We start from the raw sequence: 57671 nt of genomic DNA on the forward strand, positions 1-57671 counted from the left end.
GCCGACCTCAAGGACTTCGCTATATGTTTTCGGTGGCTCGTTATATCCTAACTCTTTCAATAGATCGATTCGCCAACCAAACAGCATGGCGTTCGAGTAAATCGGCAGTACATACTGATGTCCATCAGCAAACTTCCAAGTGGAAATCGTCGTTTCCATTTGCCGCTTGCGAAGTAAGTCGTCAAATCCGTCAAATTGATCCATGGGCACAATCGCCCGGCTTTCCGCCAATTGCGCGGCAAAACCACGCGAGATGTTTTCCGAAAGGACCGGTGCGTTTCCTGCAGCAATGGCGGACTGAATGCCCGCCTCCGAAGAAGGGCTTTCCGGCATCGGCGATACTTTGATTTTCACATGTTTATGCTCTTCCATATAGCGGTCGGCCATCTTCTTCCAGAACGCTTGTTGCGTCGGGTTCGGCGCTGCCCAAAAATCAATCTGCACGGTTGAACTTTGCTTCCCCTCTCCTTGCTCATTTCCTGCTTGTCCTTGGCAGCCCGTTCCGATCACCACAGCGGCAAGTAACACCGAAACGAGCTTAAACCACTTGCGCTTTTTCATCGTTTATTCCCCCCTTATATGAATGAGCAGATGATTAAAACGCTTACACAAACAATTGATTTGGACAATGTCTCTCCTTTCCCTGACAGATCACTAAGGTAGACAATCTTGTCAACTAAAAAAACAATCTTTGTAACTATATTTTTATACATTACAAACACATTATTTCACGATGAAACCGAATAGTCAACTTATTTTTCGGAAAAAAGCAAAAAAATAATGATATTTTTCATGACTAACAAACTTGACAACTTCATTTTGTAACGTTACAATGACATCCTGTATATACTTTTCCGATGTTTTGAATACCGTTCAGTTTCACAAGGAGGTATAATGGAACGAAGAAAAAGCAAAAACAGAAATCGTTTTGGATATTCCGACCTATAATCAGGGATAGGAAAGCGATGACAATCGTCATCCTTATCGCACTTCAAATAGCCGAAAAGGCAAAAAGAGTGAACAGGTGGAGATAGCGAATGAAAAAACGGGTCACCATGCAAGACATCGCTGATCGGCTCAACATTTCTAAAAACTCCGTCTCTCAAGCGCTGCGAGGCAAAGAAGGGGTGAGCGAAGAAACGAGGCAGCTTGTAAAGCGTGTCGCGAAAGAAATGGGGTATGAATATCCTTCCTCTCGCTCGAAACATCGCGAGGAGCCGCCGAAGCAAATCGCCCTCATCGCTTCAGACCGCGCATTTTCGCTGAAATTTTTCGGCGAAATTTACTTGAGCATCGAACAGGAAGCGCTATCACATGGCATGAAGCTACACATTCAGTCGGTCAACGAGCAACAAAAACAACAACGTCTGTTGCCTTCGTTCATCGAGGAAAAGCTCGTTGACGGCGTCATCATTCTTTCTCATATCAGCACCGAATACATCCAAAAAGTGGTCTCAACCGGTATCCCGACCGTCCTTGTCGACCACCATCATCCGAACATTTCCGCTGATGCGGTGCTGACGAACAATCGATTCGGCGCCTACATCGCTGTCCAGCATTTGTTGGAGCTAAACCATACCGATATTGCGTTTGTCGGCGACATTCACTATTCACCGAGCTATCAAGAACGGTATGAAGGGTATTTATTGGCGTTGAAAGATTACGGGGTGAAACCGAACGAGGAATGGATATTTTGCCACGCACAAGAGGACGAAACAGCGATCGCCAACTACATACGAGAGCTAAAGCAGCAACCAACCGCCTGGTTTTGCGTCAATGACGGATTAGGCTTTTTCGTCAGCACCAGCCTCCAACAATACGGCCTGAACGTACCTGGCGATGTCTCCGTCTGTAGCTTTGATAACGGACAACTATCGCAAATCGCCACGCCGAAAATTACAACCGTCGACATCGATCTGAAGCGATACGGCAAACGAGCCGTGGAATTGTTACGGTGGCGGTGGGACAATCCGGACGAACCATTTCAGGAAGTGTTATTATCGACGAAACTCATCAAACGGGAATCGACAGCGGCGAAACCAAAGCGTTAGGGCGGGGCTCTCTTTGGCCCTGCCGGTTTGCCGAACGTTAGCGATTCACTCCTCCTCAGTTGCAGGCGTCGGATTTCATCCATTCACAGGCAATCCCGTCAATTCATGAATCGTTTGCTGCTCCTTTCATCACCATTTACCGTTTTTTCTTGTTCTGCACGTCCTCAAATGCGTAAAATCGATATGCTCATGCGTATCTGGGCGAAAGAGAAACATAAATTCCGCAAAATGACTGATTGTGAGTGGTCACTATCGTATTTCCCCGTCGCTCTCATGAAGCCCCCTGCCTATGGCACAAAAAAAGTCGCCCCCATTCAAGAGGCGACAACCCCTTTTCTACTCCGTGACCCTCGCATCCATTCTTGTTGCTTTTCCCTCTGAACACATTACACCGAAGCGGGAGAACGCGTTACCACATCCCCGCCTTTCTCCCGCCTCTTGTCGCGACATTCGTACGGCGAAAGCGGGCGCTTACGTCATCCATTCCTCCGCTGCCGAGAACGACACCTGCCACGATCAGCACAAAGCCTAGCCCTTGCGCCCACGAAACGGGCTCGTCGAGCAACCAATGCGCCCCAAGCAGCGAAAAGAACGGATTGAGGTTGATAAACACCGCCGACTCAGCCGGACCGAGATGTTGAACGGCTTGGTTGTAAAACATATGGCCCAGCGCTGTCGCCACGACGGCCGAAGCGAGGAAAATCGTCCAAAGCAACGGTGTGCCCTCCTTCAAACTGGACAACCCACGGGGCTCAAGCACCAAACCTAGGACAAACAGCCAAAGCGACCCAAAGATAAGCATCCACCCCGTCATGACGCGCGCGTCGACCGTCGCCTTTTTGATCATAATAAAGCTAATCCCTTGCGCCAAGACGGCCAAAAACACGTATACATCGCCGACCGACAAATGACCAAGGCCACCGTTGCCGTTCGCAACGACAAACATAACGCCAAAAAACCCGAGCGTGATGCCAAGGAGCCGAAACATCGTCGGGCGCTGGCCTAAAAACACCATCGCCAACAGCGCCGTGACAAGCGGCACCATCCCTAAAACTAGACCCGCATTGACCGCCGTCGTTCTCGTCAGCCCCACTGCAAGGAAAAAGTGGTGAGCAACGACACTAAACATAGCGGCCAAGCCGATCTGTTTCGCTTCTTTCCAGCCGACTTTTCCGAGCCGTCCAATCCCCCATAAAAACAAAAGCACGACTACACCAGCCGTGAAAATCCTTAGCGCCGTCAAGGTCACCGGGGAAAAGTGCTCAACAAGAATTTTCAACGCCGTCACGTTCAATCCCCAAGCGACCATGATCCCAACCAGCAGCGCATAAATGTATGATTTCCGCATCACCCTCGACCTCTCCTAGAGCTGTGTTCTCGGTGGAATGCCAAAGGAAAAACGGAGCCGATTTACGCTCCGTCTATCCACCCTCATGCTTGCGAACGCCCCCTCGTCATAAGGGTTCGGACGCTTTTTGTTCCACCATTACTTCTTCCATTTATTTTACTACATCCGAATCGATTTTTTGACTAAAAATACAGCCGCAACTAACCAAACTGTTCCCCGCTTCTCCAAAAACAGCCAAACAACCCATATCCGCCGCCGACTCGGCATATGGTAATAGTAGAGAGGAGAGAAAACCGATGGTTCCACGCTACCGCCAAAAAACGATCTCCGCACAGACGGGAGTAACCATCCTTACCGCCGTCGCCTTGCTCGCTGTTGTGCTGTCATTGTTTCTATCCAACGAACGCCATGAAGCCAAACAAGTCGTTAAGGCATTTTACCGCTACGAACAGGCGGGGGACTTCGGCAGCTCGTGGGAACTGTTTCATCCACAAATGAAAAAGAAATTTCCAAAAGATGTTTACATTCAACGCCGCGCCCATGTCTTTATGCAAGACTTCGACGTCGAGACGTTTGAGTACCGCCTTGACGAGGCGGAACACTTGGCTTCGTGGTCGATGTCAGGTGAACACAAACCGTTACAAGATGTCTACCGTATCCGTGTCATCCAGACATTCCATAGCACTTTTGGCGTGTTTGAACTCCATCAAGACGTATTTGTCGCCAAGGAGAACGGGAAATGGAGCATCTTATTCCCTTACGATTCGTCATGAGCTTTTACTACTCCATACGGTCTTGAAGGGAAGCCAGCATCATTTTTTTCCACTCAAAACATCCACATATACGAGCGAAGCGCATCACCGCCTGGTGATCGTTATCGCTCTCTTCATTCATTCGCTATGTTTCTTTTTGTTCAAGAACGATCGTTGGAAGGAAAAAAACGGATTTTCACCACTACTCTAGCGAAGAGAACGGTTTCCTCATTCGTTTGGCAACCTTTCTAGGATTTTCTCATACATTAATGTATCATGCACCCGAACGGGTTTCTCCGTCGAGCGAACAAAGGAGTGACAGCCCATGTACAAACATATTGTCAAACGCGGGGAAACGATCTCTTCCATCGCCAGAGACTACCGCACATCAGTGGAGGCGCTGCTTCGCGCCAACGGTCTCACCGCCTCATCCATCATCTTCCCTGGACAAGAGATCATCATCCCTCACCTTCCGGCAAAAGGATCGATTCCGTACACAATCCATATATCTATCAGCCGCCGACAACTCATATTGAAAGATAGAGGAAGAACAATCCGCACCTACCCCGTCGGTGTCGGCAAAATGGTTACCGCCACGCCTGTCGGTGATTTTGTCATCGTCAACCGCCAACCCAACCCGGGCGGTCCGTTCGGCGCGATGTGGCTCAGCTTATCTAAAATCCATTATGGCATTCACGGTACGAACGACCCGTCCTCCATCGGTAAATACGTATCGAGAGGGTGCATCCGCATGCACAACAAAGACGTGCTCGAACTCGCTTCCATCGTCCCAAACGGAACGGAAGTGTTCATCCGGCCGTGAGGACAACCGAAAGCACCTAATCGCCTACGCGAGAAGTCTTCTTTTAACGAAGTTTCAATATTCATAAGGCCGCCATTCGTCTCTAGCGAACGGACACCGTGTTTCTAATCGTGATAGCAGATGACAACCGATCCAGCAAGCGGTAGAAATTGAGACGATGGCGGTCGGGATTCTTGGTACCATGCCAAAGACATTTTGCTCAAATCGCTCAGCGCATTGTGACAGAATCAAGAGCCCGATGTATACATTACGGACTTCCACTGATAAAACCACTGCTTCCAAACGACGCATCGACACCGTCGTATTTCTTCTCAAAGACCATTCGATTCTTCTCCTCAAATACCCGTCGCTGACTTGGTAAAAGAAATGGACAACGATCAACCACTCATCCAATAGCATCAAAGAGCCTATTCCCTTCCCATAGAAGCTTGTACAAGAGAAAGCCAGGCAACAGCCAGTCTCAGTCGTTCGATTTTCACGGTGAACACCTGAACACTGCAAAACGCGTCAAAAGCGCGACTCCTCGCTCACCATTGATCGGAGGACTGCACCCTTCAATATCAACAATGACGAGCGATGTTCTCTATCCTCATCACGCTCCACTTTTTCTATCCATGAACGAAACCACAACTCTACCTTTCTCTGATTTTACAAACCAACCATTTTTCCTCAAACAATGTCCTGCTCTCCGCCTGCTTGTTCTACAAGCAGAAAGCAAACAAAAACGCTTTTGTGAAGGTGCCCGCTATGAGCCAAACGAGCGAATGCCCCGACTAGGTGAATGGTTTGTTGGCACATTGATTCTAACCAAGGGCTTTGTGAAAACAGCAGGAAATATAACCAGGGAACTAGCCAATAAATGTTATCAAAATAACAATCTGTATGATTTTGGACTTTGATACTATTTATGGTAATCATGAGTAGAGAGATGAGACAACATGCTGAGCGGATCCAAAGAAATGGAGGGCAAAGGAGCTGGCGAAGGAAGGCATTCGGCGGATGAACGGTGAGACGGCGACCATGAAGGAGCAGTGCAAGCAATGATTCAGTTGAAGCCAGATGAATTAGAAACGGTGGCGAAGCATATTCCTGATGCGGAAGACGCACGCGGACGACGCTGTCGTGGGAACTTTCTTCTCTCGCCATGAACCTTCCTGGCGTCAGCACTCCTGCCATCAAAGCGCTGCGGGACGAACTCGTTTATTGGCTGCAGCGTTATGAAGAAAGAGCTATTGTATCGCACCGCCGCAGCGATGCGTCAAGCAGACCAAACGTCGTCCGATAACATGAAGGAATTCCACTTAGACCTGATTGGTTGGTACGACTTGCAACACATATTCGGGGAGTACGACCCAGTCATTGGAGAGCGCCTATCGTTTGGTGATCGGCTGTTGGCAGGAGGAATATTGATTGCGTCGATTGCTCCTCCCGCAAAAGGAGTCGGCATGGCAGGAAAAGCAGCGACCAAGGGAGCGAAGGTGCTCGACACCACTTCTCCCCTGTCGAAAGTGAAACATGTCATGCGCGATGGTAAATCTTCCAAACGATTTACCATCAAGTCATCAAAGCACCGTTGACGGAAACCATCCATCTGTTCAGGAAACAATGGAATGAGTTCGCGGACGGTAGTAGCCCATGCTTTGCAGAAACATGCAGGAAGATTTTAGGGGAAGTAAAAGAGGGACCTGAACAGATGAATCAAATGGCAATCAAACATCTTTAGGAAATACTAGATGCCCCAGGAGAATTTCATAGGGTAAACGAATTCCTAGAGAAAAAGCTTGCTGATGGACGGGGGAGTGCGTTCAAATCTTGACGGAACATTTAAAGGGTTTATTGACCAATAAAAGGGGAAATGGTAATGGAGAATGTAGAAATTATATTATCCGATTTTAAGAAAGAAAAACTTGAAGCTCTCATCTATGAAAAACTCCAGTTGACAAAACTCCGCATTCAATCATCACATTTTTATGATCCAAACTTACAACGAGACATCGAATTTTCTGAAGTAAAAAACATAAAAGAGTTACTATCACCGAAAGGAACCGGTCATGTTGTTCTGGAACAACTGCCGTTAGGAATTTCGCTAAAAAATGTAGTCATCGCAGGCGTGTTGATTATCCAATAAAATCCAAAGGGTATAGAAAAAAGAGCACCTTTCCTGTAGAATGTGAGTAGCGACACAAACAAACCCAGGAGGTGCTCTCTATGAACAAGCATACCACACTCCCGAATTTGATGCAAAAACTTGTTTCGGATGAAGAGATTCAACTGATTGCCGAAGCGGTTGGGTATCGTGATTCGTCTCGAACCTTTACGTTGCGCGAGTTGATTCACTTCTTCCTGCTGGCCGCCATGCATCAATGGAAAAGCTTTCGCCACGGAGCCGATGTGGGGCCTCTGTATGGATTGCCGCGATTCCATTATTCAACTGTATCCAAGAAAGCGAAAGAAGTTCCCTATGACATCATGAAACGCTTGTTGGCGTTGATCATTTCCAAGTGCAACCGCCAAACCCGCCGTTCGCTTCGGTTTCCCAAACCGCTTCGGGTGGTGGATTCGACGACCGTCACGGTCGGGAAAAACCGCCTGCCATGGGCGCCGTATCACGGCGAACGCGCCGGAGTGAAGCTGCACGTCGCGTATTCGCCGGAATCCTCGTTGCCGGCAGACGTGGTGGAAACCATCGGACTGCGTCATGATGGCCCGGTGGGAGAACAGTTGACGAACGCTCAACAAGTGCTGGTGGAAGACCGGGCGTATTTCAAAATCGAACGCCTCGATCGATTTGTGGAGCAGCATCAGCTCTTTGTCATTCGGATGAAGGACAACATCGAACTTCATCAGAAAAAAAGCTTGAAACGCCTTTCCAGCACATCCTCATCGGTTCAAGCCGACTTCACGTGCCAGTTGGGGACGAAACAATGCCGCTCCACCAAGCGTCACCGGGTGGTGATCTTTCGAGATGCGAATGGCCGCGACATTCGGGTCGTGACGAACCTCTTCCATGCGTCTGCGGAAACCATTGCCGACATGTACCAACAACGTTGGACTGTTGAGGTCTTTTTCCGTTGGGTGAAGCAATATCTGAATGTCCCGACCTTGTTTGGCACGACGGAAAATGCGGTATACAACCAACTGTTTGCGGCGTTCATCGCGTATGTGTTGCTGCGATGGCTGTATGATCAAACCAAAAAACAGACGAACGTCTCTCTTTCCTTCATTTCGTTCGTTCGCCGTTTTTTCTCTGGGCAGCTTCCTCTCGATTGGAAATCCGGGATGGCCGCTGCTTTGTTTGAGTATGCCCAAATTTATGGAAGGCGTATGTATAATTTTGGATAATCAACACTCGTGTAGTCATCGTTTTTTCTTTTGACGAGGAATATGGCGATATTGTCTTTAACTTTCCTAAAAGTGAACTATTCGTCGCTGACAAAAATGAGGTGAAATTAAAATTTGCAAAGTTAGTGGATTATTTAATGAATTTGAAGATGAAATACGATATTTCTAAAGGCATCATAGGTTATGAACCTGCTTACGATGAAGATACCATGTTAATCGAATGGGATGATGATCCCCCTCATTTGGAAGAGGTCCTCGATGCTCTATTCAATGCTTAGAGGGTGTCTCAAAAACAGCGAGACACCCTTTTACACTACATACCATATACACACTCGACCGATTTGGATCATGGGAAGCTGATGATAAAGTTTCCTTGAAGCGATCAGTCAAACTCCGTAACGGGGCACTTTTTCTATAAGGAATCTAGTTCCCCGTTCTTTCCAACCGACTGCAAGTAATCATCGATCCGCCTTGACCCATACGTATTGGTATGGCGACAAAGCGAGAGACTTGTGCACTTTTTTCCCTGTGAACAAATCCTCCCCGCTGATATCTGTCTCGATGGTGACATCGTCGGGGGTCACATTGACGACACAATACACGACTTCCTTCGTCTTCTCATTCTCCCGTTTTAGCCCAAATACACGATCATCCAATTCAAGAACGGTTTGCGGCGCGTATGGAGAAAACGCTGATTGTTGGCGGCGAATCTCGACCATTTGTTTCAGCCCGTTAAAGATGGCGTTTCGCCGCTCATTGTTGGCCAATTCGTCGACAATTCGGGCATACGGAAGTTTTTCGCGGTTGATCCGACGGTGAATGCCTGACTCGGCAAGGCCGTGGTAATCGTTGCGAGAACCAAGCAACGAGTGATAATACAGAGCCGGAACCCCCATCATCGAGAATAAAATGGAATGCGCAGCTAACATTTTTTGAATTTGCTGCTGTTCGGTCACATCCACGTCCTTATTGATTAAGGCATCAAAGTACGTAATATTTAACTCGTACACCGACTGACTCCCGTCCGTGTTTGCTTTATAGGAGACCCTTCCCCCGTTTTGCAACACTTTTTGGACAAGCATCTCCTTCTCTTGTTCACTTAAAATCCCCTCAACGGGACGCATTCCAATGCCATCATGGCTTGCCAAGAAATTAAAGTACGTCGCTTGATCAGATATTTTTTCAATCGTCTTCGCCCACTCCGTTAATTTTGTCGCACAATGAACGGTAAACGTGTATAACACAAGCGGTGGAAGGGCGAACTGATACACCATATGGGCCTCGTTTGTCCCATCTCCAAAATAGCTAATGTTTTCATGATGTGGCACGTTTGTTTCGGTAATGATTTGCGTATTTGGTTTGAAATAATCGAGAAGCAGACGCCACAACTGAATGATGGCATGAGCCTGCGGTAAATGCATGCAAGTCGTCCCTGATTCCTTCCATATAAAACCGATCGCGTCTAAGCGAATGCTTGTCCCGTGTTTATATGCATACTCTAGCAAAATATCAGTCATCTCCAGCAAAACAGGAAAATGGCGATAATTGAGATCAATTTGGTCTTCGCTAAACGTTGTCCACACCGTCTTTGTATTGTCCGTTCCTGGATAGTCGTGAAACAGCGGTGTAGTACGCGGGCGGATGACCTGACTTGTATCAAATGATGGATCCCTCTGAATAAAATACCGTTCATAAGTTGGATCGCCTTGCAAATACTTTTGAAACCAATCGCTTGACTTCGAAATGTGGTTGGCTACAAAGTCAAACATCAATCTATAGTCTTCCGCCAATTGTTCAATGTGCTCCCAGTCGCCAAGCCGCGGATGAATGCGACGGTAATCGACCACAGAAAAACCATCATCTGACGTATATGGAAACATGGGGAGTAAATGGACATCTGTAATCCAGTCCCCGACTTGTGTCTTTAAAAATGTATGCAATGTTTCTAGCGTTGGCGTTCCGTCTTCGAAAATACTGTCTCCGTACGTGATCAAATATACATTTTCTTCGGAGAGCGAGGCACTGGTTGGCCATTGTTTGTTCTCCCATCGCTCAATGAGCGCTTGAAAAGCCATCAAATACTCGTCATTGTATTGCTCGCCATATATGGTTTTCAGCTTTTCCTCTAGCTGCGGCAATATAGTTTGTTTCCTCATGACATGTTCGTCCCCTTCAATTTCAATGTCATATACCCTTTTCCATCGACAACAAACGGCCCTTCGATCGTCCGAATGGTTTCTTCAGCTAAATTAGTTTCTTCGATTTCTTTTATGTGGTTGCTTTTTACCATCACCGTCTTTCTTTCGCATGTCGGGTTAAAGAAACGAACGATAATGGACGAATCATCGTGTGCCTGTTTGCACACACTCATAAACACATCTTCCCGATCCACTTCTAGCAAAGAAAACGATTCCGGTGCTTGCTCGATCGGGTACGGGATCTCGAACCGTTCCAACCGCTCTTCAAATGTATTGAGCTGCTGTCTTTGATAAGAGGCAAAATGGCCCCGATACCGGTCAATATGTGCAAAAATTTTCGCTGGGTTCAGCGTCTCGTTGGCCATGTATATCGCATATTCAAAATCCATCTTCTTTTTCATTTGCGCATCAGGCGTATACACGACTTTGTTATTAATGCCTGAGGCACGGCCCGGACGCCAAAGCAAATCATCTTTGCCAAGCACACCGACACTGCGGAATAATGTGAGCGCTAGCTCGTTTGTTTCCGTCAGTACTTCATACTCTTTCATCCCTTTGGTCAACGCCGCAAACACGAAGCGGTCATCATAAAGCCCAGCCGCATTCTCAAGTGGATAAATCGGCACAGGGGCTTCAGCAAATCGTTTCTCACGCCAATTGGTTAAATACTTACTCTCCACAGGGCGCTCTACTAAACTGAAAGCTTGATCCGCAAATGATGTCTTAGCACCGGCCACCGGAGCGGTTAACAACACGCGAAGCCGATGATCTTCCGCTTGATTCTCTAGCTGGTGACAAACACGGATGATTTCTTCCCCTTTTCTCAATTCAAAAGAGGTGATGATTTCCAGTTTACTTGAACACTCCCCTTTCTCCCGCTCCGATAAACAAGAAGGGATCACTCCAATGTGCCGAACAACCATCTTTTCTGTCAAAGGCCCTTTTTCGACAGAGAGAAGCTCCGCTTTTTCCATATAAATCGGTTTATCTCCTTCAAGCGGAGAGTAGTCGTATGAATCACCCGCATCCCCTGTATTTTCAAAACGGATAAAATTCGTCACCGTCTCACCGGATGGTTGATGGTGCAACCGCAATGTCCCTTGTTCATAGGACAGTGCCAAATATTCGTTTTCAATCCGAGTCTCTTGATCGAGGATTCGCTTTTCACAACCTCCCGTTCCCTCAATCACCTGGTATGTGCAATAGCCCAGCGCTGGCACATGGTCAACTTGCAGACGCACAACTGTTCGATAGTATCCTTGTACGTCGATCTCTTTTTCTCCCTCTGCGGTCACCACAATTTGTTTTCCGCCCGGCAAATAGTGTTGCTCAACGATTTCCGCCGGAACGCCTTTCCCATCGTTGGTCACCAGTTGGAAGTGTGGGTCTTTTGTAAATATCACGCCATCAATCAGTCCGGAAAACGGACGTGGCAACAGGTTAAAAGTAACGTAAATATTTTCGTTCCCCGTCTGGCGGCTAATCGCATAAGTGATTCGTTTTTTCAATAGATTCACAAGACCGTCTGCCATTCGTTCTAATTTCTCAAGGCGGTGAACAATATCTCGATTCGTTTCGTCCGAGTTGCAGCCGCCAATGCTGTCATGGGCGTGAACGTCAAACAACTGCTTCCACATTTGATCGAGCCATCTTTTCGGATACGGCAACCCTAACGCTTGCCCAATCACCGCAAGTGGTTCAAGCACATGTAAAAACTTATGTTCAATGATGGCATTTTTCTGCTTAATATCGTACCGTTGCGAACGAATCGTATGGTGGATGCGTGACCGTTGCGATGCCAGCAATTCTCCTTCAATCACATTTGGAAACGGCTCGCCCGCCCAAGCCTCCTTCATAAACGTCTCGTAATCGGATAACACGTATTCCCGCTTTGGATCGATACGATTTAACTGAGCGACGGTCTCGGGAAAATGCTCGCGCACAAGTACCTGATCCCCACCGGCAGGCAATAACAAATGATCACAGTGCTCGTTCACTTCCTCTAACTTTTCAATGATCGGAATCAGTCGATTCTCTACATACTCCTGATCAGATGATAAAAATTTTCCTGGGCCGTAGCCGAAATAAAGGTGATTGGCCTTCACCGACTGCCCATCAGGAGATTTCCAAACAAAATTGACATCCCCATTTAACTGCTCTGTGTAAACTCCTCGTTGCAAAATGCTAAATTCAAGCCCAAAGCCGCGAAAAATGGAAGGCAAATAGCCGTTTTGTCCAAAGATATCTGGTAAATAACCGATTTCCATGCTATGACCCATGCTTTGGGCTATTTTCGTTCCGTAAAGCAAGTTTCGAATCATTGACTCTTTGTGGACAAGAAGCGAATCCGTCTGCGTATACCAAGGCCCGATAAAAAGCCTCCGCTGCTCAATCAGTTTTTTCATCCGCTCCCGGTTCTCTGGGCGAATGTTCAAATACTCTTCCACGATGGAAGACTGTCCGTCAAACACATAGGCAGAATACGTTTCATCCCGTTCCAACACATTGAGAAGATGATCGATATTTTCAACAAGCAAAATATTCGAATCCTCGATGGAAAAATACCACTCTCGATCCCAATGGGAATGAGGCACGACATGCACGCGTTTGTTCTTCACCTTGTTGACGCCTCCTTATCAAAATCCAAGCTCACCAACTGTTTTCTTGATCTACCACTTCTCCAATAAGAGGATGAAAAAGCATAAGGCTATGGGCATGTCACCCCATAACCTTATGCTGTTGTCAACCTTGTTTTATTGCCCTGTTCTTTTCAATAACGCCAATCGGATAAAGATATTGACGAGAGCGATAAACAATGCCCCTACAGCCAATCCCGTCAAATAAGCCCATAAATTCTCAACAAACGGCCAGCCCCAAAACGCCGGAAGCGGCAACCATTGAACCGCACCTAAATAGACGGCTGTACATGCTCCTAAAATCGAACCGACAATATTGACTGGAATCGTAATGAGCGGGTTCCGAAGCATAAACGGAATCGCGCCCTCACTAATCGCGATAAATCCAAGAACTAATGCCGTGTTCCCAGCAATGCGCAAATTCTCATCGAACACACGGCGGCCGACGATATATTTATCAAGAACCGTCGCCAATCCTAAGCCGATCGGCGGGATCACAATCGCCAACACCCGCGGCGTAAGAGGGAAAATTTGATCTGCCGCCAAACCAATGGCAATCGCCCCAGCTGCTTTATTAATCGGTCCGCCTAAATCAAATGCCGTCGCCGCTGCAATGATGGCGGACAGAGTGAGCTCACCTGAGTCTTGGGCGGACTCAATGAGCTGGCGCAGCCACGCGTTTAACCCACCAAACACAGGATCGACAATATAAAAGTTCAGGAAGAAAACAGACAACACACTGATGGCCGGAATGATCAGCATCGGCTTCACTGCTTGGAAATTTTTATTTAACCGAATATGGTTATTGAGGAATCGAGAAACATATCCAGCCGCCAATCCGAGAATCAAGGCACCAAAAAATCCAGACGGGATCCCGTTTTCCACTCCCCAAAACGTGTAATGCAATCCAGCCGCAAACGCACCGCCAATGAATCCAGATACCAATCCGACACGGTCAGCAATCGCATAAGCGACGAACGCAGCGAATACGGGATACATGAACTTGAAGATCATTCCGCCAAACTTATCTAAATGATGCAAAATGACAAACCACTCATTCGAATGGGTCGCATACTTCACATCGTTAATTTCGTTGACTAAACCAAACGGCATCGAGCCTAGCTTCGCAATGCCAATCATTAAACCAGCCGCGACAATGACCGGAAGCATATACGAGATGCCGGTTAACACCGCCTGTGCCATTTCTGACAAGAGCCCGGCTTTTTTCCCATTGCCTGTTTGCATCGTTTCCTCCTCAGAAGCGGTGACAATCCCATCCGGCTGGTGAAGCACTTTATGGATGATCTGTTTTGCATGCTTTAACGGTTCCGCTACCCTCGTTTGCACGTACGGCTTCCCAGCGAAACGCTCCTTGCGTTTCGGCGCAATATCCGTGGCAAAAATGACCCCATCGGCTTGTGCAATGACATCTGCCGTCAGCTCGTCTTGAATTCCGTTAGCTCCTTGCTTTTCTGTCAATACACGGACTCCGAGCTCACGCCCAGCTTTCTCCAACGCCTCGGCTGCCATATACGTATGCGCAATCCCAGTAGCACAGGCTGTAATGGCCAAAACTGTTTTTTGATACGTGACATTTTGGTCTCCCCCGCTTGTCCCTGTCTCATCTAGCGCCAGAAGCAATTCCTCAGCGCTTTTGGCCTCCATCAAGCGCCGCAGGTAACCCTCATCCATCAAACGCAAGCTTAATTCCGATAATACATTTAAGTGCGTCGTCCCCGCCTCTGCTTCCGGAATCGCAAGCAAGAACACAAGTTGTACTTCATTATGAGGATCAATGCTTTCCCAATCCTTAATAGGGGAAGATAAGCGCGCAATGGCAAAGGCCGCTCGATTGACCGCTTTTGATTTTCCGTGCGGAATCGCCAGCCCTTTTTCCAGTCCGGTTGGAGAAATTGCCTCCCTTTCCATGACGGCCTGAAGGAACGCCTCTTTCGAAGATAAGACACCGTTTTCAAAAAGAACATCGACAAGAGCGCGAATCACTGCTTCTTTCGTCGAGAGACCGACATCAAATAAGATGAGCCGTTCACTCGTCATTTGTGTTAATTCCAACGTATGTCCCCCCGATATCATCCATAATCATAAACCGCTTTCAATTTTGTTTTATCATACTGTTCTCCTTCATAGTTGTACATCCGACGAACAATTATACTTCTTTCTCCTCAAAACTGACGGGGGTTTTCCCTCGAACGGCCTATAGCATGTGTTATAATATTGTTAAAATAGCGACGATAAGCAAAGGAGTCTCCATATGGGAAAACTTCTGGATCGATTTTCAAACTATATCGGCCAACTCACCCATGCAGAAAAACACGTTTTGTACTATATCGATGGACATGTGGAACAAGCGAAACAATTATCGCTAACTGCTATGGCGGAAAAAAACAACGTCAGCACCACCACCATCATCCGTATGTGTCATAAACTGGGCTTAGAAGGTTTCTCAGAGTTGAAATATATTCTGAAAACGATCGACGACCAAGCCATTCCGGTTGGAGAAAATACGATTGAACGGTACAAAGTCGATATGAATCAGACACTCGATTCATTGGAGCGAAAACATGTGGAAGAAATTAGCCAGTTGATTTTTGAGGCCAATCGGGTGTTGATTGTGGCGGTTGGTCTATCCAAAATGATCGGGGAATATTTTAGCAAACTTCTCATCCAAGTAAACAAACCGAGCTCGTATGTGTATGAATCACATATTATTGACCTTTTACCCAACATGGTTCAACCAAAAGATATGGTCATTTTCATTTCATCCAGCGGAGAGACAAAAACCATTGTGCAAGCGGCAGAGAAACTTCGCTTTAAAAACATCGAAACGGTAGCGATCACGAACAGCGCCGATAGTACATTAGCCAAGCTTGTACGAAAACATATCAGCGCCTACGTGCAACGTGTCCAGTTTGCGGGTTATGACCTATCTGCCCGTTCGACCCTCGTTGTTCTGATTGACATTTTATTTGAATTTTTCATGAAAAACTATAAAGCATAACCAACGGCATCGAAACTGCCTTTAAGCCACGTTCACTTCATTCGCTGCAACAATTGATTAACCGCCTTTCCACCTGAATGGAGACTCGTAAAGGACGAGAAACAACTGTTTCTTGCCACACAATGTTCTCAAGAGCCATCGAGAGGAACATCAAATCGTTTTTCCAACTACATCACCATCCTTATTCATGCCATGAAGCACATAAAATGGCCCTTGTCTATTCGACAAGGGCCATTCAGCTTGTCGACAAAGTCGACAAGCTGTTTTATTATGAAGGTAAGACGAGGGAGAAATGGAGGAAAGGAACGATGCTTCGGCCACACCAAGAAGATGGGCGCTATACCGAAACCACGGTGAAACTGGATGATCTGGTTCCAGAGGATCACTTGGTAAGAAAGCTGGATGCGGCCATTGATTTTTCTTTTATCTATGATGTGGTGAAAGATCTCTACTCTCCTGATCATGGACGTCCGAGCATTGATCCAGTGATGTTGTTTAAAATGTATTTGATTCAGTATGTATTTGGGATTCGCTCCATGCGTGAAACCGTCGAACAAATCCGAACCAACGTCGCCTACCGTTGGTTTTTAGGACTTAGTCTTCATGATCCCGTTCCTCATCACTCGACGCCAAGTAAAAACTATGCGCGTCGTTTCGCTGGAACGGATGTATTCCATCAAATTTTTTCACGGATTTTAAAAGAAGCCTTTGAACACGGATTGGTAGATTCGAGTGTCTTGTACGTAGACTCCACTCATGTCAAAGCAAGCGCCAATAAAAAGAAGTTTACAACGGAAATGGCAGAAGTCGAAGCCAAAGCCTACCAACAGGAACTCGAAAAAGAAATCGAACGGGATCGGATCGCTCATGGAAAATCGCCGTTGCCATCTGAGAAAAAAAAAAAAACGGGAAGTAAAAGTAAGCAAAACGGATCCGGAGAGCGGACTGTTGGTGAAAAATGAACGGGAGCGAGTGTTTGCCTATTCGTATCATACAGCTTGTGATCGCAACGGATGGATTCTACAGACCTACGTGACGGCAGCCAACGTCCATGACAGTCAAGCGTTTTTTGTGCTGTTCGAACGAGTGAAACGGGAAATCCAATCATGTCCGGAAGCCGTGTGTGTAGACGCAGGATATAAAACTCCTGCCATTGCCAAGTATTTACTCGAACAAGGGGTAAAGCCGATTTGGCCGTACACTCGCCCGAAAACAAAAGATGGATTCTTTCGGAAATCAGATTTTGTGTATGACGAATATTTTGATTGTTATCTATGCCCCAATGATCAAGTTCTATCTTACTCTACTACGAATCGGGAAGGGTACCGGGAATACAAATCGGACCCGGCGGTGTGCCGAAGCTGTCCGTATCTTCATCAGTGCACGCAAAGCAAGAGCTACACCAAAGTAGTCACTCGCCACGTATGGCAGGACTACTATGAAGAAGCAGAGCATTTGCGGTATGTTCCGGAATACCGGGAACTCTATGCCCTCCGAAAAGAGACGATTGAACGGGATTTCGCCGATATGAAAGAGAAGCATGGTCTGCGCTGGACGCATTACCGGGGATTGGAAAAAAATGAGGCGCAGGCGATGCTTGTTTGTGCTGCCATGAATTTAAAAAAACTGGCGAATTACCTATGGAAGGCGAAGCACCGCCCTTTCTTTTCCTTTGCATGGCTTCCCATCCTACCCACTTTTTTTGAAAACATAGTCTATTTATGGAACAAAATGGGTTTCAGACATTCGTCTGAAACCCATTTTGTCAACAGTCTGAATGGCCCTTGTCTATTCGACAAGGGCCATTGTCATGATCAAATACTTTTTCGTTCACTTCATTTGGCGCATGGTTGATCGTGTATCTTCTTGAAAAAACGAAATCTTTTCGCATCGCGAGAAAAGGAATGCTTGATACATAGTGACGTCAGCCGGGAAAGAATCTTAAACCATTTCACAGCTTTTTCTCGGATCGCCTACCAAACTGTGGTTCTCTCCCATTCATCATTTCAAATGACCAGGCACTGATTTCGTCAGCCGCCCAGAATGGGACAACGCAACAGGCGATGCGGCAGGACGCAAAATACGCATATTCTCACCTCCCTTTCCCTTCATCTCGTACGAATGACTGCGCATCAATCAGCCGGAGCACTTCTTTGATTTTTCGCTTTTCGTGAGGGCAAGGACGATCCCCTGTTCGCAGGCGGTACAACGGGCAATGATTTCCTTGACACGCCGGCCGGAAAAAGCAAGCTTGGCACTGTTCATCCGTTTCCTCGCCTGACGTTACCCATAGAGCGAGCTTATCCATATCGACATCCATCGTTCCATCGGCATGCAGACGGCCGATACGGTTATATTCCTCGTCAAAGGCGCATGTGCATTTATACACTTGGCCGTCGGCCCCGATGACGAAGGAATGTGGCTTCGCCGCATAACAAACCGCCCCAGAAGGCATCAACATCGACTCCACCATCGAGCTCATCGAAAGTCCTTTCTTGATTCCGTATTCCGTCAACTCCCATATTTTCACCTCTGCCGTCCGATGGTCACAAACCGGCAACCGCTCATCATTCGCCCCGCCCCATCTCCCAACGGGACGGCAAAACAGCTGAAAACGCCGGTCCCCGGCAAAGTAACAAGCCAGCTCGTCTAAAAACAGCGGAATCCGGTCAAGGTTGTCTTCATCAAAATTGACCCGGATGTCCACTTCAAATGATTCGTCAAGCGTCTGAATATCACGCAAATGGCCAAGAATCGTCTCGTACGTCGGTCCCCGATTCGCCAGCACCCGCCGCACATCATGCACGTCTTTGCTTCCATCAAGCGTCACCATAAAACGGGTCACTTCACACCGCAACAAACGCCGCATCGTTTCTTTCGACAAACCGTAGCCGTTCGTTGACATGTCCGCTTGATACGCAACGCCATACCGTTTCGTTTGTTCGATGATCACCGTGCTAATCTCTTCAATCACATCGAGCGCCAACAGCGGTTCGCCGCCAAACCAGCTGACCGTCAAATGGGTGAGACGCGGAATCGTCTTCGTCAAAAAACGTTTCAACCCGTCAATGACCTCACGTTTCATCTGTCCGCGCAAAAACTCTTGATAACAATAGACACAACGGAAATTACACGCCTCCGTCGGCAAGATCACGAGATGCATCACATCCGTCCGGTGCAACGATTGATGCAAAAACTGCGCCCGTCGCTTCTCATCGACGTTCTCAGCGACAAGAAACCCACACTCCACGAGCGTTTGTTCCACCGGTGACAGTTCGCGGTCAATCCTGGTTCTCTTGAGCGCCTTAAGCACGGCGGCTTTCTCACCTTCCGCCACCGCGCCAATCGCCCCTGTATAGCTATTGTAGAGAATCAATTCACCTTGCTTCGTTTGCGCCATCGCGTTAAATCGGGACGGAATCCACTTCATGTCTCCAACACCTTTTTGTTTACCATCCTATCAATCCGTGCCGTTTTCCGCTGTTAAATCGGTCACATTGGCGCTCCTAGACAACCTCATTCATCAAGCTGCGGCACAGGCTAGACCGGCCATCGCCAACGCGGCAAAGGCAATGGACAAATAGGCAACGCTAAAGAGCCGCACAGTCAGCCGCGGCTCTTTGCCTAAGCTAGCTCCCGTTTCTTTTTTCTTCATAAAAGCTCTTTGATGGGAGGAAATGCTCGTTTTCCGATCCTCATGTCCTCCTCTCCCCCCTTTTCCTTTCATGGAATGTATCTGTAGTTTGTGGATCATACGCTCAGTGCTTCCCAAACATCATGAGTATTTCCAAGGTGCTTGATGGAATCGATGACGAGTATCGGTTAAGCCCCTCATGTACGCTCACAGATCTTAAACGAAACAGATTGTGTTAATTGTTAAAATTTTTATCATTATATATTGACAAAATCGAACAAAAATAAATAAAATATTGTTACAAATAAACATATTAATGTTAAATTCAAACAAAACAATCAAAGGATGAACACATATGTTACCTAAAGAACGACGGGAATGGATTGAAAAACAATTAATCACCCAAGGTAAAGTTGACATTGAAGAGCTGTCGCAGCAATTAAATGTATCTACAATGACCATTCGACGAGACTTGGCTCTTTTGGAAAGAGAGGGGAAGATCGTCCGAACACACGGTGGAGCCATTCACCCACGGGCACTTATTCAAGAAACGCCTTACTCAACAAAAAAAGAAAAGAATATTAAGTGGAAACAAGCCATTGCCCGTAAAGCGGTTGAGTTCATCCCTGAAAATGCCAATATCATCTTGGACTCCGGGACCACCACTTTTGAAGTCGCTAAGCTCATCAAAGATCGAGAAGACTTAACAGTAGTCACCAATGATATTAAAATTGCGGCTGAACTGATGGAAAGTCAATTAAAGGTGATCGTCACTGGTGGGGAACTTCAAAACCAAGTCGGTACATTGTACGGATGGCCAACCCAAGAACTACTTAAAAACATTCGGGCAGACCTCTTCTTTCTAGGAGCCCACGCAGTCGATGTCATCTCAGGCGTCACAGCACCTACATTTGAAAAATCGCTAATCAAAAAAATGATGATACAGGCAGCTGAAGTAACTTGGTTGCTTGCTGACTCAAGCAAGTTCAATCAAAAAGCATTTTCCCTCGTTTGTCCGCTCTCGGAATTGGAAGGGATTATTACTGATGATGGATTGAACCAAGAAGACCAACATCAATATAGCGAGCATACCAACCTTATCATCGTTCACGCATAGTAAATTTCAATAGCACGTATTTATCCACCGCCCTAGGGTAACAGGAAATGCTTGAGGAGGTGATCCAACCAGTTGCAACATCAACGACTTCCGTAGACAGGGGGAGACAATCGTCATGAAAATCGGGGTTATTGCCGATGATCTGACCGGTGCTAATGCAACAGGCGTCAGATTGGCCAAACAAGGATTCAAAACGGCGACCTTTGTCAGAAATGCCTCATTAACCGGCATCGAAAAGTACGATGCTGTCTGCATTGACACCGATAGCCGCTATTCTCCACGAGAAATTGCTGAAGCTCGCGTGCGTCAAGCAGTCAACTACTTCAAACAATGGAACGTTGAGGTCGTTTGTAAACGGATCGACAGTACTGTCCGCGGCAATATCGGTATCGAAATTGACACCGTTTTGCGCGAACTTGGTGATCATTCCGTAGCCGTTGTCGTCCCTTCTTTTCCTGATTCGGGAAGGATGACAACCGGTGGATATTTGCTCGTTGACGGCGTACCCGTTCAAGAAACAGACGTAGCTAAAGATCCATTGATCCCTGTTCATCAGTCATTTATTCCTGCCCTCATTCAGCAACAAAGTATACACTCCGTCGCATTGATAGGGCTCGACGCAGTTCTCCACGGCGCAGAATGCATCGCTCAGCGGCTCAGGGAGGAAATCCAACACGGAAACCGGATTATCGTCATCGATGCGGTCAATGACGAACATATTGAAACAATTGCCTTTGCGATGACAAAAATCAAAGACAAAATCATCGTTCCAGTTGATCCTGGCCCTTTAACAGCGTACTATGCAAGGTTATATTTTCACCAACAACTTCATGCCGATAAAATACTAATGGTCATCGGAAGCGTGACTTCCTTGACCGGTCGTCAACTTCATTATCTCTTAGCCAAAACAAATGCTAACCCAGTATACGTCAATCCAGAAAAACTGGCAAGCTTCTCAAACAGTTGGAACGAAGAAGTAGAACGCGCAACAGCAGTTAGCCTAGAGCGACTCGAAACGGAAAATATCTTGATCGTTACGACCCATCACCCAGCTAACAGTCTAATCAATTTAAAAGCGCTGTCTGCAATTGAGCAAGTATCCGAAGATGCTCTGGCCAAACGAATCACAGACGGCCTTGCCGTCATCGGCCGAAAAATAATCGAAAATTCCAAACACCCAATTTGTGGATGCTTCACAAGCGGTGGGGATGTTACAGCATCTCTTTGCGCCGTAGGAAGGGCTAACGGTATTGAAATTGAAGACGAAGTACTTCCGCTGACCTCATTCGGATATTTTTCCGGTGGATACCTCAATGGACTCCCTGTAGTCACAAAAGGAGGAATGGTCGGCGATCAACGTTCCATCTACAAAAGCCTGCGCTTTTTACAAATGAAGATTAATAGCCAAAGGAGAGGGAAACATGTCAACACAAACTAAACCCATTATTGCCATCCCAATGGGGGACCCGGCAGGAATCGGACCAGAGATTGTCGTAAAAGCCCTGAGCAATCAAAAAATATATGATGTTTGTCAGCCTCTTGTTATCGGTCACAGTGAAGTGTTGAAAAGAGCAATGGATATCACTCATATCTCATTGAACATAAATGAAATCAAAGACCCTTCTGAGGGCAAATACAAACATGGAACGATCGATATTGTTTCGTTAAACAACGTAGACATAGACACTCTTGAAATCGGGAAAGTCCAAGCACAATGCGGCAAAGCGGCCTATGAGTATATTGAAACAGCTGTTGGTCTGGCGTTAGACAGAAAAGTATCAGCCTTGGCAACAACGCCGATCAATAAAGAATCGTTGAAAGCAGCCAATGTTCCATTTATCGGACATACAGAAATCTTAGCTGCTTTGACCAATACCAACGATCCGCTGACGATGTTTGAAGTAAGAAATATGCGCATTTTCTTCTTAACGAGACATCTGTCCTTGAAAGACGCCATCGCCGCAATGACGAAAGAAAGAGTTTGTGACTACTTAATCCGTTGTGACCAAGCCCTGCAACGTCTCGGAGTGGAAAATCGTAAAATCGCTGTTGCGGCATTAAACCCACATGGTGGAGAAAACGGACTGTTTGGAAGAGAAGAAATCGACGAGATTCTCCCAGGCATCCAAATGGCACAAGAGAAAGGAATTAATGCGGTTGGCCCTGTCCCTGCTGATTCGGTGTTTCATCATGCTTTAAATGGCCGTTACGCTGCTGTATTGTCCCTTTACCATGATCAAGGACATATCGCCGCGAAGATGGCGGATTTTGAAAGAACCATTTCAATTACAAACGGTCTACCCTTTTTACGTACATCTGTTGACCATGGAACCGCCTTTGACATCGCTGGAAAAGGAATGGCAAGCAGCGTGAGCATGGAGGAAGCCATCATACTCGCTGCTAAATATGCTCCAAAATTTCAGCCTTCATGGGCATAACCCCTCGATCATCTAGAGACAAAAGGGGTACAAAAAAGAGGGGGGAGAGATATTGGAAGTATCAGGCGCTCAAATGATATTCGGACTTGTATTAGGGGTAGCCATTCTGATTTTCTTGGTACTTAAGACAAAGATTCATGCATTTCTAGCTTTAATCATAGCAGCTTCCATTACAGGATTAGTCGGGGGCATGTCTGCTCCCGACGTTGTCAACACCATCACTGCAGGATTCGGATCCACTTTAGGATCGATAGGCATTGTTATTGGATTCGGCGTGATGATGGGACGTATTTTAGAGGTATCCGGTGCAGCTGAAAAAATGGCATATACTCTTGTGAAATGGGTTGGAAAACGAAAAGAAGAGTGGGCCATGGCAATCACAGGATACATCGTTTCCATCCCAATCTTTGTAGACTCAGCTTTTGTGATTTTAACCCCATTGGTGAAAGCCCTTTCTAAAAAGACCGGAAAATCTGTTCTCACCATTGGCGTAGCTCTGGGAGCGGGACTCGTTGCTACTCATCATGCAGTGCCACCGACCCCTGGTCCTTTAGGAGTTGCAGGAATTTTTGGCGTTGACGTCGGATTAATGATCGCTTGGGGGCTAGTTTTTGCTATCCCTGTTATCATCGTAGGTGTCCTGTACGCTAAGTGGCTTGGAACGAAAATCTATCAAATTCCTGATGAAACAGGCTTAAACTATATACGGCCAGTCCAACCGGTCACCCTTCAAGAATTTCTTGAATCTAAGGAGAAAAAGGATCTTCCTTCTTTAACACGATCAGTACTTCCTATTTTTGTTCCGATTCTATTAATCTTCGCCAATACAACAATCAGTGCCCTTGAATTAAAAGGAGGAATTTATGATTATATCACATTTATCGGTTCACCTGTCATCGCAGTCGGGATTGGTCTAATCTTCTCTATATACGGGTTATATAACCATGTAAAGCGCTCCGAGGCGCTTGATCACATGGAAGAGGGGATCAAAACGTCTGGGATCATTCTTCTTGTCACCGGTGCTGGTGGAGCACTTGGAAACGTTCTAAGGGAAAGCGGCAGTGGAGACTATATTGCCCAACAAGTCGCACAATGGCATCTTCCTGCTATCCTCATTCCTTTCATTATTGCTACGATTGTGAGACTCATTCAAGGAAGCGGAACCGTAGCCATGATTACCGCCGCCTCTATTTCGGCACCTATTTTGCAACAGCTAGACGTCAATATGGCATTAGCGGCACAGGCAGCCGCCCTAGGAGCTATGATCTTCTCGTATTTTAACGATAGCCTATTCTGGGTCATTAACCGTATGCTTGGAATAAAAGAAGTGAAAGAACAAATTTTAACATGGTCAATCCCAACAACTCTTGCATGGGCTGTATCCTTAATCATGCTACTAATCGTTAATGCATTTTTTGGATAATATATAAATAGTCTCTTGCTTTGTTTCTCTAAAAATTCATCCTAAAATCACCTGCAAAATCATGGCCTTTTCCCATTACTTATTAGGGAAAAGGCCGATTGGTTTGCATTTAGGAACAGATAATGAACTCCCCTTTTCAAGAAAATCTTGTAATTGAATATCGGTCAATCGGAATAGATGTTTCTCCGTCTACAATTAACTCGGTCATGATCGTCCCTATTAAAGGGGAAAGTGTTATACCACTATGTGTAGCCGCTACGTAAAGATTCTCAACATCAGGAACTCTTCCAATAATCGGTAAACCATCCTTCGGCATAGCGCGAATTCCTGAAAAAGTACGCACAATTTTCGCTTTTCTCAACGAAGGAACGTAATGGACAGCCATATTGGCAGTTTCTTGAATAACGTCAAGTGTAGTGGATCGGTCAAAACCCGCCTGCTCCATAGAATAACCTATCAATACTTCACCATTATTGGTTTGCCTTAATCCACTTATCGTATAGTTTAAAAAAGGCTTTAATGGTTCTGAAACAAGAATTTGTCCTCTCACTTGATTAACAGGTATATCGACACCTACCATTCTCCCCAGTTCCCTTGACCAAGGGCCACCTGCGAGAATAAGGTTTTTTGTAACATACGTTGTTTTTTCAGAAATAACAACGAACTGACCGTTCTGTTTTTGAATGTCTATTACTCGATTATAAGTGGAATAGTGAACACCATTTTTTTTAGCCGCCCTCATATACATGTCAATTAACCGGAATGGATTAACGTTCCCGTCAATTCGACTAAAGGTTGCCCCCACAACTTTAGGATTAATAAAAGGTTCCTTTTCTAATACCTCTTCCCGTGATAAAACTTTAATTTTTATTCCAATTTTTTCATAAGAATCAGCAAGCCGCTTAGCCTTTTCCAAATCTCTCACAGTGAAAAAAGGAGATAATCCTCCTGTTCGTCTATACTCAACATCCCCAATTTTTTTTGATAGATATGAATAAAGCTCTGCACTATACATACTAAATTCTGCATACCAAGCAGGAGTTTTATTATGCACCCATACCCAGGCTTGTGTAGCTCCTGAAGTCCCTGACATTGGGAACTTCTTATCAATTACTAATATTCCCCCTTTATACCGCTCCGAGAGATGATAAGCAATACTATTACCAATAACCCCGCCACCAATAATTATCGTTTCGTAGTTCGTTTCCATTTATTCTATCTCCTCTCCTCTAACTCCAACTCATCCAAAACGGATTTTACTGCATAAAACGAAGTGCTATTAGTGGCTAACGTTTCAAGCTTTATAGGAGACAACGGCATTCTCAATCGGGGCAAAGGAATATCTTGAAATGGGAGACCTGTTAACTCATGAATAACTTTGTTAACTAAATGCATGCAAATCTTTGTTTGACAAGGACCCATTCCGCAACGCGTCAACCTTTTAATATCGTCAAATGTCCTTGCACCATGAGAAATTACCTCTTCAATTTCCTCGTACGTGATTTCTTCACATCGACAAATAATTGTTGACTTTTCCAAATGAACCACCAACCTTTTCTAAAAAAATCACAGAATAAACTGATTTTTTAGCAGAGGATACTTAAAACTTTTAATATGATTGATTCTAGCCTGCCATACATCAGGATAGAGAGACGACTCTATATTTTCCAACTCTCTCCACAGAGAAATTCTTATTTTTTCAGCTTCCCTATTGTCTATAATCCTCAATGACTCGCAAACACTAACACCTGCTATCATCCCTGTTACAATCACCGCTCCTTGAGAACTAACCCCCGCCGCGTTTCCGGCTAAAAAAACATCCTCACGATCCGTTTGGAAAAACTCATTATATTGTGGAATCCATCCCCCAAGTTCACCCTGATACCCAAAAGAACACCCCAACTGATAAAAGGCATCTAAGATAGGACTTCTTCCCCCATCTACACACACTAAATCAACCTTTTCTGTAATCCTCTTATTCGGCAGTTGAATGTCGATCTCACTAACTTCATCTTTCCCTCTTGCTTCCACTATAGAGGAGTTTAAGTAGAAAGAAATCCCGCTTTTCTTTACTCGCTTTACCTTTTCCTTGTCCCTTGCTAAAACATCCGATTGGGCCTCGATAATAGCCTTAACATTAACACCGACGTCTAAAAGCTGCAAAGCAACGTCCATTGCAAAATCACTAGAACCAACTATTACACTGTTCTTGCCTGGAATTACAAAATCTCGGTTGATTAGTGTTTGGGCTGCGCCAATCGTTATAATCCCAGGAAGCGTCCACTTTGGAAAAGGGATCGCATTTTCGGCCGCTCCCGTGGCAATAACTAGTTTTTTAAACTTGATAGGAAAAACGTCTACTTCATTGGTGATGCCAACACTTCCATCTCGGTATAAACCGATCAACCGATGTTTGAGCAAATACCTAACAGAGAAGTCTTCCAATTGGTTCGTTAACAGCTTTGCCAACTCAAATCCACGCATAGGTTGGAAAATAGAGGGCAATGCTCTGATAATTTGAGTTTGTTGGCACAGTTGCCCCCCTTTGACAGTCGATTCATCTACAATAGTCACATCTAATCCCCTAGAGGCAGTCTCAAATGCAGCTGCAAGTCCGGCTGGTCCAGCTCCAATAACAAGCACTTCAGTCTCCAACTCAATCCCCCCTTATCTCTGGATCTTCTAGATTTGGATATACCCTCATTCCCTCTTCAACTTTTATCATGCAAGTACGCACATGATCTTCCCCATTAACAGTCATATAGCAACTGCAGCATCTCCCTCGCGCACAAAACATCCCCCTTGGCTGAACTAATTTCCGACTCAGCCCGAACATTCTAATACCGTTCGCTATCAGAGCGGCTGCAACGGTTTGTTGTTTATAAGCCGTATAAGGCTGATCATTAAAATAAAATGTCACAGGCTCCTGAAGACAGCTGCCCAATATAGGATGATTTTTAATATGCATGAAAACAACTCCTTATTAATTTTTCGACATAAAAACTTTTCCAACACCTAACACCTTTTCGATGATCACCATTAGTACAACGGTAAATAAAATTATGATGCTTGATACTGATGTAATAATTGGATCGTACTGGTATTGCATATAGGTAAAGATTCGTACTGGAAGAGTGACAACATCGGTGCTTACAATAAACAATGCTACGGTTAGATCATCAAATGAGGTAATGAATGAAAAGATGGCTCCAGCAATCACACCGGATTTGATTATCGGAAGAGTAATCTGGAAGAATACTTTAAAAGCCCCTGCCCCTAAACTCCTCGCGGCCTGTTCTATAGATCGATCAAAACCGACTAAACTAGCAACGACTAATCGTACAACAAATGGTACCGTCAAAATAATATGGCCAATAATTAAAGCCATAGGGCTTGTAGCTAAACCTATCCAAGAATAAAACTGTAGCAACGCTACGCCAAATACGACGGACGGAATTAAAAGAGGGGAGCCAACTAACTGCACAATAGTTGCTTTTCCTTTAAACTGATATCTAACAATGGCAATAGAAGCAAGTGTTCCAATAAAGGTAGAAAAAAGTGACGTGCCTAGAGCGACAATGACACTTAACACAAAAGACTGTGTAAACTCAGGGTGGTTGACTAATTCAATATACCATTTCAATGTAATCCCCTTTGGCGGAAAAACAATATATTCAGTCGTTGTCAATGAAGATAGTAAAACTACAATAATTGGTGCTAACAAAAAAACATATACGACAAAGCAAAACGAATGAAATATAAAATTATATAGTCTTTTCTTCATTGAATCGCCACTCCTTTTTCGGAACGGGCAAGAATTCTGCTATATACGATAATCGTAACAGTTGCCATAAAAATTAATACAAACCCAATGGCAGACCCATAAGGCCAATTTAATATCACTGCAACTTGTTCGTAAGTTAGATAGGACATAACTTTTACCTGTGGACCGCCGAGAATAGCAGGAGTCACAAATGAGCTTACACTTAAACTAAACACCATAACTGAACCGGCAAATACCCCAGGTAATGTCAGAGGTAATATTATGGAAAAGAATGTTCTAATCAAACCTGCTCCTAGACTTTGTGAAGCCCTGATAATAGAAGGATCGATCCTTTCTAAGGATCCCATGATGCTTAATACCATATACGGAAATAGTACATGCACCATTCCAATCACAACGCTTAATTCTGTATACAATAACGTAAGCGGTTTATCAATCCATCCGAGATTGATCAAAGTGCGATTAACAACACCATTATTCGATAACAAAATAACCCACCCATAGCATCTGATGACCATACTTATCAATAATGGTGATAACACTATCAATGTTAAATAATTTTTAACCTTCCCACTGGCTCTAGAAATATGAAAAGCGACTGGATAAGAAATGATAACTGTTAATAATGTAGTTAACAATCCAATCTTTATCGTTCTCCAAATAACTCCTAGGTAAAAGGGGTCTGAAAGAAACTTCACGTAATTTTCCAATGTCCATTTATCCCCAATTCCACTGTTTGGATCAAATGTCTTAAAACTCGTGATAAATAAAGAAAGTAAAGGAAATAGGAAGAAAAAGATAAAAATCATAAGAGTAGGAAACAATAGTAGCCAAGACTCCAACTGCTTTTTATCTAATTTCCTTTTCTTTTGTTTTTGTATCTCCTGATTTTGGTATGTTTTTATTTCGACCTGCATCTAGTTAACTCACCTCACTTTTTAGAGAGGAATAAATCTTTTGGATCCCAAAAAATCGATACTTTTTCCCCTTCCTGAATTTGGTCAGGGCTTAAAACTGTATTGGGGACATCTGCTATGATCTGTTTATTATTAGATATTTTTAAGATATATCTCGTTTTAGCACCAAGGAATATTTTCCTTTCAACTTTTGTTTGGCAATCGCCATTTGCTTGGGTATACCGATCTAAAGAGATCTGTACTTTTTCGGGTCTAATGTAAAAATCAACTTCAGCACCTTTAGTTGATTGGATCTCAACTATTTGTTCATTCCCGTAAAAAGATAACTTACATTTCTTACTTCCATACACCTCAACAACTCTACCGCGAATATGATTCACTTCGCCGATAAACTTAGAAACAAAATCTGTCTTCGGTTGGTTATAAATCATAACCGGGCTATCTACCTGTTCAATTTGCCCCTCGTTCATCACTGCTATTCGGTCGGAGATCGCAAGTGCCTCCTCTTGATCATGTGTGACAAATATAGTTGTGATTCCAAGCGTTTTTTGTATTCCTACTATTTCCTCCCGCATTTCTTGACGGAGTTTGGCATCAAGGTTACTTAGTGGTTCATCAAGAAGAAGAACTTTCGGTTTAATAACCAAGGCTCTCGCTAACGAAACGCGCTGCTGCTGACCACCGGAAAGTTCCCGAGGATAGTAGTTTTCATAACCTGATAACTTTACCATTTCCAATGCCTCTGACACTCGCTTTTTAATCTCATTCCTACTAATCTTACGTAGCTTCAATCCATACGCCACATTTTCAAATACAGTCATGTGGGGAAACAAAGCATAGTTTTGGAACACCATCCCCATATCTCTTTTATTGGGAGGGAGGTGGTGAATAGGCTTCCCGCCAACAATGATTTCCCCACTATCCACCTTCAAAAAACCAGCAATCATATTTAATGTTGTTGTTTTCCCACATCCGGATGGCCCAAGAAAGGACATAAGCTCCCCTTGATGAATTTCTAGATTCAAATTTTTTACCACTTCTGTTTTATCAAATCGCTTAACAACATTCTCGAGACACAAATAACCCATTTACCTTCCCTCCCTCTTTAGCGGGTTACTTCAATTTCCTTGTTTGCTCTTTCCGTCCATTCAGCTCTTTTTTGATTTACGTATTCCCAATCCACTTTGATTAACTTTTTAACCTGCTCTTCCCCATAAACCACTTTTTTAGCAATATCTCCATCTAGTTTTACATTTTTATTAACAGGACCATCAAACAAAGAATGGGCGAATTCCTTTTGTACTTCCTCACTCAAAATAAAATTGACAAATTTCTGTGCAAGTTCCGCATTTGGTGCATTTTTCACCACATTTGCTGTTGCCATTAAAGCAGGAGCACCTTCTCTTGGAATGACAAATTCAATTGGAAATCCTGAATCTTGCAGTGTATAGACTCTGCTGCTTCCCCATGCACTGGCTACTGTTTGACCTTGCAAAAAGTAATTGGACACGTCAGCAGTTTTATCAAATGTTACAGCGTTTTCAGCAATCTTCTTTAGCTTTTCAAATCCAGGTTCAATATTTTTCTCGTTCCCACCATTCGCAAAAGCAGCCATTAGAAGCAGATGAACTCCATAAGTGTTTGAGATAGATGGTAATACGAGTTTTCCTTTAAACTTAGGATCCTCCAGATCATTCCAAGATGTTAACGGTTTCCAACCATTCTGCGCAAAATAATCTTTGTTATAGGCTAATCCTGTCACAACAATACCAAAGCCAACTCCAATATTCTCCTTATCTTTTGCAATGTCGTATACATTATTTAGGTTGGTGACTATTTTTTCATCTAACGGGGCAAGTAATCCAAAAGCTTTTGCCTGTGCTTGAGGTCCGTCGTCTAAAAAGGCTACATCAATTTGAGGATTATCTTTTTGGGCCTGAAGTTTTGATAATGTGTCGATGGAGCTCCCAGTTATATACTTAACCTTAACCCCAAACTCTTTCTCAAACTTAGGAATGATCGTTTCCTTCATCTTTTTTTCATAACTTCCACCATAGGCAGCCAAAACTAACGTCTTTTCTCCCCCACTTTTCGAACTTTGATTCGGTGAGCTAGCAGTTTGGTTACCACATCCCACAATCATAGTAAATAGCAAACAGATCAACACAGTTAAAACTGTTTTACTTTTCAACATCATTTTCTCCCCACCCCGATATCATTTTTTCAGATAGCCTTAACACCGCCGATTAATTCACTAATTTTAGGATGATTTTTTAATCACCTCCCTATAGGAATCTTGATGTATCAGAGCCTCTCATATTTTTAATAAACACTAAAATTTTGTAATTTTCAGACCTTAATTGCTAAAAAAATATAATATTATAACTTTTAGTTTCGAAATAGATACTACTATAATGCATGAAAAGGTAATAATCACTATAGGAATAAGCGAACAATTATGCTGACTAACTTTTGCAGCATTCCTCACTCCCTTAATAAATGTATACCCCTTGATCAGGGGTTAACCTTTTAGGGGATACATCTATAACTCATTGGTAAAAACTCCAATATATAGAATAGTAAAAGATTTAAAAATAAACCTCCGTATAATATGCTTCTTTATCTTGGCGTACGTAAAACTTTGAATACTCGATAACCTCTTCTTGTTTTGTATAGGTAAACCTCTCCCATTCAAAAACTGGACTCCCAGGTTCGACTTGTAGTAATGTTGCTTTTTCGTCTGTAGCAATGTAAGGCTTTATAAATAGTTTGGCTCTTCCTAAGGCGATACGAAACTTCTTCTTAAGGATATTGTAAATAAGCTCGTTATTTATATCATCTGGTGTAAGACCGCAACATTTGTCATAAGGAAGATAGGTATATTCCAGCGCCATTGGCTCATTGCCTTCGATTTTTAAACGTTTAATCTTGATCACCGTCATATCATTCTCAATACCCAACTTATTGGTAATCTCTCTGTCAGCCCTGCCAACAGAAAAACTGACCAACCTATGCGGATGTTTCTCATCTTCAGTGGTTAAAGAAAAGAAAACATTTAAATTTTGTTCTTTTATTGGCCTCGATACAAAAGTTCCTTTTCCCCTTTGCCTATATAAATAACCCTTGTTTACAAGTTCTAGAATAGCTCTTTTTACTGTAATCGTACTAACATCAAAAAGATCGGCTAACTCCTGCTCAGTTGGCAATTGATGTCCAATTGGCCATTCATCTGATTTTATTTTTTCTTCTAATACTCGCTCTACTTGTCGATAAAGGGGAATATGTAGTTTCTTATCTATGTACATTGATATCCTCCTCAATTGCAATGCAAAATTATAAGTTTATAAAATTATAATTTTTCGACTCACTCCATCTTTTGTGTTCCAAAAGATAAACAATTGTGTATGAATAAGAGGATATGCAGTGAAGGGATAAAATAAAAAATTCGTCAATCATAGAGTTTAGCCAAAGCTTATATACCTCGAATTAATTATACTGAATATCATCAAAAAGACCGATCTGATTTAATTATTATACTAGCTATAGCTGTTTGTCAATAATATTTTGAATTTTATATAAAGTTATATGAAATAGAGAGAATCGCTCTTTGTCATGTGCAAAATCGAAAGCTGCAGGAAAGAACCATCCTTGTCTTCGTAACCACTGACACCAAAGACCTTTGAATATGTTTTTTCAAGCCTGAATATTTTGAATACCTATGCACCTATTCATCCATCGTCCTCATTAGGTATAACCTCAAATAGTAGTCTGGGCTTCCACGTTTTCCAGTTTAGTCCCATCCCCTAGTCGATCACTCTCTCGGCCATACCTATACAGGGGAAATGAATGTGTTCATATATGTCACATCTAGCTAAAGATTGGGCTATAATGAATGGGAACGAAAGACCAGAACAAAACAGGTGATGAATGGATATGAACATAAAAACATTATTGATTGCCCCGTACCCTGGACTGAAAGAACTGGCCTCCACGTTAGCCAAAGAACAACAGGAACTCGATCTGACCGTTGTGCAAGGCGACTTGCAAGAGGCCATTCCGATTGTGAAACAGTACGAAAAAGAAGGGTTCGATCTAGTTATTAGCCGCGGTGGCACGGCACAACTGTTACGCCAATATACTTCATTGCCCGTTATTGAGATTCAAGTGTCGGGTTACGATATTTTACGTATATTGACACTGGTGAAAGACTATCACGCCCATCATTGGATTATCGGATTCACGAACATTTGCCAAGGATTTGTTTCTGTATCCAACCTTTTAGATATCCAGATCCCTTACACCATTATCCATGACCAAAAAGAAGTTGACGAAGCGGTAAAAGAGGCAAAGGCAGCAGGCGCTCAAACAATTATCGGGGATACAGTCACTTGCAGGACAGCGGAAGCGCACGGACTGCAAAGCATTCTTATTACTTCCGGCAAAGAATCGGTCATCGAAGCGTTTGAACAGGCAAAGCAAACATATCAAATGCTCAAAAATACAGCCAAAGAAGTCAAACGATATAAACAACTATTGCACCAAAGCCGTGTCGCCATTGCGGTTTACAATGAGCAGGGCACCATCGAGTATGCCAGCCCGGCTTTTCAAAACCGATTCAATTGGATGAAAAACAACTCCAACGAATCATCCATTTATGCCTGTTTCCCCTTTCTTGACCATGAATATAACGAGCTATGCCGAGCGATCGCACCTGTGGAAATTCAATCCACCTGTATCGTCAATGATAAACGGATGCATTTGCGGCAAGGATGTTTAAACAAAGATCCGCTTGAACCTCACTATTACATACGCTTGGCTGAAAGCACTGAGCTCCAAGAAGAACATGACTTAACCGTTTCTGCTGTACAGCCTACGATGCGTTCGTTTTCTCAAATCATCGGCAACAGCGAATCGATTCATCGAGTGATTGAGCAAGGCAAAAGGGCAGCGATGCATCGCGAACCAGTGGCGCTATATGGTGAACAAGGAAGCGGCAAAAAAACGCTGGCGGGAATCATCCATTGCGAGGGCAAGCAAACAGGGGGTATGTTGTTGCACGTCCGCATAACAGCTGATGACGACCAGCTGATTGACCACCTCCACTCTATTTTCACCTATAGGGAAGGTGGAACATGTGTATTGCAAGGAGTCGAACTGCTGCCGTTACTGCGGCAAGATGAGATTTCCCAACTCATTGCTACGGCAGTGGTGAGGATCATCTTTTTATTTGAGAACGACCCGGCTCATTTAGCCCGACAAAAACAGCTATCTCATCATCTGTTCAAACAGTTTAAGGCCAATCAAATTCGTTTGCCATCGTTAAGCGAGTACACGGAAGACTTAGAAAAATATGCGCGAAAATTCATCGCCCAATACAATGTAAAGTACGGAAAACAAGTGGTCGGCATCGACGAAGCGGCTCTCAAATGGCTGCACCGCCATCATTGGAAAGGCAATTTGCAAGAATTAAACAAGGTGATGGAGCAAGCCATCCAAATAGCCCGCCATGAATATATCCAGGTCGAAGACTTAAAAACTATCGGTTTCCTTGACAGCGGAAACGATTTATGTTTGGATTTGCACAAGCCGTTGGCCGAGATTGAAAAAGAGATCATTTGGAAGGTACTTGAAGAAGAAAACATGAACCAAACGAGAGCAGCGAAACGACTTGGCATTAACCGAAGCACCTTATGGAGAAAGCTGAAATAATGTTGCAAAACGCAACATTATTTCAGTTTTATTTATTTTAACAAAAATGTGTTGATAAATAAAACAAAACGAACTACAATTTAATTGCAAGCGATTTCACATAAATTAAATGTTTCATTTTTCAACACTTCAAGAAGGGGGAAAGGGAGAAATGAAAATCAAAGCGACATTGGATCGTATTCCTGGCGGGATGATGGTCGTGCCATTACTATTAGCCGCAACTATTAACACGGTTGTTCCTGATTTACTTCGGATTGGAAACTTTACTGAGGCATTATTTGTAAATAGCGCAAGTGCTTTAATTGCTCTTTTTTTGCTTTGCGCTGGGGCACAAATCAACTTACGCAGCGCGGGGGTTGCTCTTGGAAAAGGTTTTACTTTGCTTTTCATAAAATGGCTAGTTGGAGCGGTTGTTGGGCTAATCGCCTACCTTTTTGCTGGTGCGGACGGTTTGTTTCTAGGGTTAGTTCCTCTTGCCATTATTGCCGCCATGACCAACAGTAACGGAGGGCTGTACATGGCAATTGTCGGCCAATATGGTAAAGAAGATGACAAGGCAGCCTATTCTCTATTAGCATTAAATGATGGGCCATTTTTAACCATGGTTGCCTTATCGATTTTCGGAGCAATGGGGTTCGTTGACGGAATGTTTTCAGTTATCTCATTTATCTCCGTCTTACTTCCCATTGTCATCGGAATGATCCTTGGCAACTTGGATAGTGACATGAGAGAGTTCTTAGCTAAAGGCAGTGATATGTTAATCCCATTTTTCGCCTTTTCCTTAGGAATGGGAATTGATTTCGGGGCTATTGTCAAAGGCGGATTAAGCGGTGTATTGCTTGGGGTAGCCACCGTATTTCTTACCGGCACAGCCGGGTATTTTGTCTTTAAAATTCTGGGATGGAATCCGATCGTCGGGGCAGCTGAAGGTTCCACTGCAGGCAACGCAGTAGCCACCCCTGCCGCCATCGCAGCTGCCAATGCTTCTTTCGCTAATGTTGTCGATTTGGCGACCGTCCAAGTAGCAGCCAGTACAGTTACAACTGCAATTTTGTTGCCCCTTTATATTGCATTTCTGTCCAAAAAATTAGAAAAGAAGAATAACAGCAAGAACACCGTCAAGTATCAAATGGGTTCATAAATTGGCACTTCCCTTACCTTAAGGAAGGAGATACACACCATGAAAATCGCAATCATTGCAGATGACTTAACGGGTGCAAATGACAGCGGCGCACAATTTGCTTACCACGGATTAAATACATCCGTTCTGTTTCAACCTGATCCGAACGCTTGGCATTTATCTAATGCGATTGTCATTGATACTGATACCCGTTCCTTACCTAAAGAAAAAGCATACGAGAAGGTAAAAAGTGTGTCTGAAACAATTAAAGAGTATGCTACACTGGTTTACAAAAAAATTGATTCCACCTTGCGAGGGAATATCGGCGCAGAAATCGATGCCATTTACGACACCTTGCAGCCGACATTTATGATGATCGCACCGGCTTATCCGCAAAATGGACGAACGGTTTATCAAGGATACCACTTTTTGCATGGCACCTTGCTTCATGAGACCGAGCTATCAAGGGATCCGAAATGTCCGATCGACGAATCATCCATTCCCCGCTTGCTTGCCAAACAGACGAAGCGGCCGATCGGGGTGATTGATTATCAAACCCTTCGTCTCGGCTTCGACAAGGTGAAGGAGCAATTGGATCACTACCGGGCTGACGGCATCCCGTATATCGTCTTTGACTCTGTCAGCGAAGACGATTTACGTGATATCGCTCAATATGTGCGCCAGCTCAATGAACAAGTCGTCTGGGTCGGTTCGGCTGGATTGGCGTATTATCTTCCCGAAGTATATGACCTGCAAACATCGCCCAAAACGATGATCATAAAACCGAACAAACGACCGATCTTGCTCGTTGTTGGAAGTGTAAGTCAAGTATCGCGGACGCAGCTTGATCGTGTTCTTTCTTTACCAAACGTCAAAGGCATCCAAGTCGATTCTGTACAACTGGTGTGCGACCACCAGTCCCGCATCACCGAAATGGAAAAGGCGTTGCGCCAGGCCGAGAACGAGGTAAAACAAGGATTCCATATCGTCCTCTATTCTTCCGCTTCCTCTAGTGACATCCAACGAGTACGAGCCATCGGGGAAGCAGGCGGACGAACCCCGATCGAAACGAGCAACCTCATTGCTGAGAGCTTGGGGGAAGTCGCCGCCGAGTTGATCCGTAACGGATATTTTGGAGCCATGGTGTTAACAGGCGGAGATACTGCCAAATATGTATGTAGTCAAATAGGAGCGACCGGTTTTGAATTGATTGATGAAATCGAACCAGGGGTACCCATAGCAAAACTGATCCATGAGTCGGAAATGTACGTCGTTACCAAGGCTGGAGCCTTTGGTTCAGAAAACACTTTAATTCAAGCCGTTCATCAGTTACAAGGAGTCGATGCCAAATGAAACCTACCATTGGAATCACGATGGGAGATGCCGCAGGAGTTGGTCCGGAGATTATCGTTAAAGCCCTGCAAAACTCGTCTATCTACGAACAGTGCCATCCTTTAGTAATCGGGGATGCAAAAATATTGGAACGTGCTGTTCGGATCACAAACGCCGGCCTGACGGTTCGCCCGATTTCTGACATCGCCGAAGCAGATTACCGATACGGGATGATTGACTGCCTCCATTTAGATTTACTCCCGGTCGACTTGCCGTTTGGTCAAGTATCGGCCGCAGCGGGAGATGCCGCTTTCCAATTTTTAAAACGGGCCATTGAACTGGCCCAAAACGGGGAAATCGACGCCATTTGCACCGCCCCGCTGAACAAAGAAGCAATGCACAAAGGCGGCCATCTGTATCCAGGGCACACAGAAATCTTAGCTGATTTAACCGGCACAGAGGACTATGCGATGATGCTATCTTCACCGCAACTAAAGGTCATTCATCTCACGACCCACGTCGGGCTCATTCAAGCGATCGAAATGATTAATCCCGAGCGCACCTACAAAGTCATTAAACTGGCTCATGATACATTGACAAGAGCGGGGAAGGAACACCCAAGCATCGCCGTATGCGGCATTAACCCCCATGCTGGGGAAAACGGGCTGTTCGGCAATGGGGAGGAAGAGGAAAAACTAATCCCAGCCATTCACAAAGCCCAAGCAGAAGGAATCAATGTCACCGGGCCATACCCTGCTGACACGCTCTTTTACCGAGCCGTACGTGGGGATTTTGACATCGTTGTAGCATGTTACCACGACCAAGGGCATGCCCCGATCAAAGTGCTCGGGCTCGAAGCCGGCGTCAACATCACCGTCGGCCTAAAAGGCGGCATCATCCGCACCTCAGTCGACCACGGCACCGCTTTCGACATTGCTGGGAAAAACCTAGCCGACGAACGAAGCATGCTTGAAGCCATCCGTGTCGCCGTCGAACTAGCGCCGAAACGGTGACGGCCAACACCATAGGCGGCAGTCCCCCAATTCTTGCCGCCTATGTTTTAAAAATCACTCCGGTCTGCCATCAACCAGCACACTCAGATTAGAAGGATCGCCGCTTTCGTGTGAGTTCGGTTCTTCTCCCTTTATCACAATTCGTTTCGCTGACCTTTCTCTGAATGCCAGTTGAGGCCACATCCTCATTCCCCATCCCCCTGATCCTGGGATAGCACCCGCTCCTGTTCCTCCTGCGTCTTCTTCATCTTCTTCAGTTCCTTTTTGATGTCGATAAGCAAGTGGTGTACCTTCGACGAAAGAACCCCGTCTTTTCTTTCCAACAGCCCTTCATCGATCATTTTCAAATGATCCCACGCTTTTTCAATCGTCTCTTCGTCGTAATTTCCAGGGTTAATGATGATCGCCAACAATTTCTCTTTTGTATAACTGAGACTTTTCACAATCTCTTTCAAACATTCGATCTCGACCTGTCTACTTTCTAGCAGCCATTGCATCTGTTCCTCTTGTTCCATTCAGCCTTCCCCTCATCTTTCCGCGCTGTAATTTCTCACAACCAACTTCCCTCATCGAGAGCCTTCCAGCTGGCAGCGCTGCCTTCCACTCCCGCATCGTTTTGCGCCATCGCCTTGACACACCCTACTCGCCGCCCACACCTGATTCCACTGTTTTGTATGCCCATCAGTCAACTCCCACCCTCCAGCACTTCCGTCCTCGATTCCATCACCTTAGCGCCCCGTCCCGTCCCCACGTTGAACAAAATCAACCTTATGATGTAGTACATCTTATTTCGCAACACCGCCGTTATGCATCATTTTACCGGCGTTTTGCGCTGTTTAGTCCGTTTCCGCACTTCCTTCCTTAAACGCTTTTATCCAGCAACGAGCCAAACGATCTGTTTTTTGTCTTTGGATTCAAATGTGAACATAGAGAGTTGGGCGAAAGAACTGCAATATGATATGATGCACCTAAAAAAATTCACTTCCCGCTGCACCACCCCAGACTTCCCCCGGACATTCATGGATGTTGTTCACAAACTGGGCAAGGGCTTGGACAGTATCTTCCCCATTTCCACAAGCGTTCGATCGAATTCCGTTGCGGTGAATACGGAGGAAGGACACACTGTCCTTCCACAACAACTCTCTCACCATCACAAGCCGAACCGCCAACGCACACTGGCAAAGATGAGCGTTTTTCATCTCCTGTTCCTGCTTGTGAAGTGTCTGAGACGGCCATCCGTAGTCATGGATGATTTTCAGCTGGTTCATGTCTGATTCCGACCGCTTTCCTTAGGAACGGTATCACGGGAGCAGGCACTACGTAGGCGAAGGTTAACTTTTCCATATCCAATGAGCATGTATATAGAAACGAATGGGGTACAATCGACGTTATTACTATTAGAAATATCTCATATATTGAACTAACATCCTTCGCTGGCAACGGAGATGGGACGGATACTGGCATGTCATGAAGGAAAATGGACGTTTGGTGCTTGATGAAGCGAATATTCAAAAATTAGACTGGGTGAAAAGCAATGAAGCATTCTCGAAGTTCTAGAAGAAAGGCAAAAAAACGAATCTCATGGGCGTCAATTCTCGTAGTTTCTCTACTGTCTGTCGCCTTATGCTTGTCTACTTATGCTTTAGTTAGCCGAGAACAATCCGATTCAAAGACCGTTCCCCCGAGCAGCAGCTCTGAAAAACGAAACAGCGGGAACAGCCAACAGCCGCAAGCGAACGAACCGACAGAACAAAACGACCAACAATCACAAACCAATGAAAACAACGGAAACGATGAACCCCAACAAACAAGCATCACCTTTTTTGAACCTTCGTCTGATCGAAACAAAAAAATTGAACGTCTGATGAAAACGATGAGCCTTCGGGAAAAAATCGGCCAACTCGTCATTGTCGGATTTCCATCGACCGAGTCCGATGAAAACGTAAAACAAATGATTCGCCAATATCATGTGGGCGGGGCCATTTTATACGACCGCAACATGAAAACACCGGAACAAGTCGCTACCTTGACGAATGATTTGCAGCGGGTCGCCTTGGAAAGCCGATTCAAAATCCCGCTCGTCTTTAGCATTGACCAGGAAGGGGGAAAGATTGTCCGAATGCGGCAATACGTTTCCCCGATTCCTTCCCAACAACAGCTAGGGCAAAGCAAAGACGATGCCAAAGTGTATCAAATCGCCCACCGAACGGGAACAGAACTGGCCGCGATGGGGATTCAAATCAACTTTGCACCAGTGTTGGATTTATCGGCGACTGACAGCCGTTCGTTTGGGGAAGACCCTGTGTTGACAGGACGGTTGGGGCAACAAGTAGTGACGGGGCTGACCGATGCGGGTGTGACGGCTGTCTTGAAACACTTTCCGGGAAACGGGCGCAGTCAAGTCGATCCGCACCATGACAGCTCTTCCGTTGAGGCCGGGATGGAAGATCTTGAAAACAAAGACATTCTTCCATTTCGACAAATCATCACAAACATCAACCATGACCGTTTCTTTGTGATGGTCACACACATTAAATACCCGGTATACGACAAAGAACATCCCGCCAGCCTTTCCTCTGCGATTATTCAACAATTGCTGCGGGAGAAATTGGGCTATGAAGGCATTGTCGTGACAGACGATTTGGAGATGGGAGCGGTAAGCAAGTATTTCACCTATCGGGAACTCGGTTATCGCGCCATAGCGGCTGGCGCTGACTTATTGTTGGTTTGCCATACGTTTGACCACCAAAAAGAAGTGATCGACGGCATCTGGGACGCCGTCCAAACCGGAAAACTGTCAGAAGAACGAATCAACGAATCCGTGAGAAAGATTTTAGCCTATAAACTGTCCCAGTTCCCTTCCATCGAAAACGTTTATGTCGATCCCGCAAAAGCAAAGCAAGTGGTAGGAAACTAATCGATCCCCTTTCGATCCATCGTGAAACACTGAAATCATCCCCCACCTGCGCAACCGCGAAGAGGTGGGGGAGATTGTTTGGAATGCCTTCCCTACGGCGCCAAGCCATCTCTGTGCATCCTACAGTTTGACTCCCCTATGATGACCGTTAGTGATCCCTCTCATTGAAGAGATTCTGAGCGACGTCATGATTCTCGTATGGTGAGCACACCCACTCGCGTATCCCGAATAGGCCACCATTTCACCTCATCCTGCTAGCATCCACAACAGGAGCACAACTGATTTGGTTTATGTTGAACCTATATTGGAATACTCTCTGATAAATCCATAAACCGCCCCCAAAAGATTCGCATCTTGACGAAAATGACAAGGAGCAATTTGAGGTTTCATCTTTGCCAAATGGATCACTGACAGGATTTGCTCCAACTTCTCGTTAATTCTTGGTATGAGTTCATTGTTTGCACTAATTCCCCCGCCAATGAGGATAATTTCTGGATCATAAATATACTGCAAGTTGTAAATACCTACGGCTAAATAATGATAGAATCGATCCAGTGCCTGAAGACAAACTTCATCTCCCTTTTTCGCTAATCTAAAAATCTCTTCCCCATCAATGGCATTCTCATCGATGTTTTTTAACCGTGCTACCGTGCGTACTAGCGCCTTTGTTGAGGCAATCCTTGACCAAACATCATTGTCCCCTTTGATGTCTGTGGTTAGGAGCATGTATCCGAATTCTCCTCCATGCAAATGACCCCCTTTATGTAAATGACCATTTTTAAAAACAGCCCCGCCGATTCCAGTACCAATCACAACAACTAAAACATCTTTCTTCCCCACACCTGCTCCACGCCACATTTCCGCAAGTCCTGCACAATTGGCATCCCGAGTTCGACAGTCACTAGGCAAACAAAATGCCTCTCGCCCCTTGATACAAAAGGGATCGGAGGCATTTGGGCACACTTCGGGCGTGTATCTAGGTGCGAGGGTGGATGCCTAGAATCTTTGGAGGAGGTTCCAGCCCTAGAGCCGCAAGGAATAGCGCTTGTTTGGCCGTCAGTTCGGTTCGTTGATAAAGGTCGCCGTTTTTTGAAGAAAAATGTCCAAGCATGAGACGCTCGCATTCGTCTCTTACTTTCGGCCACGATTCATGAGTTCGGATCTCCACGATCCGAACCAGCAAGAGAGCCAGCCAACTGAGCAGCACATGCGCCCGGATACGGTCTTCCAAGCGATGATACATGGGGCGCAGCTCGAGTGTTGATTTCAACGTCCGAAAGGCCTGCTCGATATCTACCAGTTGCTTATACCCGAGCGCGACATCCTCGGCAGACAAGGTGTCATCGGAGGTTCGGATGAGATATTTGCCATCGTACGTTTCCGCTTCACGAACCGCTTGCTTGTCGATGCGAAGCGTTCCATCCTTCAATTGACGCAAGTATTTTCCGTAGGACGGATGGGAACGCAGCCGGCAGGTGGCCTTATGATGAGCTTCATTGGGGAGTTGGCGAAGCCCTCCAACTCCTCTTTCAGCGATTCGAGCAGCTTTTCCCGTTCCTTGCGTTGGCGTTCGGCTTCGCTGGGATTGTACACGAGAACATAGCGCTGACGCGCTTCTCCGTCGCCCACGATGATTTCTTTGATATGCAAGTTCTCGCGAACTTGTTGGTAGCGCCCGCGACGGTTTAGGGCCTCTTCGACGGCGGCTTTGCCGGACCGCATTTTTTCGCCGACAATGTAGTGTCCCCCGGCCTGTTGCAAGATTCGCAAATTCTCTTCAGACGAAAATCCGCGGTCCATCACGCTGATCACACGCCCAAGCTTCCAGCCAATCAAGTCTTGTTTCACCTGTTTGATGACCGTCATATCCATCGTATTGCCAGGCCATACCCAAGCGCGAATGGGGACTCCTTCCCGGGTAACGGCCAGTCCAATGACGATTTGGACCAAATCGGGACGCTTATCTTTGGAAAACCCCTGCTTTCGAAGCGATTCTCCTTCTGGTGTTTCGGATGGATCCACTTCGAAGTACGACGAAGTCGTATCAAAGTAAATCAAATCGACTTCCAGGTTCAATAAATCGGCCACGGCATGGAACACTTGGCGTTCCAATTCCGGCTGCACAGCCAGCAGCTCATCCATCGCCCGGTACAACTGGTGGCTGGCGACTTGGGGAAGATGAGGGATATGCACGTCTTTCTCCACCCACTCCTCCATCGCCAACTTGCTTGACGGATGAAGGGCACGATTCGCCACCATGGCAAAAATCAGCCGTTCCAACGGAATCTGATGATGTCGGGAGGCAAACAAGGAGTGGAGAATCTCTCCCAATCCCAGTTGTCTCCAGAGCTGATCCAAAAGCCAAGCGCCACCAAGGCGTTTGCTTGATTGAAACTGAAAGTCATCCGACACTTCTCCTGTCAACGTCTCGATTTCCCAAGCCTGCTCAGGAGAAAGGAATCGCGAAATGCTTTTGGCCAGACGCTCCAAGACAGCGCGATCCACCTCGTCTTCGCGCCCAAACGAATAAATCACCTTCGCTTTCGCATATTTGGCCTTCGGATCCCATTCGTTGTGAGCAAGCTGGAGATACGCCACGGTCGTTCCATCTTTGTTTTTGCGTGTTACTCGCCGTATGTACATGCCTATATTATAACCGATATTCAGCTGTTTTAAAAGTTAAAATAAACAAGTCGTGTGCCTATGAAATTCAGTGTTTTTTTCTAGGATCCGCATCGCGAAATCTTTGATATAACAGCATTTTGGCCATTTTCATTTGCCTAAAATGGCCTCAAAACTGTCGAACTCGGGGGCATCATTCTCTAAAAAAACGGGTTTTTTCACTCTTCTTTGAACCAGTTCTTTCATATTTGGCCCATGAATATAGGGAATGGCACTTGAACCGTATATAACCCCCTCAGGGGAAACTGCTCCTGGAGTGCTAATAGCAATCCCCTCAACATCCTCGTGTTCTAGAGCTCTTTGTTCAATGAGCGCTAAAAGTTCCTCCAAATGATTTGGGGTTTTTTCTTTTGTTTTATCAATCATTTTTCCGTCGCCATCGATCACTCCGCTCTTGACGAATGTTCCCCCAATATCAAATGCGATATATTTCCGATTCATCTTTCCACTCCTAAAAATGAACAAATCGAATCCACGTGAATGATGTTGCTCTGAAACGAAAAGTGATACTTAATTTTTCATGGATAGTTAGTCACACGTTGTACAAGAAGTAAAACAACCTTTCACACGTATTCTTCATGATCAGCCGCTAATTATTTATAAAAATGATCATTGTTTGCCTCAAACTGTCTTGTTTGGATCAGGTTTTTATACCAATAAGCAGACTTTTTCATTCTTCGATTTCTATCATCATCCAAATCGATTTCTACTAAACCATACCGATTCTTGAAAGCATTCATTGGAGAAACATTATCCGTAAAAGCCCAAAGCATGTATCCTTTGCAGTTAGAACCTTCTTCAATCCCTCTTAATAACCATTTTAGATGCTCACTAATGAACTCAATCCGATAATCATCTTGAATGACACCGTTTTTATCTTTAAAGCGGTGTTCGTTTTCAACCCCATGCCATTCTCAGTAACAATCCATTCGATGTTACCATACTCTTCCTTGATACGAATGGCAAAGTCATACATAATTTTTGGGTATATTTCCCACCCGCGGTAAGGGTTCATCTTTCTACCCGGCAACTCAAAGTGTTCATAATAAAATTCTGGATGAAAAGGGGTATTTGGATTCCAGGCTGTCGTCCTAGCTTTTACTCGTTTAGGCATATAAAGATTAATCCCTACGAAATCAACCTTATTTTCTTTAATGATCTGCAGCTCTTCATCGTTATACTCAAAGGAACAGTCATGTTTTTGCATTAAATCAAAAAGCTCATTCGGATACTCTCCTTTAATCATCGGGTCTAAAAACATCCGATTAAAAAATAAATCATACATTTTCGCTGCTTCGATATCATGTGGAGCACTGGATCGTGGATAAACCACCTCAGGATTTAGAATGACCCCGATCTTACTCTCTCTATGTTGACTCGTATATGATTGGTGGAACAGCTGAACAACCTTCGCATTCGCTAGGGTTTTATTAAAATTCCATTGCATCCATTTCTTCGTGTTTTGTTCATAAGGCCATCGGACAGCATCTAGATAAACTCTTGTTTGGATGACAATGGGTTCATTGAAAGTAAACCACCATTTCACTTTATGGGCATATCTTTCGAATACTTTTTCTGCATATTTGACAAACAAATCAACAACGTGTTTTGATCCCCAACCTCCGTATTTCTCAAACAAGACTCCGGGGATTTCGTAGTGTTCTAGACATATCATTGGTTCTATTCCGTTTTTCAATAACTCATCAATCACATTCTCTATATAATTTGCATACTCTTCATCAACGACAGCATGTTCGTAGTCAACCAAAAACCTTGACCAATTAATTGATGTCCGATAATGCGTAAGACCAATTTCTTTCATGAATTGAATATCTTCTTTATATCGATTGTAAAAATCAGTAGCAATCGTTGGTCCGTACCCGTTATGCCAAACCTCCCGATGATTTTTATACCAAAGATCTAAATAAGAGTCTTGAAAGTCTTTTTTGCTAGACCACCCTTCCGTTTGCCAAGCAGATGACGCGGCACCAATGATAAAATGATTCGGCAATTGCATACCAATTTTCTCCATGCCTTATCCTCCTAGCTCTCTATTGTACAAATTTCGATATTCTGTTGGAGTCATGCCTGTAAATTTCTTAAATACCTCGACGAAATACTTATACTCATGGAAACCGACATTGTTAGCGATCACACCCACTCGAAGAGAAGTTTCAGAAAGCAGTTTCCTCGCTTCGTTAACTCTTAGAAGGTTGACATACTCGTTAAATGTTTTCCCGGTTTTTTGCCTAAATATCGTACTGAAATAATTGGCTGAAATATTGACTACATTAGCGACTTCACTCGCTTTGATCGGTTCTCGATAAAACTGACGAATGTATTCCAAGGCTCTTTCAATTAGCCAATCATTGGTTTCTTCATGATCCAAACCTAACTTCTCGATAATAGTGACTAGATCTTCTTCAAACATCTTTTGTAGAATCAGATCGAACGTTTTTAGGCTTCCTGAGATGCATAAAACGATCGCCACTAGGATGGTATCCCAAATCATCGGGATAGTGATTTTCCATGTGGTCACCCATTCCGAAGCCCCATCAATTTTCGCTGATTCTAACACCTCGTTCGGGATATTTTGTAATGCGGCGAGAAAAATAATTAAATATAACCCAACAAACTGCCATACAATGACCACAAGCACGGAATACAATGCTAAGTCCGGGTCGCCCAACCAGTTTTGCGTTAAGAAGTCTAACCCTATACTTCTGAGAAACTCATTGATTAATCCGTATTTAGAATTATAAACTAAATTCCAAGTGATCGAGATCACAACGGTCGATAATACGACTGGTAAAAAGCCAATCGTTCGAAATAGTCTAGACCCCTTTAGCTTTCTATTCAGTAGGATGGCGATCAATAACGCGATCGGCACTTGACCGAACACAGACGCAAGTACGACCAATATATTATTTTTGACCGAATTCCAAAAATCAGGGTCCTTTAACAATTCCACAAAGTTATCCAGCCCCACAAAGGTCATCTCTGATATCCCGTTCCACTTCATGAGGGAATAATAAAACGATTGCAAAATAGGTAGAATGGCAAAAACGGTGTATATCAATAGAGCGGGAAGGATTCCAAGCCATATCCCCATGGTTGTTTTCTTGTTTATCTTCATCACAGCTCACCTTTGAATAGAGATTCGTGTCCCGAGTGACTCGGGACACTCCCCAAATGTAGATTCATAGCGGCTTAATCAACCTCATGTTCGGCAATCCAACACTCGAGAAAGACAAGATCCAAATGAAAGCGACGGTATAGAAGTGAACGTGTTTTATTTCATTTTTTCTAGTGCATCTTGCATTTCTTTAGCTAGCTCTTTCGGGCTTTTTTCCCCTAATGTAATCGCCTGCAGCCCATTGTTAATGATGTCGGTTAATTCCGCAGGTAATGTCGCATCATAAACCGGAGCTAATCCGCCTTGAACAAAGCTATTCGCTGTTTTGAATATCGCCGGTGTTTGGCTATCCATTTCAACGTTTACAGGCACAATAATATTTGCCTTAACAAGATTTTGATATAACGTCTCACTATAGTAGAATTTCAGGAATTCAAAGGCGGCCTCTTGTTCCTCTTTCGTTAATTGTGAGCTTAACGCGATGCCCCCACCTGCTACACCGGATATGCTAGACGGTTCACCCTTCCCTCCTTCAAATGTTGGTAGCGGAGCAACTCCAATGTTATCAATGTTTTCTACGTTATCAAGAATTGGCCCAATTGCCCAAGAACCTGCAAAGTGCATAGCGGCAGATCCTTTGATGAACTCATTTCTCGCCGTCGCCTCGTCGATCGTATTCATATCTTCGTTAAAGGCATTTAATTTCGTCAACTCATCGATCACAGATAACGCTTGAATAAAATTCTTATCGACAAAGGAACCGTTGCCACTGAGCACATTAGGCAAGAAATCACTACCCGTAAAACGATCAGCAATCGTTGAAATGTATACGGATTGAAGCGGCCAAGTCGCCTTGTTTCCTAAGGAAATAGGGGTGATTCCCTCTTTATTGAGAGCGACAATCAACTTTTTCAAGTCTTCATAAGTTGTCGGAAAATCACTGTAGCCAGCTTTTTTAAGGAGTTCTTTATTGTAGAAAATCAAACTCGTTAAACTGACATTGGAAGGTATGGCGTAATAGCTCCCTTTGACCGCATAATCATCTAAAATGGATTCTGGAATGGACTCTTTCCACTGATCGATGATGGGATCAAGCGGAAGCAACGCGCCGCTTTCCACAAGCACAGAAGTTCTTTCGCCAGGCCATACACGCATCATGTCAGGTAATTGGTTACCCGCGGCTTGTGTTCTTAACTTTGTTTCATATTGATCATGAGGAATGGTTTCCAAAACGATCTTTATATCATCATGCTGCTCATTAAACTTCGAGATCATATCTTTATAAACAGTATTTTCTGGACGATCTTCAGTCCAGTCGGTCCATAAAGTCAGTTCGATCACGCCATTCTTGTCGCCAGATGCCTTCTCTTCCCCACCATCATTACATGCGGCTAGAGCCAAGAGAAGAAGCAAACTCAATACGACCAAACCTACTCTTCTCATTTCTGTATTCTCCCCCTTCTGTTTTGTCGGCTTGTCACTATACTGGAATCGCAAAAATACGAAAGATGATATGAAACGCTTACATCAATTATAATGAAAGGCCTTTCATCAGAATATCCGATAAATCTACAATAATATCCGTTTTTTTTTTGAAAATTAACTCAAAGTAAATCCCTAGTTTGTGGTCAGAGCTTGTCTTTGTTTCATGTGTTTCATGTGGTACCATGCAAACTCTTCAGCTATGTATTTTAAGTCGTTGGCATGATGGAATACACTCGTCTTTCATCACAGATGATAATTTGGCGGGAGGAATGGTCTCTTCTATCAATGAATATGGTGCTCTCGTAGATGTCTATCTTACATGCCTGTGCATAAACATATCAAGAACATCATAAGAGCATTTCCCGTATATGCGAAACGAACGACCTCTCCGATTTCTTGATCAAAATTAATGGAATCTTTGATTGCATATTAACACAAAATATCGTATATTTATAAAAAAGAATCTATTATTATACGATAGCGAGGGAGCCCGATGCAAATTGACCATGCCGTCACCAGTGATGTGAAAGAAATACATGCGTTAATTCAACACTTTGCGGAAAAGGGATTGGTTTTGCCGCGTTCGTTATTATCCATCTATCAGCACTTGCAATGCATGTACGTAGCAAGGGAAAACAACCAAATCGTTGGAGTAGGAGGATTACATATCTTAGGGCACGATCTGGGGGAAGTTCGTTCGTTAGTCGTATCCTCCGATCATATGGGGAAAGGAATCGGACGCCTGCTCGTTGAACATATTGCGAACGAAGCGGCCAGACTCGGGGTGAAGCGGTTAATCTCCTTCACGTACCAAGTGGAGTTTTTTCGAAAATGCGGGTTTGAGATCGTAGATAAATCAACACTGCCGGAAAAAGTGTGGATTGACTGTGTCAATTGCCCGAAACTCGACTGTTGCGATGAAACAGCCATGATCAAATACATTTGACCCTCCTCCCACCCGCATGGCGGGAAAGGAGGGAGAGCCCTTGGAAAAACCTTTTTTCCTCCGCTGTTTCGCTCTCTATACCCTTAACTAAAAACGAGTATGTTCGAAACTGGAAGGCTGGTGATTTCGTGAAAAATCGCGGAAAACGGAATCTCTTCTCAAATTGAGAAGTCCTGTAAAATCAACGCTTCTCTTTCAGCCGAAAGCAACGGGTTCGGCGAAATCGGTCGTTTTTCACCAGCCCTCTAGAAAATAAAACCGCTTTGCCCCCGACTCGTGCGCCCCAGCCGCATTAACGTAGCGAAGGATAATATAGTGGAATCCATTCCAGAGGCAAAATCGCCGAAAACTAATGGATTTGTTCGTTAATCATATGAAAATTAATATTCACCGGTATAAATTTCTTGATACGCTCAATATCCCGCTTCTTGTAGTCCATAATCACAATGCCAGTAATGACCTCATCCTCTTCAGAAAACCGGATAAACACACCAGGAGCTGCTTCGTCATCGTACGACACTTTTGGTTCGCCCAAATAAATATAAAGAACATCGTGATCATAGTCATAGGAGTATTTAACGTTTTCCTGTAAATTTTGGACGAACATAAATCGCACCTCCTGTCTCTTGGTTTAACCTGCTTTTGGCGATGACGGTAACAACGTCACCATACGCTTCATCTTCATGGTCGACAATAACGACCAACGCCTTTAGCGACTTAAACTTAGGCAATTGCACAAGATCTATATATTTTTGTCTTGTATCATGCTGATCGTCCGGATTATTTGGCAATATAACACAAGGATCTTGAATGACGCTCTTGACCATATCTTCTTGGCCTATAAACTCTTCCCTTGTATGATCCCCACCAACAATATGATAATTCCATGTTGTGCTTTTAAGCCGCACCTCTCTGCCTAGAGGGTCCTCAGTTATAAATATGTAGTCTGTATTGATCTTGTTACCTTCCATTATTGCTCACTCTTCACACCAATAATACCTAATTGCGAAAGTTCCTGAATCTTTTCCTCACTTGGCGGGGAAGGGATTTCACCGAATATCTCTTCATACTGCTTAATGTAATTCAATAACAAATAAGCAAATTGTTTGGCGTGTTGTGGGCTCATAGTAACCTTTCCGAGGTATATATTCTCATCGGGCGATTGCTGTTGAAAATTAAGGATAATATCATGAAGACTCATACTTAAACTAATGGAATTACAATAAACATTGAAGGGTCTCTTTTCCATATTCCCTTCCATATACCTTTCCTCTCCCTTTTAAAAACGGTATTGTAATTATATTTTACACCTTAAAGAATTTTCTTGCACTCATTTCATTAGGGAAACCGCTGTATATAGAAAATGCCTATAAATAAACCGCCCCACCAAGGGGTGCCTAATCATCGTCCTTTCCGCTGATGCCATTTCCGCGCGCTTTCGATGGCTGACAAGTGACAGGCAGCCTCATTCCCTCACAAATTCAGCATATTTTTTCTTCCGCTCTGTTTTTGTGCCTGAAAAGTAATCTAATCATGCATCCATATTCATAAATTTCGGAGGCAGCGATTTGGGATGCATATACAAATAAACTCTCCATCGGTAAGGTTCCGGCGCATGCACCATATGAGCTTCTACAGGATTGAGATGAATATATCGACTCACTTCCAACATTCCGCTGTCATTGTCAATCCATTTACCATAATAACGCTTCATAAATCGGTCCGGAAACACGATTTCGATACGCTTGAATTTGTTTCGGACTGCATGTGCAATAGTGCGTTCTTGAGCCTAAATATCCACACGGACACGGATTCATCGCCCCAAGCAAAATAAAGTCCGCAGGATATGTTACCGTCGACGAAATACGGCTAATCGTCACTTTCCCCGTCTCTAACGGCTGGCGAAGCATATCCAGCGTCTTTTTCGCAAATTCCGCCATTTCATCGAGAAACAAAACACCGCGATGTGCCAGCGACACTTCGCCAGGCTTTGGGTGCGTTCCCCCGCCAAGTGACATACTCCCACCACCTACGCTTCGCTTAGAGGTGGGGGCTTCTCGGGTAATCCCATCTCATGATGGGAAGTTGACCGAGCGATCCCCGTGTGCCCCACGGTTCGAGGACAAGTTAGACGATCGCGAATCGTTTCATGCCCTCATGTTTGATATTGATGGCCGCATTGACGTCCCTGTCGCTCTCGAATCCACATTCACAGCGGAATGTACGCTCAGAAAGCGATAGAGACTCCTTGACTCGACCGCAACACGAACACGTTTTGGACGAGGGGAACCATTTGTCGATTTTGATCAGTTTCTTCCCCTGTTCTTCCAATTTGTACCGAAGGAAAGAGGTGAACATGCCCCAGCCGTTGTCATGAACGCGTTGACCGAAATGGAGGGCTTGGGACATTCCCTTCATGTTGAGGTCTTCGATGACCACGCAATCATACCGTTTCGCTAATTTGTGCGACTCCTTATGCAGAAAGTCTTTTCGTTGGTTCGCAATTTTTTCATGCAGCTTCGCTACTTTCAGACGCTGTTTGTGCCAACGATTCGAGCCTTTCTTTTTACGAGACAATTTACGCTGTCCTTTCGCTAATGTTTCCAATGCTTTGCGATAGAATCGAGGATAATTGGCTCTCTTACCCTCGCTATCGACATACAACGTACTCATGGAAAAATCAAGCCCAACAACCGTTTGTACTTCTTTTGGGGCAGGTTGATGTTCGTACTCTGTGAGAATAGAAATATAGTATTTTCCTGTTTTGGTTTTCGTGATCGTACAAGACTTGATGATATGGTGGGCAGGAATCTCCCGGTGTTGCTTGAGCTTGATCCATTTCAGTTTGGGCAGCTTGATATAGCCATCTGAAAGCTTGATGTTGCCATTTACCACATTTGTGGTGTACGACTGTTTCGCCTTGCGGTTTTTGAACTTGGGAAATCCAGCGCGGCCAGAAAAGAAGTGTTGAAACGCTTTCTGCAAATTCAATTGGGCGTTTGCCAGCGCAAGGCTGTCCACTTCTTTTAGCCAAGGAAACTCCTTTTTGTACTTGGCAGGGGTCGGAAATGTTTGCTGTTTCAAGGATTCTTGATCGTCCTTGAACTTTTCAAACATTTGTATGCGTTCTTCAAGCATTTTGTTGTAAACGAAACGGACACAACCGAAGGTTTTGGCGAGCCGTTGTTCTTGTTCTTTTGTTGGGTACAAACGAAACTTGTATGCCTTGTTTGCCATATCCAATCACCTCACTTCATACCTTGATTTTCGATATATTTTTTCTATAACTGATTATATTGTAATACACAAAAAAGAGACAATTTTAGGCTATACCTAACCGAAATTCATCTCCCACTTTCACTTCGTTTAGAAGTGGGAGACTTCTTTCGGAAAGATGTTAAAGAAACCGATGAAGCGGAATGATGCGGATGGCGAAAAGGCGGATGGCCGCTCTCGATTTTTTCCCCTGCCAGCTGGTACAAACTGATCACCTCTAACTGCGCATCATGAGAAAGGCTCGGCAAAATCGTCGGAAACGTTTCCGCCAACAAACTTTTCCCGCACCCAGGCGGTCCAACCATTAACACGTTATGTCCGCCTGCCGCTGCGATCTCCAATGCTCGCTTTGCTTGATGATGGCCAATAATCGATTGAAAATCCCGATGATGCTTTCGCGGGGAGTTCGTAATTTCAGGAGTGCGAAAAGCTGGGGGTAACGAAAGAACGCGTTGTCCTTGCAGATATTGCACCGCTTCTTCCAATGTCTGAACAAAGATACAATCGAGATCTTTCAAATGATGAAGCGGAAGTGTGGGATCATACGGAAGGTATACTTTTTGAAAACCGAGCTTCTTTGCTGCCAATATCGCTGGAAGCATGCCATCCACCGGCTGAATCGTTCCATCCAACGATAACGAACCTAAAAACGCTGCATCGGGGGAAACCGGCGCTGTCAGCTTGCCCATTGCCTTCAAAATCCCAATCGCCATCGCCAAATCAAACATCGGGCTATGTTTTTTCCTCTCCGGCGGAGACAAATGAACAACGAGCCTTTTATCAAAAAAATCACATCCGAAAGCATAAAGCGAAGCAAGAACACGTTCCTTTGCCTCTTTCACCGACGCATCCGGCAACCCAACAATCACCATCGCCGCAATCCCCGGCACCTCCTGCACCTCCACCTGCACCCGATACCCTTCTAACCCCCTCAACCCAATGCTTAAAATCTTCACCGTCACTCATCCATCCCTCCCAATCACAGAACATTAGTTCTCACCCATCATTGTAATACCCTCCCCTTTATCTTTCAATTACCAATATTTCGACAAATTTCGGGTGGTGACAGGCACCAAACCCAATTTAAGTCGTTAAGCGAATTGTACCAAAACCAAGCGCTCGATGTTTACGGACTACATGGACTGCCGAAAATTAAGACGCTGTTGCCTAATGAATATCCAGCTGTACGAGCGGATGAAAAACGTTCAGACACCTTGTTTCTTCTCGAAGATGATTCGATCCTTCTCCTTGAATACGAAAGCAACCAACGATTTATTGAAAACCATTTAAAGTACCTCGATTATGCTTACCGAATTTTGCACACATACTATAGACAGCAGAAACAAATCAAGCCTATTCATATCGTTGTCATTTATACGAGCGAAGTCACAAGCGCTCACGAACAATTGCACGCTGGAGATGTGTTGATTTCTTCGAAAGCCGTATTGCTTTGCGAATACAACGGAGATGCGATTTTCCATGCCATCGAAGAAAAAATTCTCAACAACGAACCGTTAACAGCGGAAGAAACGATGAAACTCATTCTCGTTCCGCTTATGCATAGTCGTTTCGACCGGCAAACGATGATTGAAAAAACGATCGAGCTCGCGAAAGAAATTCGTGACGAACCAACGCAACTACACGTCATCGCCGGCATCTTAACCGCTACCGATAAGTTTATTGACGAAGAATATGCAAAAAAAGTAAAGGAGTGGATCAAAATGACAAAGGTCATTCGGCTTTTCGAACAGGAAAAAGAAGAAGCAGTGAAAGAAGCAGAAAAACAGAAGGCAATTGAAATCGCAAAAAACTTACTAGATGTCCTGCCTATTCATGAGATTGCGAAACGGACCGGATTAACCGTCGCTGAAGTGGCAGACTTGGCGAAAGAAATGGGCAAATAATCTGTCGCGCGACACGACCATCCCCAACAATGATGATGGACAAAACAATCCATATCTTGATATTGCTCATCCAACTTTTCACCTTAACAGCGCAACGGCAGCAAGGCTACAGCACCCAGAGATCTATCGACCATTCTCGGTGCTTCACAGAACCTGACCCTTTTCCTTGTCTAACAAATGATAAAGACGTTCACGCAGTTGCTTATAGAGAAGCGGACCCTCTATTTGTGTCTTTTTCGGAACCCCTTTTAACGAAAACGGAACACTCATGTACTTTTCCGGATGCAGCCGAAGTTCGTGGCTAAATGCATCTCTTGGCTCTGAACCGACCAATATGACCAGTTGGGGATTTAATAAATGTATTTCGTCCATTAACAGTTCCTTGCACTTTTTCATATCCCGGATCCCTCTATGATTAGCTACCCTAGCAAAATCCGTCACATATGATCTCTCTGCAATATCCCTGGTGATCCCTAAATTTCGAACAAGCGGATCATAATTTTTGGTATTGGGCCAATAGCGATCAAAAAATGACTGATAAGGTTGTACGTCTTCAAAAATCCAAAAACAAGAAAGGACGGTCATACTCAGCTTCTCTTCCTTCTGCAAGGAACCCTTAAACACAAAGATATACTCTGCCTTACCTCGCTCAACAACCTTACGCCCAATAAACGGCAAATCCACACTTCGGGCAATATTGTCCCTCTTAAAAGACCAATAATTCCGAGATGGATCCATTGCTTTTTTATAATGCTGGAAATACGCTTCATAAAAATCCACTAAATAATTCAACTCCGGAACTTGTTTCAAATCCGATACGATATGAAAGTCAACGTTCCCATTGATTTGTGATTCACTATAAATGCCAAAGTTCGAATGTATTTCAGCCAATCGATGAGCTAGCATCATACATCCCCTCATCATTCACAAAAATTTCGAACAAAGAAACATCGATGGAAATTATTGAAAACCTATAAATCCTATCTCAAACCGATCAGCCAAATAGGAAGGCCGCGGCAAACTCCACCCGACTAACCCCGAATATTTACCAATTGCACCGCCAGCTCTTCCAACTCATCGGCACAGACGATTTTTTCAATAAAACGGCTTGGCAGTTGGTGATATCCGACTTCTAATCCTTTCAATCCCCCGGCAATCGCCGCAATCGTATCACTATCGCCGCCCATATTCACCGCTGAAATGACGATGTCTTCAAACGATTCGCAGCGCCACAGCCAATGAAGAACCCAGCTCATCGTATGCACGACATAGCCGTCAGGCGGGCAGGCCGGTTCAATCGTTAAAAGCGGTTCGTATCGCGTATGAACAACTTCTTGCCTAATCGCTGCTGACAGCTTTTCTCCATGCAACAACCGAGAAGCAATGCGGTTATAAATAAGGCATGCTTCCACCGCTTGACTATCATGATGTGTCATATTCGAATGAAGGACCGTGACTTCCTCCATCTTTTCCTGATCCGCATACGCCAGCGCAATCGGCAAACAGCGCATTAACGACCCGTTCCCCGCACATTTGCCGCCGAGCTTCCGGCAAGCCCGATAAGCAGCATCAAACCAATCGCCAGCATACAATGAAAACACGGTGCGGATGATATTGCCGACGTCCGGGGGATTGGTCTTATACCACTTCAAAAACTCCTCTCCGATTTCAGCAATCGGATTTTCCTTATTCCGAATGATCCCTTTCGCCACCGCAATCGTCATTGCCGTATCGTCCGTCACTTCCCCAGGTGGTAAATCAAGCCAACCGCCGCCGATGATGTCAGTCACTTTTCCGTACGTGCCGCGAATTTCCTCGGCACTCATAAACTCCGTCGTCGCCCCCAGCGCATCGCCAATCGCAAGGCCGAACAGCCCTCCTTTGATTCGGTCAAGCACGTTTTCCCCCACATCGTTTGATTTAGCCGTATGATGCTTTGCATATTTTATAGTTTGGTAGTTGCTCACTAACTGATCCAATTCATCCAATGAAAGATAAGCAATAGCATTCCCGCTTCCGAATTTCCTCATAACTTTGTCCTCTACCATTTGCAGCTTTTTCAATACTTCACTAGAAGCTTTGGTACCTGCAAAACGTTTTCTCCCCTTATCAGGTCCTTCTTCGATAATCTCCCACTCTTCAGGCTGAAAGACACAAACGACTTTTCCATGATGTACCCCTGCAACATATTGAATATACGGAAATCTATGTTTACTCATCCTCCAATTTCCCCGAGTAGCTTCATAATCACTTTTGCCTTCCGCTAAGGAATTATGTATTTTTACAAGCAATATTTCTTCTTTCACCCGTTTCCCTCCCTCGCCGTCTTGGCTATTATCAAAAGTTTATTCCCCACTTGAAACAAAAGAAGGTCATCTAATTTATGCCAGGTTATTACCCGGATTCCCGTCCGGATTCGTCCGCTCATAGCCGCCGCCTTGTTGCTCTGTCAAGTTCACATCGGTATTTCCATCCCCATCACGCCAGTATCCTTCAATCCATTGCCCATCGCGCCAATGTCCTTCCACCCAGTGAGGACGGACATGATGTGTCCCCGGATTTTCTTCCGATTCGATGCTGACTGCCACCTCGGAATAGCCGGTATAGGAACCCATAGAATGTCCATTGGCATCTGCCCCATTACCTATGTTGTCCGGATCTTGATCGCT

At 44.5% G+C, this 57671-nt stretch carries 49 protein-coding genes and 6 pseudogenes (2 of these 55 running past the window's edge); 22 read left to right on the forward strand and 33 right to left on the reverse strand.

Translation table 11 applies throughout. From position 1 onward, the window contains the following. On the reverse strand, positions 1–561 hold the beginning of the coding sequence (locus IC804_RS08560) for an extracellular solute-binding protein (RefSeq protein WP_081157291.1). It extends 765 nt beyond the left edge of the window; 561 of the gene's 1326 nt are visible here — the first part of the coding sequence; the start codon lies at positions 559–561; the stop codon falls past the left edge of the window. 476 nt (positions 562–1037) lie between these two features. Here IC804_RS08560 and IC804_RS08565 point away from each other — a divergent pair, with 476 nt between their 5' ends. Beyond that, positions 1038–2051, forward strand: coding sequence for a LacI family DNA-binding transcriptional regulator (locus IC804_RS08565; protein WP_008881354.1), 1014 nt, complete (start codon positions 1038–1040; stop codon positions 2049–2051). 409 nt (positions 2052–2460) lie between these two features. Here IC804_RS08565 and IC804_RS08570 read toward each other — a convergent pair whose 3' ends face one another. Then, complete coding sequence (locus IC804_RS08570; RefSeq protein WP_029761189.1) at positions 2461–3399, reverse strand: DMT family transporter; 939 nt, start codon at positions 3397–3399, stop codon at positions 2461–2463. 296 nt (positions 3400–3695) lie between these two features. Here IC804_RS08570 and IC804_RS08575 point away from each other — a divergent pair, with 296 nt between their 5' ends. The 7 genes and pseudogenes from IC804_RS08575 to IC804_RS08605 all read left to right on the forward strand — a co-directional run bounded on the left by IC804_RS08575 (position 3696) and on the right by IC804_RS08605 (position 8594). Beyond that, positions 3696–4172 carry a hypothetical protein gene (locus IC804_RS08575; protein WP_029761188.1) on the forward strand — a complete coding sequence of 159 codons (477 nt, stop codon included), beginning with the start codon at positions 3696–3698 and terminating at the stop codon, positions 4170–4172. Positions 4173–4476: 304 nt separating this feature from the next. Next, positions 4477–4974, forward strand: a complete 498-nt coding sequence (locus IC804_RS08580; RefSeq protein WP_008881357.1) for a L,D-transpeptidase family protein — start codon at positions 4477–4479, stop codon at positions 4972–4974. Positions 4975–5588: 614 nt separating this feature from the next. Continuing rightward, the gene (locus IC804_RS08585) at positions 5589–5873 is read left to right on the forward strand and encodes a hypothetical protein (protein WP_190300687.1); all 285 of its coding nucleotides are present in this window, start codon (positions 5589–5591) and stop codon (positions 5871–5873) included. Positions 5874–6014: 141 nt separating this feature from the next. Further along, a pseudogene (locus IC804_RS08590) lies at positions 6015–6589 on the forward strand (pre-toxin TG domain-containing protein); the annotation flags it as partial. Between the two features lie 246 nt (positions 6590–6835). Beyond that, the gene (locus tag IC804_RS08595; RefSeq protein WP_081157289.1) at positions 6836–7102 is read left to right on the forward strand and encodes a hypothetical protein; all 267 of its coding nucleotides are present in this window, start codon (positions 6836–6838) and stop codon (positions 7100–7102) included. A gap of 80 nt (positions 7103–7182) precedes the next feature. Next, complete coding sequence (locus IC804_RS08600) at positions 7183–8316, forward strand: IS4-like element IS5377 family transposase (protein ID WP_015375695.1); 1134 nt, start codon at positions 7183–7185, stop codon at positions 8314–8316. Positions 8317–8417: 101 nt separating this feature from the next. Next, positions 8418–8594, forward strand: coding sequence for a hypothetical protein (locus tag IC804_RS08605; RefSeq protein ID WP_223812921.1), 177 nt, complete (start codon positions 8418–8420; stop codon positions 8592–8594). A gap of 180 nt (positions 8595–8774) precedes the next feature. Here IC804_RS08605 and IC804_RS08610 read toward each other — a convergent pair whose 3' ends face one another. From IC804_RS08610 to IC804_RS08620, 3 genes are all read right to left on the reverse strand, one after another. Then, entirely contained in the window at positions 8775–10472 is a 1698-nt protein-coding gene (locus IC804_RS08610) for an alpha-amylase family glycosyl hydrolase (protein WP_081157602.1), read from the reverse strand. Continuing rightward, positions 10469–13132 (reverse strand): glycoside hydrolase family 38 N-terminal domain-containing protein, encoded by a 2664-nt coding sequence (locus tag IC804_RS08615; protein WP_081157603.1) that lies wholly within the window; start codon positions 13130–13132, stop codon positions 10469–10471. The genes IC804_RS08610 and IC804_RS08615 overlap by 4 nt, the downstream gene beginning before the upstream one ends. A 135-nt stretch (positions 13133–13267) precedes the next feature. Continuing rightward, entirely contained in the window at positions 13268–15223 is a 1956-nt protein-coding gene (locus IC804_RS08620; RefSeq protein WP_041264726.1) for a fructose-specific PTS transporter subunit EIIC, read from the reverse strand. A gap of 199 nt (positions 15224–15422) precedes the next feature. On the opposite strand from IC804_RS08620, the gene IC804_RS08625 reads away from it, so the two are divergent. The 3 genes and pseudogenes from IC804_RS08625 to IC804_RS18565 all read left to right on the forward strand — a co-directional run bounded on the left by IC804_RS08625 (position 15423) and on the right by IC804_RS18565 (position 18023). Then, on the forward strand, positions 15423–16169 hold the full coding sequence (locus IC804_RS08625) for a MurR/RpiR family transcriptional regulator (RefSeq protein WP_081157604.1): 747 nt from the start codon (positions 15423–15425) through the stop codon (positions 16167–16169). Positions 16170–16669: 500 nt separating this feature from the next. Further along, a pseudogene (locus IC804_RS18850) lies at positions 16670–16801 on the forward strand (transposase); the annotation flags it as partial. A gap of 124 nt (positions 16802–16925) precedes the next feature. Further along, complete coding sequence (locus IC804_RS18565; RefSeq protein ID WP_223812922.1) at positions 16926–18023, forward strand: IS1182 family transposase; 1098 nt, start codon at positions 16926–16928, stop codon at positions 18021–18023. A 238-nt stretch (positions 18024–18261) separates the two neighbouring features. On the opposite strand, the gene IC804_RS08635 is transcribed toward IC804_RS18565, so the two are convergent. Together IC804_RS08635 and IC804_RS18855 are read right to left on the reverse strand one after the other, a co-directional pair. Next, positions 18262–19599 (reverse strand): radical SAM/SPASM domain-containing protein, encoded by a 1338-nt coding sequence (locus IC804_RS08635; protein ID WP_081157577.1) that lies wholly within the window; start codon positions 19597–19599, stop codon positions 18262–18264. Between the two features lie 93 nt (positions 19600–19692). After that, positions 19693–19824 carry a hypothetical protein gene (locus IC804_RS18855; protein WP_255396552.1) on the reverse strand — a complete coding sequence of 44 codons (132 nt, stop codon included), beginning with the start codon at positions 19822–19824 and terminating at the stop codon, positions 19693–19695. Between the two features lie 334 nt (positions 19825–20158). Here IC804_RS18855 and IC804_RS08640 point away from each other — a divergent pair, with 334 nt between their 5' ends. The 4 genes from IC804_RS08640 to IC804_RS08655 all read left to right on the forward strand — a co-directional run bounded on the left by IC804_RS08640 (position 20159) and on the right by IC804_RS08655 (position 24781). Beyond that, positions 20159–20920, forward strand: coding sequence for a DeoR/GlpR family DNA-binding transcription regulator (locus IC804_RS08640; RefSeq protein ID WP_008881368.1), 762 nt, complete (start codon positions 20159–20161; stop codon positions 20918–20920). A 115-nt stretch (positions 20921–21035) separates the two neighbouring features. Continuing rightward, positions 21036–22358 carry a four-carbon acid sugar kinase family protein gene (locus IC804_RS08645; RefSeq protein ID WP_008881369.1) on the forward strand — a complete coding sequence of 441 codons (1323 nt, stop codon included), beginning with the start codon at positions 21036–21038 and terminating at the stop codon, positions 22356–22358. Next, complete coding sequence (pdxA, locus tag IC804_RS08650) at positions 22342–23358, forward strand: 4-hydroxythreonine-4-phosphate dehydrogenase PdxA (protein ID WP_008881370.1); 1017 nt, start codon at positions 22342–22344, stop codon at positions 23356–23358. Before IC804_RS08645 ends, pdxA (IC804_RS08650) begins: the two co-directional genes overlap by 17 nt. A gap of 52 nt (positions 23359–23410) precedes the next feature. Then, complete coding sequence (locus tag IC804_RS08655; RefSeq protein ID WP_081157578.1) at positions 23411–24781, forward strand: GntP family permease; 1371 nt, start codon at positions 23411–23413, stop codon at positions 24779–24781. Between the two features lie 136 nt (positions 24782–24917). Here the strand turns inward: IC804_RS08655 and IC804_RS08660 are convergent, their stop codons facing one another. The 9 genes from IC804_RS08660 to IC804_RS08700 all read right to left on the reverse strand — a co-directional run bounded on the left by IC804_RS08660 (position 24918) and on the right by IC804_RS08700 (position 32787). Further along, positions 24918–25991, reverse strand: coding sequence for an NAD(P)/FAD-dependent oxidoreductase (locus IC804_RS08660; protein WP_011888329.1), 1074 nt, complete (start codon positions 25989–25991; stop codon positions 24918–24920). Between the two features lie 5 nt (positions 25992–25996). Beyond that, positions 25997–26329, reverse strand: coding sequence for a (2Fe-2S)-binding protein (locus tag IC804_RS08665; RefSeq protein ID WP_223812943.1), 333 nt, complete (start codon positions 26327–26329; stop codon positions 25997–25999). A gap of 18 nt (positions 26330–26347) precedes the next feature. Next, entirely contained in the window at positions 26348–27436 is a 1089-nt protein-coding gene (locus tag IC804_RS08670; protein ID WP_041264728.1) for an NAD(P)/FAD-dependent oxidoreductase, read from the reverse strand. 1 nt (position 27437) lies between these two features. After that, a complete protein-coding gene (locus IC804_RS08675) occupies positions 27438–27749 on the reverse strand; it encodes a (2Fe-2S)-binding protein (RefSeq protein ID WP_015375979.1) in 312 nt (103 codons plus the stop codon). Positions 27750–27764: 15 nt separating this feature from the next. After that, positions 27765–28565, reverse strand: coding sequence for an ABC transporter permease (locus IC804_RS08680; RefSeq protein WP_011888331.1), 801 nt, complete (start codon positions 28563–28565; stop codon positions 27765–27767). Beyond that, positions 28562–29482, reverse strand: coding sequence for an ABC transporter permease (locus tag IC804_RS08685; protein WP_011888332.1), 921 nt, complete (start codon positions 29480–29482; stop codon positions 28562–28564). The genes IC804_RS08680 and IC804_RS08685 overlap by 4 nt, the downstream gene beginning before the upstream one ends. Before the next feature lie 14 nt (positions 29483–29496). Further along, complete coding sequence (locus IC804_RS08690) at positions 29497–30570, reverse strand: ABC transporter ATP-binding protein (RefSeq protein WP_011888333.1); 1074 nt, start codon at positions 30568–30570, stop codon at positions 29497–29499. Positions 30571–30587: 17 nt separating this feature from the next. Beyond that, positions 30588–31679: an ABC transporter substrate-binding protein gene (locus IC804_RS08695; protein WP_172437885.1), complete on the reverse strand. Its 1092-nt coding sequence runs from the start codon at positions 31677–31679 to the stop codon at positions 30588–30590. Positions 31680–32070: 391 nt separating this feature from the next. Next, positions 32071–32787: a GntR family transcriptional regulator gene (locus IC804_RS08700; protein ID WP_011888335.1), complete on the reverse strand. Its 717-nt coding sequence runs from the start codon at positions 32785–32787 to the stop codon at positions 32071–32073. Between the two features lie 628 nt (positions 32788–33415). On the opposite strand from IC804_RS08700, the gene IC804_RS08705 reads away from it, so the two are divergent. The 4 genes from IC804_RS08705 (at position 33416) to pdxA (IC804_RS08720) (ending at position 38656) form a co-directional block, all read left to right on the forward strand. After that, the gene (locus IC804_RS08705) at positions 33416–35191 is read left to right on the forward strand and encodes a sigma-54-dependent Fis family transcriptional regulator (protein WP_041264733.1); all 1776 of its coding nucleotides are present in this window, start codon (positions 33416–33418) and stop codon (positions 35189–35191) included. A gap of 151 nt (positions 35192–35342) precedes the next feature. Beyond that, complete coding sequence (locus IC804_RS08710) at positions 35343–36332, forward strand: 2-keto-3-deoxygluconate permease (RefSeq protein ID WP_041264735.1); 990 nt, start codon at positions 35343–35345, stop codon at positions 36330–36332. 39 nt (positions 36333–36371) lie between these two features. Continuing rightward, complete coding sequence (locus IC804_RS08715) at positions 36372–37664, forward strand: four-carbon acid sugar kinase family protein (protein ID WP_081157590.1); 1293 nt, start codon at positions 36372–36374, stop codon at positions 37662–37664. Continuing rightward, positions 37661–38656, forward strand: coding sequence for a 4-hydroxythreonine-4-phosphate dehydrogenase PdxA (pdxA, locus tag IC804_RS08720; RefSeq protein WP_011888339.1), 996 nt, complete (start codon positions 37661–37663; stop codon positions 38654–38656). Before IC804_RS08715 ends, pdxA (IC804_RS08720) begins: the two co-directional genes overlap by 4 nt. Before the next feature lie 185 nt (positions 38657–38841). Here pdxA (IC804_RS08720) and IC804_RS08725 read toward each other — a convergent pair whose 3' ends face one another. Both IC804_RS08725 and IC804_RS08730 read right to left on the reverse strand, forming a co-directional pair. Next, on the reverse strand, positions 38842–39171 hold the full coding sequence (locus tag IC804_RS08725) for a hypothetical protein (protein ID WP_081157589.1): 330 nt from the start codon (positions 39169–39171) through the stop codon (positions 38842–38844). A gap of 453 nt (positions 39172–39624) precedes the next feature. Next, positions 39625–39924 (reverse strand): hypothetical protein, encoded by a 300-nt coding sequence (locus IC804_RS08730; RefSeq protein WP_081157588.1) that lies wholly within the window; start codon positions 39922–39924, stop codon positions 39625–39627. 596 nt (positions 39925–40520) lie between these two features. On the opposite strand from IC804_RS08730, the gene nagZ reads away from it, so the two are divergent. Further along, positions 40521–41573, forward strand: coding sequence for a beta-N-acetylhexosaminidase (gene nagZ / locus IC804_RS08735; protein ID WP_223812923.1), 1053 nt, complete (start codon positions 40521–40523; stop codon positions 41571–41573). 288 nt (positions 41574–41861) lie between these two features. On the opposite strand, the gene IC804_RS08740 is transcribed toward nagZ, so the two are convergent. From IC804_RS08740 to IC804_RS08765, 6 genes and pseudogenes are all read right to left on the reverse strand, one after another. After that, positions 41862–42431: an ROK family protein gene (locus IC804_RS08740; protein ID WP_236927471.1), complete on the reverse strand. Its 570-nt coding sequence runs from the start codon at positions 42429–42431 to the stop codon at positions 41862–41864. A 118-nt stretch (positions 42432–42549) separates the two neighbouring features. Continuing rightward, a pseudogene (locus IC804_RS08745) lies at positions 42550–44216 on the reverse strand (IS1634 family transposase). A 129-nt stretch (positions 44217–44345) separates the two neighbouring features. After that, on the reverse strand, positions 44346–44696 hold the full coding sequence (locus IC804_RS08750; protein WP_223812925.1) for an ROK family protein: 351 nt from the start codon (positions 44694–44696) through the stop codon (positions 44346–44348). 152 nt (positions 44697–44848) lie between these two features. Beyond that, positions 44849–46287: pseudogene (locus IC804_RS08755) on the reverse strand (glycoside hydrolase family 1 protein). A 3-nt stretch (positions 46288–46290) separates the two neighbouring features. Further along, positions 46291–47391, reverse strand: a complete 1101-nt coding sequence (locus IC804_RS08760; RefSeq protein ID WP_011888348.1) for a helix-turn-helix domain-containing protein — start codon at positions 47389–47391, stop codon at positions 46291–46293. 156 nt (positions 47392–47547) lie between these two features. After that, complete coding sequence (locus IC804_RS08765) at positions 47548–48834, reverse strand: extracellular solute-binding protein (RefSeq protein WP_081157551.1); 1287 nt, start codon at positions 48832–48834, stop codon at positions 47548–47550. Between the two features lie 535 nt (positions 48835–49369). On the opposite strand from IC804_RS08765, the gene IC804_RS08770 reads away from it, so the two are divergent. Next, positions 49370–49822: an N-acetyltransferase gene (locus IC804_RS08770; protein WP_011888350.1), complete on the forward strand. Its 453-nt coding sequence runs from the start codon at positions 49370–49372 to the stop codon at positions 49820–49822. Positions 49823–50171: 349 nt separating this feature from the next. On the opposite strand, the gene IC804_RS08775 is transcribed toward IC804_RS08770, so the two are convergent. The 6 genes and pseudogenes from IC804_RS08775 to IC804_RS08800 all read right to left on the reverse strand — a co-directional run. Beyond that, a complete protein-coding gene (locus tag IC804_RS08775; RefSeq protein WP_011888351.1) occupies positions 50172–50429 on the reverse strand; it encodes a DUF2283 domain-containing protein in 258 nt (85 codons plus the stop codon). Beyond that, positions 50398–50793, reverse strand: coding sequence for a hypothetical protein (locus IC804_RS08780; RefSeq protein ID WP_081157550.1), 396 nt, complete (start codon positions 50791–50793; stop codon positions 50398–50400). Before IC804_RS08780 ends, IC804_RS08775 begins: the two co-directional genes overlap by 32 nt. Then, a complete protein-coding gene (locus tag IC804_RS08785; protein WP_172437883.1) occupies positions 50793–51083 on the reverse strand; it encodes a DUF3467 domain-containing protein in 291 nt (96 codons plus the stop codon). The genes IC804_RS08780 and IC804_RS08785 overlap by 1 nt, the downstream gene beginning before the upstream one ends. 442 nt (positions 51084–51525) lie before the next feature. Then, positions 51526–51834: pseudogene (locus tag IC804_RS08790) on the reverse strand (ATP-binding protein); the annotation flags it as partial. 115 nt (positions 51835–51949) lie between these two features. Then, positions 51950–53059 carry an RNA-guided endonuclease InsQ/TnpB family protein gene (locus IC804_RS08795; protein WP_081157548.1) on the reverse strand — a complete coding sequence of 370 codons (1110 nt, stop codon included), beginning with the start codon at positions 53057–53059 and terminating at the stop codon, positions 51950–51952. Between the two features lie 161 nt (positions 53060–53220). After that, positions 53221–54060: pseudogene (locus tag IC804_RS08800) on the reverse strand (magnesium chelatase domain-containing protein); the annotation flags it as partial. A gap of 90 nt (positions 54061–54150) precedes the next feature. Between IC804_RS08800 and IC804_RS08805 the strand changes: the two are divergent. Continuing rightward, positions 54151–55002: an RpnC/YadD family protein gene (locus tag IC804_RS08805; protein ID WP_081157547.1), complete on the forward strand. Its 852-nt coding sequence runs from the start codon at positions 54151–54153 to the stop codon at positions 55000–55002. Between the two features lie 144 nt (positions 55003–55146). Here the strand turns inward: IC804_RS08805 and IC804_RS08810 are convergent, their stop codons facing one another. From IC804_RS08810 to IC804_RS08820, 3 genes are all read right to left on the reverse strand, one after another. Next, positions 55147–55911, reverse strand: coding sequence for a uracil-DNA glycosylase family protein (locus tag IC804_RS08810; RefSeq protein ID WP_172437882.1), 765 nt, complete (start codon positions 55909–55911; stop codon positions 55147–55149). Between the two features lie 122 nt (positions 55912–56033). Beyond that, a complete protein-coding gene (locus tag IC804_RS08815; RefSeq protein ID WP_081157552.1) occupies positions 56034–57032 on the reverse strand; it encodes an ADP-ribosylglycohydrolase family protein in 999 nt (332 codons plus the stop codon). A gap of 351 nt (positions 57033–57383) precedes the next feature. Next, positions 57384–57671: the end of a hypothetical protein gene (locus tag IC804_RS08820; RefSeq protein ID WP_081188977.1), read on the reverse strand. Its footprint extends 459 nt past the window's final position; the window shows 288 of its 747 coding nt (coding positions 460–747); its start codon lies off the right edge, out of view; the stop codon is at positions 57384–57386.

Source organism: Geobacillus sp. 47C-IIb (assembly GCF_014679705.1).
Classification (GTDB): domain Bacteria; phylum Bacillota; class Bacilli; order Bacillales; family Anoxybacillaceae; genus Geobacillus; species Geobacillus thermodenitrificans.

Bases quoted from the DNA above. Each gene is read 5' to 3' on its own strand.
- IC804_RS08645 (WP_008881369.1), top strand. From the start codon at position 21,036: ATGAAAATCGGGGTTATTGCCGATGATCTGACCGGTGCTAATGCAACA.
- IC804_RS08780 (WP_081157550.1), bottom strand. From the start codon at position 50,793: ATGGAAGGTAACAAGATCAATACAGACTACATATTTATAACTGAGGAC.
- IC804_RS08810 (WP_172437882.1), bottom strand. From the start codon at position 55,911: ATGATGCTAGCTCATCGATTGGCTGAAATACATTCGAACTTTGGCATT.
- IC804_RS08595 (WP_081157289.1), top strand. From the start codon at position 6,836: ATGGAGAATGTAGAAATTATATTATCCGATTTTAAGAAAGAAAAACTT.
- IC804_RS08675 (WP_015375979.1), bottom strand. From the start codon at position 27,749: ATGCATATTAAAAATCATCCTATATTGGGCAGCTGTCTTCAGGAGCCT.
- IC804_RS08795 (WP_081157548.1), bottom strand. From the start codon at position 53,059: ATGGCAAACAAGGCATACAAGTTTCGTTTGTACCCAACAAAAGAACAA.
- IC804_RS08705 (WP_041264733.1), top strand. From the start codon at position 33,416: ATGAACATAAAAACATTATTGATTGCCCCGTACCCTGGACTGAAAGAA.
- IC804_RS08770 (WP_011888350.1), top strand. From the start codon at position 49,370: ATGCAAATTGACCATGCCGTCACCAGTGATGTGAAAGAAATACATGCG.
- IC804_RS08680 (WP_011888331.1), bottom strand. From the start codon at position 28,565: ATGAAGAAAAGACTATATAATTTTATATTTCATTCGTTTTGCTTTGTC.
- IC804_RS18855 (WP_255396552.1), bottom strand. From the start codon at position 19,824: ATGAAGAAAAAAGAAACGGGAGCTAGCTTAGGCAAAGAGCCGCGGCTG.
- IC804_RS08570 (WP_029761189.1), bottom strand. From the start codon at position 3,399: ATGCGGAAATCATACATTTATGCGCTGCTGGTTGGGATCATGGTCGCT.
- IC804_RS08585 (WP_190300687.1), top strand. From the start codon at position 5,589: ATGAACGAAACCACAACTCTACCTTTCTCTGATTTTACAAACCAACCA.
- pdxA (WP_008881370.1), top strand. From the start codon at position 22,342: ATGTCAACACAAACTAAACCCATTATTGCCATCCCAATGGGGGACCCG.
- IC804_RS08710 (WP_041264735.1), top strand. From the start codon at position 35,343: ATGAAAATCAAAGCGACATTGGATCGTATTCCTGGCGGGATGATGGTC.
- IC804_RS08725 (WP_081157589.1), bottom strand. From the start codon at position 39,171: ATGGAACAAGAGGAACAGATGCAATGGCTGCTAGAAAGTAGACAGGTC.
- IC804_RS08775 (WP_011888351.1), bottom strand. From the start codon at position 50,429: ATGTTCGTCCAAAATTTACAGGAAAACGTTAAATACTCCTATGACTAT.
- IC804_RS08635 (WP_081157577.1), bottom strand. From the start codon at position 19,599: ATGAAGTGGATTCCGTCCCGATTTAACGCGATGGCGCAAACGAAGCAA.
- IC804_RS18565 (WP_223812922.1), top strand. From the start codon at position 16,926: ATGTCAAAGCAAGCGCCAATAAAAAGAAGTTTACAACGGAAATGGCAG.
- IC804_RS08580 (WP_008881357.1), top strand. From the start codon at position 4,477: ATGTACAAACATATTGTCAAACGCGGGGAAACGATCTCTTCCATCGCC.
- IC804_RS08575 (WP_029761188.1), top strand. From the start codon at position 3,696: ATGGTTCCACGCTACCGCCAAAAAACGATCTCCGCACAGACGGGAGTA.
- IC804_RS08625 (WP_081157604.1), top strand. From the start codon at position 15,423: ATGGGAAAACTTCTGGATCGATTTTCAAACTATATCGGCCAACTCACC.
- IC804_RS08690 (WP_011888333.1), bottom strand. From the start codon at position 30,570: ATGGGTTATTTGTGTCTCGAGAATGTTGTTAAGCGATTTGATAAAACA.
- IC804_RS08640 (WP_008881368.1), top strand. From the start codon at position 20,159: ATGTTACCTAAAGAACGACGGGAATGGATTGAAAAACAATTAATCACC.
- IC804_RS08750 (WP_223812925.1), bottom strand. From the start codon at position 44,696: ATGAATCGGAAATATATCGCATTTGATATTGGGGGAACATTCGTCAAG.
- IC804_RS08600 (WP_015375695.1), top strand. From the start codon at position 7,183: ATGAACAAGCATACCACACTCCCGAATTTGATGCAAAAACTTGTTTCG.
- IC804_RS08730 (WP_081157588.1), bottom strand. From the start codon at position 39,924: ATGAACCAGCTGAAAATCATCCATGACTACGGATGGCCGTCTCAGACA.
- IC804_RS08700 (WP_011888335.1), bottom strand. From the start codon at position 32,787: ATGTACATAGATAAGAAACTACATATTCCCCTTTATCGACAAGTAGAG.
- IC804_RS08695 (WP_172437885.1), bottom strand. From the start codon at position 31,679: ATGATGTTGAAAAGTAAAACAGTTTTAACTGTGTTGATCTGTTTGCTA.
- nagZ (WP_223812923.1), top strand. From the start codon at position 40,521: ATGAAAACGATGAGCCTTCGGGAAAAAATCGGCCAACTCGTCATTGTC.
- IC804_RS08610 (WP_081157602.1), bottom strand. From the start codon at position 10,472: ATGAGGAAACAAACTATATTGCCGCAGCTAGAGGAAAAGCTGAAAACC.
- IC804_RS08715 (WP_081157590.1), top strand. From the start codon at position 36,372: ATGAAAATCGCAATCATTGCAGATGACTTAACGGGTGCAAATGACAGC.
- IC804_RS08785 (WP_172437883.1), bottom strand. From the start codon at position 51,083: ATGGAAGGGAATATGGAAAAGAGACCCTTCAATGTTTATTGTAATTCC.
- IC804_RS08660 (WP_011888329.1), bottom strand. From the start codon at position 25,991: ATGGAAACGAACTACGAAACGATAATTATTGGTGGCGGGGTTATTGGT.
- IC804_RS08740 (WP_236927471.1), bottom strand. From the start codon at position 42,431: ATGTGGCGTGGAGCAGGTGTGGGGAAGAAAGATGTTTTAGTTGTTGTG.
- IC804_RS08760 (WP_011888348.1), bottom strand. From the start codon at position 47,391: ATGAAGATAAACAAGAAAACAACCATGGGGATATGGCTTGGAATCCTT.
- IC804_RS08565 (WP_008881354.1), top strand. From the start codon at position 1,038: ATGAAAAAACGGGTCACCATGCAAGACATCGCTGATCGGCTCAACATT.
- pdxA (WP_011888339.1), top strand. From the start codon at position 37,661: ATGAAACCTACCATTGGAATCACGATGGGAGATGCCGCAGGAGTTGGT.
- IC804_RS08685 (WP_011888332.1), bottom strand. From the start codon at position 29,482: ATGCAGGTCGAAATAAAAACATACCAAAATCAGGAGATACAAAAACAA.
- IC804_RS08765 (WP_081157551.1), bottom strand. From the start codon at position 48,834: ATGAGAAGAGTAGGTTTGGTCGTATTGAGTTTGCTTCTTCTCTTGGCT.
- IC804_RS08815 (WP_081157552.1), bottom strand. From the start codon at position 57,032: ATGAGGAAATTCGGAAGCGGGAATGCTATTGCTTATCTTTCATTGGAT.